Source organism: Cypionkella sp., assembly GCF_034376685.1.
Taxonomy (GTDB): Bacteria; Pseudomonadota; Alphaproteobacteria; order Rhodobacterales; family Rhodobacteraceae; genus Cypionkella.
Genome location: NZ_JAXMJJ010000054.1, coordinates 1 through 55,883, shown reverse-complemented (window position 1 = coordinate 55,883; position 55,883 = coordinate 1). Strand labels below are relative to the sequence as shown.

54 protein-coding genes and 3 riboswitches (1 of these 57 running past the window's edge) are annotated in these 55,883 nt (G+C 61.9%); of the genes, 38 read left to right on the top strand and 16 right to left on the bottom strand.

The genetic code is table 11. From position 1 onward, the window contains the following. A protein-coding gene (gene cobD, locus U1A24_RS11230; RefSeq protein WP_322322063.1) for a threonine-phosphate decarboxylase CobD crosses the window boundary here: on the top strand, positions 1-355 show its end. It extends 605 nt beyond the left edge of the window; only the last 355 of its 960 coding nucleotides appear in the window; its start codon lies beyond the left edge, outside the window; the stop codon is at positions 353-355. Next, on the top strand, positions 355-978 hold the full coding sequence (gene bluB, locus U1A24_RS11225) for a 5,6-dimethylbenzimidazole synthase (RefSeq protein ID WP_322322062.1): 624 nt from the start codon (positions 355-357) through the stop codon (positions 976-978). Before cobD ends, bluB begins: the two co-directional genes overlap by 1 nt. Here bluB and U1A24_RS11220 read toward each other — a convergent pair. Together U1A24_RS11220 and cobO are read right to left on the bottom strand one after the other, a co-directional pair. Continuing rightward, a complete protein-coding gene (locus U1A24_RS11220; RefSeq protein ID WP_322322061.1) occupies positions 975-2,420 on the bottom strand; it encodes a cobyric acid synthase in 1,446 nt (481 codons plus the stop codon). The genes bluB and U1A24_RS11220 overlap by 4 nt on opposite strands. Before the next feature lie 307 nt (positions 2,421-2,727). Continuing rightward, complete coding sequence (cobO, locus tag U1A24_RS11215; RefSeq protein ID WP_416173486.1) at positions 2,728-3,387, bottom strand: cob(I)yrinic acid a,c-diamide adenosyltransferase; 660 nt, start codon at positions 3,385-3,387, stop codon at positions 2,728-2,730. 40 nt (positions 3,388-3,427) lie between these two features. Further along, positions 3,428-3,627: riboswitch (cobalamin riboswitch) on the top strand. An 83-nt stretch (positions 3,628-3,710) separates the two neighbouring features. Here cobO and U1A24_RS11210 point away from each other — a divergent pair. The 7 genes from U1A24_RS11210 to cobJ are packed head-to-tail and all read left to right on the top strand — an operon-like array spanning position 3,711 to position 11,590. Next, positions 3,711-4,076 carry a DUF1636 domain-containing protein gene (locus U1A24_RS11210; protein ID WP_322322060.1) on the top strand — a complete coding sequence of 122 codons (366 nt, stop codon included), beginning with the start codon at positions 3,711-3,713 and terminating at the stop codon, positions 4,074-4,076. Beyond that, positions 4,069-5,103: a cobalamin biosynthesis protein CobW gene (cobW, locus tag U1A24_RS11205; protein ID WP_322322059.1), complete on the top strand. Its 1,035-nt coding sequence runs from the start codon at positions 4,069-4,071 to the stop codon at positions 5,101-5,103. Before U1A24_RS11210 ends, cobW begins: the two co-directional genes overlap by 8 nt. Before the next feature lie 3 nt (positions 5,104-5,106). Then, on the top strand, positions 5,107-8,349 hold the full coding sequence (cobN, locus tag U1A24_RS11200; RefSeq protein WP_322322058.1) for a cobaltochelatase subunit CobN: 3,243 nt from the start codon (positions 5,107-5,109) through the stop codon (positions 8,347-8,349). Continuing rightward, entirely contained in the window at positions 8,346-9,494 is a 1,149-nt protein-coding gene (gene cobG / locus U1A24_RS11195) for a precorrin-3B synthase (RefSeq protein ID WP_322322057.1), read from the top strand. The genes cobN and cobG overlap by 4 nt, the downstream gene beginning before the upstream one ends. Beyond that, positions 9,494-10,123, top strand: a complete 630-nt coding sequence (locus U1A24_RS11190; protein WP_322322056.1) for a precorrin-8X methylmutase — start codon at positions 9,494-9,496, stop codon at positions 10,121-10,123. The genes cobG and U1A24_RS11190 overlap by 1 nt, the downstream gene beginning before the upstream one ends. Position 10,124: 1 nt before the next feature. Next, on the top strand, positions 10,125-10,862 hold the full coding sequence (locus tag U1A24_RS11185) for a precorrin-2 C(20)-methyltransferase (protein WP_322322055.1): 738 nt from the start codon (positions 10,125-10,127) through the stop codon (positions 10,860-10,862). Then, positions 10,859-11,590, top strand: a complete 732-nt coding sequence (gene cobJ, locus U1A24_RS11180; RefSeq protein WP_322322054.1) for a precorrin-3B C(17)-methyltransferase — start codon at positions 10,859-10,861, stop codon at positions 11,588-11,590. The genes U1A24_RS11185 and cobJ overlap by 4 nt, the downstream gene beginning before the upstream one ends. On the opposite strand, the gene U1A24_RS11175 is transcribed toward cobJ, so the two are convergent. Further along, positions 11,569-12,309, bottom strand: coding sequence for a cobalt-precorrin-6A reductase (locus U1A24_RS11175; RefSeq protein ID WP_322322053.1), 741 nt, complete (start codon positions 12,307-12,309; stop codon positions 11,569-11,571). The genes cobJ and U1A24_RS11175 overlap by 22 nt on opposite strands. Between U1A24_RS11175 and cbiE the strand changes: the two genes are divergently transcribed. The 7 genes from cbiE (at position 12,308) to cobF (ending at position 18,518) form a co-directional block, all read left to right on the top strand. Further along, on the top strand, positions 12,308-13,486 hold the full coding sequence (gene cbiE, locus U1A24_RS11170) for a precorrin-6y C5,15-methyltransferase (decarboxylating) subunit CbiE (protein WP_322322052.1): 1,179 nt from the start codon (positions 12,308-12,310) through the stop codon (positions 13,484-13,486). The genes U1A24_RS11175 and cbiE overlap by 2 nt on opposite strands. Then, entirely contained in the window at positions 13,483-13,848 is a 366-nt protein-coding gene (locus U1A24_RS11165; protein WP_322322051.1) for a cobalamin biosynthesis protein, read from the top strand. Before cbiE ends, U1A24_RS11165 begins: the two co-directional genes overlap by 4 nt. Further along, positions 13,845-14,627 (top strand): precorrin-4 C(11)-methyltransferase, encoded by a 783-nt coding sequence (gene cobM / locus U1A24_RS11160; protein ID WP_322322050.1) that lies wholly within the window; start codon positions 13,845-13,847, stop codon positions 14,625-14,627. The genes U1A24_RS11165 and cobM overlap by 4 nt, the downstream gene beginning before the upstream one ends. Further along, positions 14,624-15,946 (top strand): cobyrinate a,c-diamide synthase, encoded by a 1,323-nt coding sequence (locus U1A24_RS11155; protein ID WP_322322049.1) that lies wholly within the window; start codon positions 14,624-14,626, stop codon positions 15,944-15,946. Before cobM ends, U1A24_RS11155 begins: the two co-directional genes overlap by 4 nt. Further along, on the top strand, positions 15,943-16,665 hold the full coding sequence (gene cobA / locus U1A24_RS11150; RefSeq protein WP_322322048.1) for a uroporphyrinogen-III C-methyltransferase: 723 nt from the start codon (positions 15,943-15,945) through the stop codon (positions 16,663-16,665). The genes U1A24_RS11155 and cobA overlap by 4 nt, the downstream gene beginning before the upstream one ends. Before the next feature lie 111 nt (positions 16,666-16,776). Next, positions 16,777-16,992: riboswitch (cobalamin riboswitch) on the top strand. A 30-nt stretch (positions 16,993-17,022) separates the two neighbouring features. After that, a complete protein-coding gene (locus U1A24_RS11145) occupies positions 17,023-17,691 on the top strand; it encodes an energy-coupling factor ABC transporter permease (RefSeq protein ID WP_322322047.1) in 669 nt (222 codons plus the stop codon). Positions 17,692-17,783: 92 nt separating this feature from the next. Continuing rightward, the gene (gene cobF, locus U1A24_RS11140) at positions 17,784-18,518 is read left to right on the top strand and encodes a precorrin-6A synthase (deacetylating) (RefSeq protein ID WP_322322046.1); all 735 of its coding nucleotides are present in this window, start codon (positions 17,784-17,786) and stop codon (positions 18,516-18,518) included. Positions 18,519-18,627: 109 nt separating this feature from the next. On the opposite strand, the gene U1A24_RS11135 is transcribed toward cobF, so the two are convergent. From U1A24_RS11135 to parE, 4 genes are all read right to left on the bottom strand, one after another. Then, a complete protein-coding gene (locus U1A24_RS11135) occupies positions 18,628-18,903 on the bottom strand; it encodes a BrnA antitoxin family protein (protein WP_322322045.1) in 276 nt (91 codons plus the stop codon). Beyond that, entirely contained in the window at positions 18,888-19,151 is a 264-nt protein-coding gene (locus U1A24_RS11130; RefSeq protein ID WP_322322044.1) for a BrnT family toxin, read from the bottom strand. Before U1A24_RS11130 ends, U1A24_RS11135 begins: the two co-directional genes overlap by 16 nt. Positions 19,152-19,261: 110 nt before the next feature. Next, positions 19,262-19,891 carry a hypothetical protein gene (locus tag U1A24_RS11125; protein WP_322322043.1) on the bottom strand — a complete coding sequence of 210 codons (630 nt, stop codon included), beginning with the start codon at positions 19,889-19,891 and terminating at the stop codon, positions 19,262-19,264. Then, positions 19,884-21,839, bottom strand: a complete 1,956-nt coding sequence (gene parE / locus U1A24_RS11120; protein ID WP_322322042.1) for a DNA topoisomerase IV subunit B — start codon at positions 21,837-21,839, stop codon at positions 19,884-19,886. Before parE ends, U1A24_RS11125 begins: the two co-directional genes overlap by 8 nt. A gap of 129 nt (positions 21,840-21,968) precedes the next feature. On the opposite strand from parE, the gene U1A24_RS11115 reads away from it, so the two are divergent. From U1A24_RS11115 to U1A24_RS11105, 3 genes are all read left to right on the top strand, one after another. After that, positions 21,969-22,865, top strand: a complete 897-nt coding sequence (locus tag U1A24_RS11115) for an NAD(P)-dependent oxidoreductase (protein ID WP_322322041.1) — start codon at positions 21,969-21,971, stop codon at positions 22,863-22,865. Positions 22,866-23,129: 264 nt separating this feature from the next. Next, positions 23,130-23,624: a hypothetical protein gene (locus U1A24_RS11110; RefSeq protein ID WP_322322040.1), complete on the top strand. Its 495-nt coding sequence runs from the start codon at positions 23,130-23,132 to the stop codon at positions 23,622-23,624. 10 nt (positions 23,625-23,634) lie between these two features. Beyond that, positions 23,635-24,126, top strand: a complete 492-nt coding sequence (locus U1A24_RS11105) for a hypothetical protein (RefSeq protein WP_322322039.1) — start codon at positions 23,635-23,637, stop codon at positions 24,124-24,126. Positions 24,127-24,132: 6 nt separating this feature from the next. Here the strand turns inward: U1A24_RS11105 and map are convergent, their stop codons facing one another. After that, a complete protein-coding gene (map, locus tag U1A24_RS11100) occupies positions 24,133-24,879 on the bottom strand; it encodes a type I methionyl aminopeptidase (protein WP_322322038.1) in 747 nt (248 codons plus the stop codon). A gap of 300 nt (positions 24,880-25,179) precedes the next feature. Continuing rightward, the gene (locus U1A24_RS11095) at positions 25,180-25,842 is read right to left on the bottom strand and encodes a glutathione S-transferase family protein (protein WP_322322037.1); all 663 of its coding nucleotides are present in this window, start codon (positions 25,840-25,842) and stop codon (positions 25,180-25,182) included. A gap of 150 nt (positions 25,843-25,992) precedes the next feature. Here U1A24_RS11095 and U1A24_RS11090 point away from each other — a divergent pair, with 150 nt between their 5' ends. The 6 genes from U1A24_RS11090 to gcvP all read left to right on the top strand — a co-directional run bounded on the left by U1A24_RS11090 (position 25,993) and on the right by gcvP (position 35,559). After that, a complete protein-coding gene (locus U1A24_RS11090; RefSeq protein WP_322322036.1) occupies positions 25,993-27,768 on the top strand; it encodes a LuxR C-terminal-related transcriptional regulator in 1,776 nt (591 codons plus the stop codon). Positions 27,769-27,966: 198 nt separating this feature from the next. Continuing rightward, entirely contained in the window at positions 27,967-29,043 is a 1,077-nt protein-coding gene (gene ppk2, locus U1A24_RS11085; protein ID WP_322322035.1) for a polyphosphate kinase 2, read from the top strand. Positions 29,044-29,462: 419 nt separating this feature from the next. Beyond that, entirely contained in the window at positions 29,463-30,812 is a 1,350-nt protein-coding gene (locus U1A24_RS11080; RefSeq protein WP_322322034.1) for an MATE family efflux transporter, read from the top strand. A gap of 74 nt (positions 30,813-30,886) precedes the next feature. After that, positions 30,887-30,979: riboswitch (glycine riboswitch) on the top strand. Positions 30,980-31,142: 163 nt separating this feature from the next. Further along, positions 31,143-32,267: a glycine cleavage system aminomethyltransferase GcvT gene (gene gcvT / locus U1A24_RS11075; protein WP_322322033.1), complete on the top strand. Its 1,125-nt coding sequence runs from the start codon at positions 31,143-31,145 to the stop codon at positions 32,265-32,267. Positions 32,268-32,276: 9 nt separating this feature from the next. Further along, positions 32,277-32,636: a glycine cleavage system protein GcvH gene (gene gcvH, locus U1A24_RS11070; RefSeq protein ID WP_322322032.1), complete on the top strand. Its 360-nt coding sequence runs from the start codon at positions 32,277-32,279 to the stop codon at positions 32,634-32,636. A gap of 82 nt (positions 32,637-32,718) precedes the next feature. Beyond that, positions 32,719-35,559 carry an aminomethyl-transferring glycine dehydrogenase gene (gcvP, locus tag U1A24_RS11065; protein ID WP_322322031.1) on the top strand — a complete coding sequence of 947 codons (2,841 nt, stop codon included), beginning with the start codon at positions 32,719-32,721 and terminating at the stop codon, positions 35,557-35,559. 130 nt (positions 35,560-35,689) lie between these two features. Here the strand turns inward: gcvP and U1A24_RS11060 are convergent, their stop codons facing one another. Next, complete coding sequence (locus tag U1A24_RS11060; RefSeq protein WP_322322030.1) at positions 35,690-37,732, bottom strand: calcium-binding protein; 2,043 nt, start codon at positions 37,730-37,732, stop codon at positions 35,690-35,692. A 121-nt stretch (positions 37,733-37,853) separates the two neighbouring features. Between U1A24_RS11060 and U1A24_RS11055 the strand changes: the two genes are divergently transcribed. The 7 genes from U1A24_RS11055 to U1A24_RS11025 all read left to right on the top strand — a co-directional run bounded on the left by U1A24_RS11055 (position 37,854) and on the right by U1A24_RS11025 (position 42,263). Next, on the top strand, positions 37,854-38,564 hold the full coding sequence (locus U1A24_RS11055; RefSeq protein WP_322322029.1) for an AzlC family ABC transporter permease: 711 nt from the start codon (positions 37,854-37,856) through the stop codon (positions 38,562-38,564). After that, positions 38,554-38,868: an AzlD domain-containing protein gene (locus U1A24_RS11050; protein WP_322322028.1), complete on the top strand. Its 315-nt coding sequence runs from the start codon at positions 38,554-38,556 to the stop codon at positions 38,866-38,868. The genes U1A24_RS11055 and U1A24_RS11050 overlap by 11 nt, the downstream gene beginning before the upstream one ends. A gap of 62 nt (positions 38,869-38,930) precedes the next feature. Beyond that, positions 38,931-39,251, top strand: coding sequence for a DUF3775 domain-containing protein (locus U1A24_RS11045; RefSeq protein ID WP_322322027.1), 321 nt, complete (start codon positions 38,931-38,933; stop codon positions 39,249-39,251). 3 nt (positions 39,252-39,254) lie between these two features. Beyond that, a complete protein-coding gene (locus tag U1A24_RS11040; RefSeq protein WP_322322026.1) occupies positions 39,255-39,692 on the top strand; it encodes a thioredoxin family protein in 438 nt (145 codons plus the stop codon). Positions 39,693-39,750: 58 nt separating this feature from the next. Continuing rightward, entirely contained in the window at positions 39,751-41,151 is a 1,401-nt protein-coding gene (locus U1A24_RS11035) for a sensor histidine kinase (protein ID WP_322322025.1), read from the top strand. Further along, a complete protein-coding gene (locus tag U1A24_RS11030; RefSeq protein WP_322322024.1) occupies positions 41,148-41,789 on the top strand; it encodes a response regulator transcription factor in 642 nt (213 codons plus the stop codon). The genes U1A24_RS11035 and U1A24_RS11030 overlap by 4 nt, the downstream gene beginning before the upstream one ends. 120 nt (positions 41,790-41,909) lie before the next feature. Continuing rightward, the gene (locus U1A24_RS11025) at positions 41,910-42,263 is read left to right on the top strand and encodes a hypothetical protein (protein ID WP_322322023.1); all 354 of its coding nucleotides are present in this window, start codon (positions 41,910-41,912) and stop codon (positions 42,261-42,263) included. 63 nt (positions 42,264-42,326) lie between these two features. On the opposite strand, the gene rimO is transcribed toward U1A24_RS11025, so the two are convergent. Then, positions 42,327-43,721, bottom strand: a complete 1,395-nt coding sequence (gene rimO, locus U1A24_RS11020; RefSeq protein WP_322322022.1) for a 30S ribosomal protein S12 methylthiotransferase RimO — start codon at positions 43,719-43,721, stop codon at positions 42,327-42,329. 185 nt (positions 43,722-43,906) lie between these two features. Here rimO and U1A24_RS11015 point away from each other — a divergent pair, with 185 nt between their 5' ends. Then, complete coding sequence (locus tag U1A24_RS11015) at positions 43,907-45,463, top strand: pentapeptide repeat-containing protein (RefSeq protein ID WP_322322021.1); 1,557 nt, start codon at positions 43,907-43,909, stop codon at positions 45,461-45,463. A gap of 193 nt (positions 45,464-45,656) precedes the next feature. Here U1A24_RS11015 and ppk2 (U1A24_RS11010) read toward each other — a convergent pair whose 3' ends face one another. After that, positions 45,657-46,574, bottom strand: coding sequence for a polyphosphate kinase 2 (gene ppk2 / locus U1A24_RS11010; protein WP_322322020.1), 918 nt, complete (start codon positions 46,572-46,574; stop codon positions 45,657-45,659). Between the two features lie 140 nt (positions 46,575-46,714). Between ppk2 (U1A24_RS11010) and U1A24_RS11005 the strand changes: the two genes are divergently transcribed. Continuing rightward, positions 46,715-48,706 carry an AsmA family protein gene (locus U1A24_RS11005; protein WP_322322019.1) on the top strand — a complete coding sequence of 664 codons (1,992 nt, stop codon included), beginning with the start codon at positions 46,715-46,717 and terminating at the stop codon, positions 48,704-48,706. Between the two features lie 49 nt (positions 48,707-48,755). On the opposite strand, the gene U1A24_RS11000 is transcribed toward U1A24_RS11005, so the two are convergent. Continuing rightward, complete coding sequence (locus U1A24_RS11000) at positions 48,756-49,793, bottom strand: cytochrome-c peroxidase (protein WP_322322018.1); 1,038 nt, start codon at positions 49,791-49,793, stop codon at positions 48,756-48,758. Positions 49,794-50,038: 245 nt separating this feature from the next. Then, positions 50,039-50,674: a GcrA family cell cycle regulator gene (locus U1A24_RS10995; RefSeq protein WP_322322017.1), complete on the bottom strand. Its 636-nt coding sequence runs from the start codon at positions 50,672-50,674 to the stop codon at positions 50,039-50,041. A 157-nt stretch (positions 50,675-50,831) separates the two neighbouring features. Between U1A24_RS10995 and U1A24_RS10990 the strand changes: the two genes are divergently transcribed. Beyond that, positions 50,832-51,146: a hypothetical protein gene (locus U1A24_RS10990; protein WP_322322016.1), complete on the top strand. Its 315-nt coding sequence runs from the start codon at positions 50,832-50,834 to the stop codon at positions 51,144-51,146. A 348-nt stretch (positions 51,147-51,494) separates the two neighbouring features. On the opposite strand, the gene U1A24_RS10985 is transcribed toward U1A24_RS10990, so the two are convergent. Further along, the gene (locus U1A24_RS10985) at positions 51,495-51,797 is read right to left on the bottom strand and encodes a hypothetical protein (protein WP_322322015.1); all 303 of its coding nucleotides are present in this window, start codon (positions 51,795-51,797) and stop codon (positions 51,495-51,497) included. A 63-nt stretch (positions 51,798-51,860) separates the two neighbouring features. Continuing rightward, positions 51,861-53,150, bottom strand: a complete 1,290-nt coding sequence (gene guaD / locus U1A24_RS10980) for a guanine deaminase (protein ID WP_322322014.1) — start codon at positions 53,148-53,150, stop codon at positions 51,861-51,863. A gap of 119 nt (positions 53,151-53,269) precedes the next feature. Here guaD and mgtE point away from each other — a divergent pair, with 119 nt between their 5' ends. The 3 genes from mgtE to U1A24_RS10965 are packed head-to-tail and all read left to right on the top strand — an operon-like array spanning position 53,270 to position 55,831. After that, positions 53,270-54,640, top strand: coding sequence for a magnesium transporter (gene mgtE, locus U1A24_RS10975; protein WP_322322013.1), 1,371 nt, complete (start codon positions 53,270-53,272; stop codon positions 54,638-54,640). An 11-nt stretch (positions 54,641-54,651) separates the two neighbouring features. Further along, on the top strand, positions 54,652-55,212 hold the full coding sequence (locus tag U1A24_RS10970) for a 5-formyltetrahydrofolate cyclo-ligase (protein WP_322322012.1): 561 nt from the start codon (positions 54,652-54,654) through the stop codon (positions 55,210-55,212). After that, entirely contained in the window at positions 55,202-55,831 is a 630-nt protein-coding gene (locus tag U1A24_RS10965; protein WP_322322011.1) for a hypothetical protein, read from the top strand. Before U1A24_RS10970 ends, U1A24_RS10965 begins: the two co-directional genes overlap by 11 nt. Positions 55,832-55,883: the final 52 nt, after the last annotated feature.

Sequence of the window (55,883 nt, the reverse complement as noted above, 5' to 3'; positions counted from 1 at the left end):
CGAGGATATAGCGGCGCTGCAGGAAATGTCTGGCCCTTGGCCCGTCAATGGCGCGGCGTTGCGGATCGGCGCTGCGGCTTTGGCGGATCAAGCTTGGGCCGAAGCCACAGTGCAACGCCTGCGGTCAGAGACCGTGCAGGCCGATGCTTTGGCTTTGGCCGCAGGTTGGCAACTGGTTGGCGGCTGCGAATTGTTCCGCACCTACGAGACGCCCGATGCAGAAACCGCACAAATCCGGCTGACAAAACAGCAGATATGGAGCCGAATCTTTCCCTATTCAAACCGTTGGCTGCGGATCGGCCTGCCCGGCACGCCCGCCGAATGGGCGCGGTTGACCCGTGCCTTGGAGGTCTGATGCAGTTCACGGCAGACGAATCCGCCACCCTGCTGCGCATCCTGCAATGGCGCCGCGACGTGCGGCATTTCCGCCCCGATCCGGTGGATGAGGCGGTGCTGGAGCGTCTGCGCGCCACGATGGATTGCGCCCCCTCGGTCGGCAATGCGCGGCCTTGGCGGGTGATCCGGGTGGAGGATGCAGGATTGCGCAAGGCTGTGCGCGCGAATTTCATGCGCTGCAACGCCGAGGCGGCCAAGCTTTACACTGGCGACAAGCACGCCGAATATCTGGCGCTGAAACTGGCGGGGCTTGAAGTGGCGCCGGTGCAACTGGCGGTGTTCAACGTGATGGACCCAGAGGCGGGGCATGGGCTGGGACGGCAGACTCTGCCCGAAACCCTGCGCCAGTCGACGGCGATGGCGATCCATACTCTGTGGCTGGCGGCGCGGGCCGAGAATCTGGGGCTCGGCATGGTGTCGATCCTTGAGCCACATGACATTGAGGCGCTGCTTGGCGTGCCCGCAGGTTGGGAGTTCGCCGCCTATCTTTGCATCGGTCATCCCGAGTTCATGGATGACACTCCGCTGCTGCATCGCACCGGCTGGCAGGAAAACACTCAGACCGAATGGCCGCGCCGCTAGCGCGCCAGCGCCAGCAGGGCCGCAACATGGACATGGGTTTCCAGATGCGCGGCAAGCGCATCCAGCACCGCTTCAACCCCCGCGCCATAGGTCAGCCCCGAGGCTGCCGCGCCGATCTGGTGCAGAAATCCGGCGCGAAAGGCGTCGTTGGCAAACATGCCATGCAGATAGCTGCCCATCACCCGGCCATTGGCCGAAACGGCACCCTCCGGCTGGCCATCGACATAGGCAAAGGGGCGGGCGCGATCAGGGCCATCGGTGCGGCCGATGTGAATCTCATAGCCCTGCATCGCCAAATTGGTTGCCGCGTGAACGGCCTCGGTGCGGGTCAGCCGCTTGTCGGGCGTCATCACGGTGTCCACCGCCAAGGCGCCTAGACCAATGGTCTCGCCCGCCGGACCTTCGATGCCAGCGGGATCGCGCACGATCTGGCCCAGCATCTGATAGCCGCCACAGATCCCCAGCACCCGACCGCCCCGCCGCAGATGCGCGGCCAAATCGACATCCCAACCCTGCGCGCGCAGATAAGCGAGATCGCCGCGCGTAGATTTCGAGCCGGGAATGATCACCAGATCGGTATCCCCCGCAATCGCCTCGCCCGCCCGCACCATCTGCAAGCTGACGCCGGGTTCCTGCGCCAAGGGGTCGAGATCGTCAAAATTGGCGATCCGCGAAAGCGTCAGCGCTGCGATCTTGTAACCACCCGCGCCACCACCTTTCGGCAAGTCGAGCGCGTCTTCGGCGGGCAGCTTGGAGGCATCGGTGAAAAACGGCACCACGCCATAGCCACGCCAGCCGGTGCGCGCGGCAATCAAGCGATAGCCATCGTCGAACAACCGCGGATCGCCGCGAAACTTGTTGATCAGGAAGCCTGCGATCATTGCGTTATCCGCAGGGTCCAGCACCGCCTGTGTGCCGACAATCTGCGCTATCACCCCGCCGCGATCAATATCTCCGGTCAGGATTACCGGACATTCCGCCGCCCGCGCAAAGCCCATATTGGCAATATCCCCCGAGCGCAGATTGACCTCGGCCGGAGAGCCCGCACCTTCCACGATCACCAGATCATGTTGCGATTTCAACCGGTTGAAGCTGTCCAGCACCGGTGCCATCAATGATGGCTTCAAAGCCGCATAGTCCCGCGCCTTCACCGTGGCGATGCGCTTGCCCTGCACGACAACCTGGCTTCCCGTCTCGGATTCCGGCTTCAGCAACACCGGGTTCATATCGGTATGCGGCTCCAGCCCACAGGCCATCGCCTGCAAGGCTTGGGCGCGGCCAATCTCACCACCATCCGCCGTTACAGCTGCATTGTTCGACATGTTCTGCGGCTTGAACGGCGCGACCGACAGCCCGCGCAACTTTGCTGCTCGGCACAGGCCTGCCACCAGCAGAGATTTGCCGACATTGGAGCCCGCACCTTGGATCATCAGGGCTTTCATTGCAGGCATCCGGCGGCGCTTGGGTTGAGATTGCGGGAGCCTCCGGCGGGAGTATTTTCTTCCAGTATGAAAGCCAAAGGTGGGCGCAGCATCTCGGGCCGATTGCGCGGGGGAGATGCTGCGCTTTCACACTGGGCGATCATCGGGGCTCCCCCCTGTACCGCTCCACCGTTTTGGCACCAGAAGGTTAACATTTCGTTGCTTTCATACTGGTGGAAAATACTCCGGGAGTAAGTTTGTGTTTTCCAACGGAAAACACAAACCAAGGGGCTGGCCCCCAATCTATTCTGTCAACAAGCGCAACCGATCAAAACTCCACCCCCGGCTGGGCTTTGATGCCGGATCGGAACGGATGCTTCACCAGCGTCATCTCGGTGACCAGATCGGCGGCCTCGATCAACTCGGGTTTCGCGTTGCGGCCCGTCATCACCACATGGGTCAGGGGTGGCTTTTCGGCCGCCAGAAACGCCAGCACTTCGGCGATATCGAGATAATCATAGCGCAGGGCGATGTTGATCTCATCCAGCAGCACCAGCCGGTTGCCGGGATCGCGGATCAGCTCTTTCGCCTTCTCCCAGCCCTTCGCGGCCATCGCGATGTCACGGGCGCGGTCTTGGGTTTCCCAAGTGAAGCCCTCGCCCATGGCGTGGAACTCGCAGAGGTCGGCGAAATGCGTTTCAATTATCCGACGCTCGCCGGTATCCCAGGCGCCTTTGATGAATTGCACAACAGCACAGGGCATCTCATGCGCGATGCAGCGCAGAATCATGCCGAAACCGCTGGAGGATTTGCCCTTGCCCGCCCCGGTATGCACGATCAGCAGGCCTTTATCGCCCGCTTTCCCCGCCATGATCTTGTCGCGCGCGGCCTTCTTCTTCGCCATTTTCCGCGCATGACGGGCGTTTTCGTCGCCCAAAGTGTCGGTATCGGTGGCGGGTTCAATCACGGGCAGCTCTGGGTCGGCCATCAGGTGTTTTCCGTTGCTTGACAAGGGACGCGGTTGTGCCATGAGGTGGGCATGCGCTGGTTCCTGTTTATGACAGGCGAAGAGGGAATGCGAAAGGGGGCGACCCCAAAAGCTGCCGCCCCCGCGACCGTGACCGGAGAGGTTGCCCGAGGCCACTGGAGCAATCCGGGAAGGCGGGCCGCCGTGGGGGCAACCCCGTATCCGCAAGCCGGGAGACCTGCCAGCGCAAGACTGAACGGGCGAACGGGGTGTTTCGCAACCAGCAGGCAAGGCCGATGGGCCGTGCCTTTCTGGCCATCCCATTGCCAAGCATGGATAGGCCGATGACTGTAACGCTGCATGTCTGCACCACCTGTAAGGCTGGAGAGGTCGTGGAAGACGGCGAAGCGCTGCCCGGCGCACGGCTGCATGCGGCGCTTTTGGCCGGGGAGATCCCCAATGGCCTGCGCATTGTCGGGGTCGAGTGCCTGTCTGCCTGCAATTCGGGTGCGGCGGTGGCGCTTTCGGCGCCCGGTCGCTGGTCGTATGTTTATGGTCGTCTGACCGAGGCTGATGCGCCCGATATTCTGCTGGGTGCTGCCGCCTATCTGGATGCCCCCGATGGCATCGTGCCGTGGCGTGCCCGCCCGGTGATTTTCCGCAAGCAAAGCCTTGCCCGCATTCCCCCTTTGGAGCTTCCCCATGACTGACCTCGCAAAAATCCCCGTCACTGTGATCACCGGTTTTCTCGGTGCGGGCAAAACCACGCTGATCCGGCATCTGATGCAGAACCCACAGGGCAAGCGTCTGGCGATCTTGGTCAATGAATTTGGCACGGTCGGGGTGGATGGCGACATTCTGAAATCCTGTGCCGATGATAATTGCCCGGTGGAGAATATTGTTGAGTTGGCCAACGGCTGCATCTGCTGCACCGTGGCCGATGATTTCATCCCGACGATTGAGGCTCTGATGGCGCTGCCGGTGCGGCCCGATCACATCATCATTGAGACCTCGGGTCTGGCTTTGCCGAAGCCGCTGTTGAAGGCGTTCGACTGGCCTGCGATCCGCTCGAAAATCACCGTTGATGGCGTCATTGCTTTGGCCGATGCCGAGGCTGTCGCTGCGGGCCGTTTTGCGCCGAATGTCGAGGCGGTGGATGCGCAGCGCATGGCTGATCCGTCATTGGATCACGAAACCCCGCTGTCCGAGGTGTTCGAGGATCAAATCGCCTGCGCTGACATTATCCTGATGTCGAAGGCCGATCTGGCGGGCGAGGCTGGCCTTGCTGCCGCGCGCGCAGTAATCACCGCAGAATCTCCGCGCCCGATCCCAATTCTGGCGATGTCCGAGGGCATCATTGACCCGGCGCTGATCCTTGGCCTGAACGCGAAGGCCGAAGATGATCTGGCCGCGCGTCCCTCGCATCATGATGGCCATGACGATCACGAGCATGATGATTTCGACACTGTGGTGATTGATCTGCCTGAGATCAGCGATGTTGACGCTTTGGTCACTGCGATCCAGCGCCTCGCCGAGGAACAGCATATCCTGCGCGTCAAAGGCTATGTCGCCGTCACTGGCAAGCCGATGCGGCTGTTGGTGCAAGCGGTGGGCGCGCGGGTGCGGCATCAGTTTGACCGCCCGTGGGGGGCGAGCCCGCGCCAAGGCCAGTTGGTGGTGATTGCCGAGCATCACCACGTTGATCTTGCCGCGATCCGCGCGGTTTTGGGGGCCTGAACCATGCATGTCGTCTTCCGCGAAAGCCATGGGCTGGAGGATACGCAAACCCCGTTCGATCTGGGTCAGACCCCGGCCGAATTGGTGGTTTTGTCGTTTTCCGACAGTGACCTTGGCGCTTTCGCGGCGGGATGGCACAGGGCTAACCAAGGCGCGGCCAAACTGCCGACGCTGCGGCTTGCCAATCTGGTGGCGCTGCAACATCCGATGTCGGTAGATACCTATGTCCAGCAAACCCTACCTGGTGTCAAAGGTATCCTTGTGCGGCTGATCGGCGGCGAGAATTACTGGCCCTACGGGTTGATGCAGTTGCAGGATCTGGCGCGGCGTCAGGGCATCGCTTTGGCGGTGCTGCCTGCCGATGGCCGCGAAGATGCGGCACTGGATGGCTATTCCACCTTGCCGATCAGCACTTTGCGCCGCTTGTCTGCGCTGTGTGATGCCGGGGGGGCTGTGGCCGCGCAAGCTGCGTTGGCGCAACTGACTTTGGCGGCGGGGCTTTACGCGGGGCCTGTGCTGGGCGACAAAACCGTGCCGGATTGCGGCTGGTATTGCCCCGAGCGGGGGGTGATTCCGCAACCCGAGGCTACTGACGCGGCCGTTGCCGTGACCTTCTACCGCTCTTACGTCACCGCTGCCGACACAGACCCGGTGGATGCGCTGATCCGTGCTTTCCGCGCCAAGGGTTTTGCTGCCTACGGATTGTTTGCCCCTTCGCTCAAAGCTCCCGGAGCCGACACGTTCCTGCGGGAAGCCCTCGCCTACCTGAACCCGGTCGCGATCATCAACGCCACGGCTTTCTCGGCCCGAGGCAGCGATGGTGCCACGCCGTTGGATGCGACGGGCTGCCCGGTGTTTCAGGTCGCACTTTCGACCGCCCGCAAGCGCGACTGGACCGCGGCCGAACGCGGACTGTCTCCCGCTGATCTGGCGATGCATGTTGTGCTGCCCGAGGTCGATGGCCGCGTCTTTGCGGGCGTGGTCAGCTTCAAATCGCCGGGCAAGCGCGACCCCGATCTGCAATTCTCGCGCTTTGCGCACCGTGCCGATCCGGGCCGGATCAATGCCGTGGTGGAGCGTGTGCTTGGCTGGCACCGCCTTACCACCAGCCCCACCGCCGAGCGCAAACTGGCGGTGATCCTGTCAACCTATCCGGGCAGGCCGGATCAGATTGCTCATGCTGTCGGGTTGGATGCCCTTGCGTCGGTGGAGGCTTTAACACAAACGTTGGCCGCCGAAGGCTACGGGGTAGAGCCGCGAGCGAACCTTGCGAAAGCTCTGACAACCGAAACCCTGTGTTGGCCACTGGACGCGTACAAAGCCGCCCTCACCACCCTGCCAGACCCGTTGCAAATCGCGCTTGCCGAAGCTTGGGGTGCGCCTGAAGCCGACCCCGCCGCACAAGACGGCCAGTTCCATTTTTCTGCCTTCCGTGCGGGTGCTGCCCTGATCGCCCTGCAACCCGAACGCGGCACCGTTCAGCACCGCGAAACCGATTACCACGATCTATCCCGCACGCCACGCCATGCCTATGTCGCCTTCTATCTGTGGTTGCGCGCCCAAGGTCTGCACGCGCTGATCCATATTGGCGCGCATGGCACGCTGGAGTGGTTGCCGGGGAAATCGGTCGCCCTTTCCGCCGATTGCTGGCCCGAGGCGCTGACGGGCTCGCTGCCGGTGATCTACCCGTTCATCGTCAACGATCCCGGCGAGGCCGCCCAAGCCAAACGCCGCATCGGGGCGGTGACTTTGGGCCACGTTCCGCCGCCCTTGGCGCAAAGCGCTGTGCCGGAAAACCTGCTGCGGCTGGAGCGGCTGCTGGATGAATATTCCACCGCAGACGGTCTCGATCCATCGCGCCGCAACCGCTTGATTGCCACCATACGGGATGAGGCGCAGGCTTCGGGCGTGGAAGCCGATTTGGGTCTGGATCAGACTGCCAGCCCCGCCGAGGCGATCACCCGCATTGACCGATTTGTCTGCGATATCAAGGAAAGCCAGTTCGGGGATGGCTTGCATATCTACGGCCAAGCGCCGGGGGAAACCGAGGGCCTGCTGACCGCGCTTGCGGGCCGTCGCGTCAGTGCTGGCCCTTCTGGCTCGCCTTGGCGCGGTCGGAGCGATGTGCTGCCCACCGGTCGCAACCTCTATTCTGTTGACCCCCGCGCTGTGCCGTCGCGCGCCGCCCATGCCCAAGGCGTTAAGCTGGCCGAGGAGCTTTTGCGCCGGCATTTGCAGGATAAGGGCGATTGGCCGAAGGGGCTGGTGATCGACCTTTGGGGCTCGGCCACCATGCGGACGGCGGGCGAGGAACTGGCGATGGCGATGCATCTGGCCGGGGTAGCGCCGAAATGGGATGACGGGTCAGAGCGGGTTTCCGGCTTTGAGATCGTGCCGCTGGCCCTGCTGGACCGCCCCCGAATCGACGTGACCTTGCGCGTCTCGGGCCTGTTCCGCGATGTGTTCGGCGGTCTGACGCAACTGTTCGACGCCGCTGCGACTGCTTTGGCTGCGCGCGACGAGGCCCCGGACATGAACCCCTATATCACCGCAGGCCCACGGGTGTTTGGCCCGAAGCCGGGGCTTTACGGCATGGGGATGGAGCCTGCTTTGGAAGACTACTCTGCCGAAGGTCGTGCGGCGGCAGGCGAGGCGTGGCTTTCGGGATCGGATTGGAGCATCGACGCCAAGGGCCAAAGCCAGCACAACCGCGCGGCGTTGGAGGATCGTCTGCGTGGCGCTGACGGTTATGCCCATGTGCAGGATCTGGTGGAAACCGATATCCTGCTTGCCCCCGACTATGCGTCACACGAAGGCGGGTTTGCCGCTGCAATGGCTGCCATCGGGGCGGCTGAGCCCGCGCTCTATCACATCGACGCCACCCGCCCGGACGCGCCGAAAGCCCGGCTGGTGGCCGAGGAAATCGGTCGCGTCGTGCGCGCCCGTGCTGCCAATCCCGATTGGGCGACGGGCATGATGCGGCATGGTTTTCGGGGGGCAGCAGAGGTGACGGCGACGCTGGATAACCTTGCCGCCTACGCGCATCTGACCCGCGCTGTGCCTGCGCATCTGTTTGATTTGTATCACGAAGCCACTTTGGGCCGCGCCGATCTGGTGGCCTTTATGGAGGCCGAAAACCCCGCCGCCCTCGCCGCCCTGCGCGCCCGTTTTCAGGCGTTGCAGGATGCGGGCCTGTGGATCACCCGCCGCAATTCCATCGCGGCAATGATGGGGGCAGGGGAATGACCAATTTTCAGTCTCCCATCGTCCAAGGCTGGTGCCCCGGCGCCTTGCGGCCAATGCAATCCGGCGATGGCTTGGTGGTGCGTGTCCGCCCCCGCGCGGGACGTCTGACTCCCGATCAGGCGCGCGGCATCGCCCAGCTTGCAGCCCTGCATGGCAACGGGTTGATTGATCTATCCTCGCGCGCCAACGTGCAACTGCGCGGCGTCACCGAGGCCAGCCACCCCGCCCTGATCGACGGGCTGCGCGGGCTTGGTCTGATCGACGCCAGCGCCGAGGCTGAAGCCCGCCGCAACATCATCGTGACGCCACTCTGGGCAGAAACTGACCCAACCCAACGCCTTGCGGCAGAGCTGACCGCGGCCCTTGCCGCCGCCGATGCCCCCGATCTGCCCGGCAAATTCGGCTTTGTGCTGGATACTGCCGCCCATCCCGTATTGCGCGATGTCTCTGCCGATATCTGGTTGGAAACCGGGGGCGAAAACTTGCTGCTGGCCACCCAGGGCCCGCTCGCCAAGCCTGTCACCCCTGAAAACGCCGTGGCTGAGGCGATTGCCTTGGCGCATTGGTTCATCGCCCAAGGTGGCGTGACAGAGGGCAGGGGGCGGATGGCAAGCCTGCTGAAACACCAGCCCTTGCCCGAAGGTTTCACCACCCCGCGCCTGCCTGCAACCGCACAGCCCACGCCCGGTATGCAGCCGCAAGGCCAATTGGTGGGCTTCGAGTTTGGCCAAATGCAGGCGGACACGCTGGCCGCCCTCGCTGATCTTGGCCCCTTGCGCGTGACACCTTGGCGGATGCTGCTGATCGAGGGGCTAGCCGAGGCACCACCCATCCCCGGCCTGATCACCCGCGCCGATGATCCGATGCTGCGGGTGATCGCCTGCACAGGTGCCCCAGGCTGCTTGCAAGCCCATGCTGCCACGCGCCCGCTTGCCCGCGCGCTTGCGCCGCAGCTGACCGAAACCCTGCATGTCTCGGGCTGTGCCAAAGGCTGCGCGCATCCCACCGCAGCCCCGCTGACGCTGACCGCCACGCCCGGCGGCTTTGCCCTGATCCGCGATGGCACCGCCTCTGGCACTCCGCTGCGCGAAGGGCTATCCGCGACAGACCTGACCGAAACCCCTATCCTGACCGAGATCCCCTGATGCCCCATAGCTACATCACCGATGGCGCCGAGATTTACCGCCAGTCCTTCGCGATGATCCGGGCCGAGGCGGATCTCGGTCGCTTCACGCCGGAAGAAGAAATCGTCGCGGTGCGGATGATCCATGCCGCCGGGATGGTCGGGCTTGAGGCTTATATCGAATTCTCCGAGGGCATGGCGATTGCGGCGCGGGCGGCGCTTGAGGCAGGCGCGCCGATCCTGTGCGATGCGCGGATGGTGTCGGAAGGTGTGACGCGGGGCCGGATGCCCGCGGGCAATCAGGTGATCTGCACGCTGCATGACCCTGCGGTGATCCCGCTGGCGAAAGAAATGGCCAACACCCGCTCTGCCGCCGCGCTGGAGCTTTGGCGTCCGCATCTGGAAGGCGCGGTTGTTGCCATCGGCAATGCCCCCACCGCGCTGTTCCACCTGCTCAACATGCTGGAAGACCCCGCATGCCCGCGCCCTGCCGCGATCATCGGCTGCCCGGTCGGTTTCATCGGGGCGGCGGAATCGAAAGCCGCCTTGATGGAAGTGCTGCCGGTGCCGTCGTTGATCGTGCGCGGGCGGCTGGGCGGCTCGGCGATCACTGTGGCCGCGATCAACGCGCTGGCCAGTCGGAAGGAATAGCATGGGCAAGATCATCTGCACGGGCCTTGGCCCCGGCGACCCCGATCTGATCTCGGTGAAATCTGATCGCTTGATCCGGGCGGCGGCACATGTCGCCTATTTCCGCAAGGCGGGGCGGGCAGGGCAGGCGCGGCAGATCGTGCAGGGGATGCTGGCGGCGGGTGTGACCGAATATGCGATGGAATATCCGGTGACGACGGAGATGCCGTTTGACAGCCCCGAATATAATAACGCGCTGGCGCAGTTTTATGATGATTGGGCCAACCGTTTGGCCTTGGTCGCGCAAACCGCCGATGTGATCGTGCTCTGCGAGGGCGACCCGTTCTTCTACGGCTCTTTCATGCATCTGCACACCCGTCTTGAGGGGCGTGCCGAGGTCGAGGTGATCCCCGGCATCACCGGCATGACAGGCTGCTGGAATGCGGTTGGCACGCCGTTCACGTGGGGCGATGATGTGCTGTCGGTGCTGATGGCGACGCTGCCTGAGGCCGATCTGATCTCCCATATGCAGCGCTCTGACGCGATGGTGATCATGAAAACCGGGCGCAACCTGCCGAAAGTTCGGGCCGCGTTGCAGGCCAGCGGGCGGCTGAGCGATGCTTGGCTGGTCGAGCGTGGCACCATGCCGACCCAACGCATCGCGCGGCTGGCGGATGTCGATGCTGCCGATTGCCCGTATTTCGCCATCGTGCTGGTGCATGGCCAAGGCCGTCGCCCGGAAATGGCGGGCATGGAATGAGCGGTTGGTTGGCAGTTGCGGGCCTTGGCCCCGGCGCTGAGAACATGGTGACCCCCGAAGTCCGCGCGGCTTTGGCTGAGGCCACCGATGTGATCGGCTATTTCCCCTACGTTGCCCGCATTGCGCCGCGCCCTGGTCTGAACTTGCACGGATCGGACAACCGGGTTGAGATTGACCGCGCCGACCATGCCCTGCGCCTTGCGTCCGAGGGCGCAAAGGTGGTGATCGTCTCGTCGGGTGATCCCGGCGTGTTTGCGATGGCCTCGGCATTGTTTGAGGCGTTGGAAAAGCACCCAGATCTGCACGGCTTGGATATTCGCATTCTGCCCGGCATCACCGCGATGCTCGCGGCCGCCGCCCATGCCGGCGCGCCGTTGGGCCATGATTTCTGCGCGATCAACCTCAGCGATAACCTGAAACCTTGGCCGCTGGTGGAACACCGCCTGCGCCTTGCCGCCCAAGCCGATTTCGCGATGGGCTTCTACAACCCACGTTCCGCCAGCCGTCCGCACCAATTCGCCCGTGCGCTGGAGATATTGCTGGAAGAATGTGGCCCGGATCGCCTGATCACCTTCGCCCGCGCTGTCAGCACCCCAGAGGAACGCATCCAGACCGTCACCCTCGGTGAAGCCACCCCCGAGATGGCCGACATGCGCACCATCGTGATCGTCGGCAACTCCGCCACCCGCCGGGTTGGCCGCTTTGTCTACACCCCGCGCTCCGCATGAGACAGCCATGCCATCACTTCTGGGATCGTGGCCACCACCTCGCGCTTAGGCAGAGCGGGGCGGTCGATCAGGATCACCGGAAGACCCAAGGCGCGGGCGGCGATCAACTTGGCCTCGGCCCCAGCGCCACCGGCGTTCTTGGCGACGATATGGCTGATGTTGTGGTGCAACATCAAAGCCTTGTCGCCCTCTGCCTCAAACGGTCCCCGCGCCAGCACAATCGTGCAATCGGGCAAGGGTTGGCCTTCGGGCGCATCGACCAAGCGCAACAGATAATGGTGCGGCTTGGCCGCGAAGCCCGCCAAATTCTGCTTGCCGATCGCGAGAAACACCCGTGCGGGGGTGTCTGGCAGGGCCGCAACAGCGGCTTCCATATTCCCAACATGCACCCAATGGTCGCCCTCCGCCGCCACCCAAGGCGCGCGCTCCAGACCAATCAGCGGCACCCCGGCCAAGCGGCAAGCCTCAATCGCATTGCGGCTCATCTGGGCCGCGAAGGGATGGGTGGCATCGACCACAGCGCCAATCTTTTCGCCGCGCAGATAGTCCACCAGCCCCGCCACGCCACCAAAGCCGCCGACCCGCATCGGCAGCGGTTGCGCCACTGGGTTATCGGTGCGCCCGGCGTAAGAGAACACCGCATCCTTGCCTGCAGCTGCCAATGCCCGCGCCAAAAGACTGGCCTCGGTGGTGCCGCCCAGCAGAAGGATGCGAGTCATGGGTAAGCCTTGGGTTGCGATCATCGGTCTGGGTGAAGATGGCTTGGCTGGCCTGTCAGATGCAAGCCGTGAAGCTTTGGACCGTGCCGAAATCATCTTCGGCGGCCCGCGCCATCTCGCCTTGGTGGGGGCAGGCGACAAGGGGCGCGCTTGGCCCGTGCCGTTTTCGGTGGCTCCTGTGCTGGCGTGCAAAGGCCAAAACGTCGCGATCCTTGCCTCGGGCGACCCGTTCTGGTTTGGCGCGGGCAGCAGCCTGACAGCGCATCTGCAACGCGACGAATGGCAGGCCTATCCCGCGCCTTCCAGCTTTCAGCTTGCCGCAGCCCAGCTCGGCTGGCGAATGGAGGATATCATCTGCCACGGCTTGCACGCCGCCCCGTTTGCCCGCCTGCGGCCCGTGCTGACCAAAGGCGCGCGGGCGATTTGCCTGCTGCGCGACGGCGACGCCCCGCAAGCCCTTGCCGCTTGGCTGACCGATCAAGGCTTCGCCGCCAATCTGACTGTTTTGGAGTGCCTCGGCGGCCCAAACCAACGCATCCGCCAGACCACCACTGGCGCCTTCGCGCTGACCGGCATCAAAGCCCCCGTCGCGGTGGCGTTTGAGATCACCGCAGGCAAGGGCCTCCCCCGTGCCTCAGGCCTCGACGACGCCCTGTTCGCAAATGACGGCCAGATCACCAAACGCCCAGTGCGCGCGCTGACCCTCTCGGCGCTTGCCCCGCGCGCTGGCGAAGTGCTGTGGGATATCGGCGCAGGTTCGGGTTCAATCTCGGTCGAATGGTGCCTTGCCGGGGGCCGTGCTTTGGCGTTTGAACTCCGCCCCGACCGCGCCGTAAACATCCGCACCAATGCCGCCAGTTTCGGCATCGACCACCGCCTGACCTGCATCGAAGGCTCTGCTGCTGAGAGCCTTGTCGGCCACCCCCTGCCTGATGCCGTGTTCATCGGCGGCGGCGGCAATGCGGCGCTTTATGATCAGCTTTGGCAAATCCTGCCCGCAGGCAGCCGCATCGTCGCCAATGGCGTGACTTTGGAAACCGAAAGCCTGCTGGCCGCGCAACACGCCCAACGCGGCGGCTCGCTTCTGCGCATTGATCTCGCGCAAGCCGCCCCCCTAGGCCGGATGCGCGGCTGGGATGCCGCCCGCCCCGTCGTGCAGTGGAGCGTCATCCGATGATCGTTGCAGGCTTGGGCTTTCGCAAAGATGCCGGGATTGAAAGCCTCCGCGACGCCCTGCGCGCGGCTGGGGGCGACAATGCCCATGCCCTTGCCACCGCCGAGGACAAGGCAGCTGCCGCTGTCATTCAGGCCCTTGCCGCTGAACTGGCCTTGCCGTTGCACGCCATCCCCGTGGAAAGCCTGCGCAATCAACCCACTCTGACCCAATCCGCCCGCGTTCAAGCGCGCTACGGCACAGGCAGCCTTGCTGAAGCCGCAGCTCTCGCCGCCGCTGGCCCCGGCGCACGGCTGCTAGGCCCGCGCGTCACATCCCAAGACGGCCGCGCCACCGCAGCCCTTGCCGAAAGAAGCTCCTCATGACCGTCCATTTCATCGGCGCAGGCCCCGGCGCCCCCGATCTGATCACCCTGCGGGGGCGCGATCTGATCGCCGCCTCTCCGGTCTGCCTGTATGCCGGATCGCTGGTGCCGCAAGCACTGCTGGCACATTGCCCCCCCGGCGCGAAGATCATCAACACCGCCCCCTTGTCTCTGGATGAGATCATCGCTGAACTCGCCACCGCCCATGCCGCAGGCCAAGACGTCGCCCGGTTGCATTCCGGCGATCTGTCGGTGTGGTCGGCGATGGGCGAGCAACTCCGCCGCCTGCGCAGCTTAAACATCCCCTACGATGTCACCCCCGGCGTGCCGTCCTTCGCCGCCGCCGCTGCGGCCTTGGCGACCGAACTGACCCTACCGGGCCTGACGCAATCGGTAGTGCTGACCCGCACCTCTGGCCGCGCAACCGCGATGCCGGAAGCCGAAAACCTGCCCGCCTTCGCCGCCACCGGTGCCACCCTTGCCATCCACCTTTCGGTGCATGTGCTTGAAAAGGTTGTCGCAGACCTCACCCCCCACTACGGCCCAGATTGCCCGGTCGCTGTGGTCTGGCGCGCCACCTGGCCGGATGAGCGTATCGTCCGCGCCACGCTTGCCACCCTGCAAACCGCCATCGGTGCGGAAATGGAGCGCACGGCGCTGATCCTTGTTGGCCCCGCTCTGGCTGGCGAAGGCTTCGAGGAAAGCCGCCTTTATGCAGGCGACTACGACCGCCGCTTCCGCCCGGTTGGCACCGAACCCCGCTTCCCGGACGCCAAATGACTCCCCCCGGATTGCTCATATCAGCCCCAGCATCGGGCACCGGCAAGACCACGCTGATGCTGGGCCTGCTCGCCGCCTTCCGCGCACAAGGCCTGAAGGTGCAGCCGTTCAAATCCGGTCCTGACTATATCGACCCTGCTTTTCACGCTGCGGCCTCTGGCCGTGCCTCGGTCAATCTTGACAGCTGGGCGATGACCCCCGCGCGGATCGCGGGCCTCGCCTCGGTCGCGCAGGATGCCGATCTGATCTTGGCCGAAGGCTCGATGGGCCTGTTCGATGGCGTCGCCAAACCGGGAGAATTCGGCTCTGGGGCCAGCGCCGATATCGCGGTGATGATGGGCTGGCCAGTCATCTTGGTGCTGGATGTCTCGGGCCAAGCCCAATCCGCCGCCGCGGTCGCCAAGGGCTTCCAGCTGCTGCGCCCCGAGATGCCCTTTGCTGGGGTCGTGCTGAACCGCGTCGCCTCGCCGCGCCACGAAGCGCTGGTGCGCGCGGGGATGGAGGCCGCAGGCATACCGGTGCTGGGCGCGCTGCCGCGCCGTGCCTCAATCGAACTGCCCGAACGCCATTTGGGCCTTGTGCAAGCCGAGGAACAGCCGCATCTGCAGGCCCTGCTGACCGAAGCCGGGGCGTTTATTGCCGAGCATCTGAACCTCGACACCCTGCGCGCTGCCGCCCGTGGCCATTTGCCGCCTGCCCAACCGCTGAAAATTATCCCCCCAGCAGGCCGCATCGCCTTGGCCCGCGATGCCGCGTTTTCCTTCGTCTATCCGCATCTTCTGGCCGGGTGGCGCGCGGCGGGGGCCACGATCCTGCCGTTCTCGCCGTTGGCTGACGAAGCCCCGGATCCGACAGCCGAGACCTGCTGGCTGCCCGGCGGCTACCCTGAACTGCATGCCGGAAAACTCGCCGCCAACGCACATTTCCGCCAATCATTGCAGCGCTTTGCCGAAACCAAACCTGTGCACGGCGAATGCGGTGGCTATATGGCGATGGGCGCGGGGCTGGTGGATGCACAGGGCCAGCGACACCAGATGGCAGGGCTGCTGGGGCTAGAGACCAGCTTTGCCAAGCGCCGGATGCATCTGGGCTACCGGCTGGCCGAAACCCATGCGCCGCTGGCGGGCCATCCGGCCAATACCCGGCTGCGCGGCCATGAGTTTCACTATGCCACAATCCTTGCCCAGCCCGACGCAGCCCTTGCGCGTGTCACCGATGCGACCGATACCATAGTGCCTGAAACCGGCTCGCTCCGCATTCATGCGGGTGGTGGGCAATCTTCGGGCACGTTCTTCCATTTGATCGCAGAGGCGACATGACTGGCTTTGTTTCCTTCGTATCCTCCGGCCCCGGCGACCCCGATCTGCTGACGGTCAAGGCCGTGCAACGGTTGGCCGCCGCCGAAGTCGTGCTGTTTGATGATCTGTCCTCTGGCCCGATCCTTGGCCATGCCGTCCAAGCCGATCTGATCGCGGTGGGCAAAAGGGCAGGGCGACCCTCGCCGAAACAAGATCACGTCAGCCGCCTGCTGGTCGATCACGCTTTGGCGGGCCAGCGGGTTGTGCGGTTGAAATCCGGCGATTGTGGTATGTTCGGGCGGCTGGAAGAGGAAATTGTCGCCCTGCAAGCCGCTGGCATTGCTTACGAAATCATCCCCGGTGTCACTTCGGCCTCTGCCGCCGCTGCCGCCGCTGGCATCCCGCTGACCCGCCGCCTGACCGCGCGCCGTGTGCAATTCATCACCGGGGCGGATGTCACCGGAAGCCTGCCGGAAAGCACCAATATGGCCGCCCTCGCCGACCCGCAGGCGACCACCGTGGTCTACATGGGCCGCCGCACCTTTGCGGGGCTCGCCGCCCGGCTGATCGCCCATGGCTTGCCTGCCGAGACGCCTGCGCTGCTGGCCGAGGCGGTCTCAACGCCAGACCAGAAGATCACCCGCCACACCATCGCCAGCCTCGCCACCCATCTGCAAACTGCAACCAGCCCGCATCCGGCGCTGATCTTCTACGGCCCGCTGGCTGAGTTTTCGGCCTGACGCGACGGGCGGGCAACGCCAGCCCGCCATACGCCTGCACGCAATTCCGCAATAAATGTCGCCCGCCGCGCCCAAACGGCGTTTCCTGCCTTGCTCTGGCATAGCACTGGTTCGATAGTGCGGTGGCACGGTGTCCGATCAGCGCAAAGCGCCCGGGCTTAATCGGGAATGGGGAAGGGTGGACCCAATCGGCACCCCAGCCTCAACCGCCCCCGCGACTGTAAGCGGCGAGCGGCCTTTCATCTGCCACTGACCGTAACGGTTGGGAAGGCGAAGGGCAGCGTCGACCCGCGAGTCAGGAAACCGGCCGTGCCGCGCAATGTTAACCCCGTCGGGTGTGACGGAATGGAGACGTAAATGCATATCGAACCGGGCCTCGTATCCGAGGCAAAATTGGTGCTGTCCTACGCTACGGCTGCGGCCTCAGCCGCCTATGCGGGCAAACTCGCCCTAGATGATATCAAGACAAACGGCCTGCCCGCGCTGGCCGCGCGCACTGGCATCGCGGCTGTCGCGGTGTTTCTGTTCTTTGAGGTGCTGCCGCATTTTCCGGTCGGTGTCTCCGAGGTTCACCTGATCCTTGGGTCAACCCTGTTTCTGATCCTTGGCGCAGCACCTGCGGCTTTGGGGCTGATGTTGGGCCTGTTGACGCAAGGCCTGTTCTTCGCGCCGCAAGACGTGCCGCAATATGGCATGAACGTCACCACCCTGCTGGTGCCGCTGTTCGGCCTGCAATTGCTGGCCACCAAGCTGATCCCGCCGAAAATGGCCTATGTTGATCTGAAATACAGCCAGGCTCTGGCGCTTTCCACCGCCTATCAGGGCGGCATTGTGGCATGGGTTGCGTTCTGGGCGATCTATGGTCAGGGTTTTGGCGCGGCCAATCTGGCATCGGTCGGCAGCTTTGGGCTGGCCTATATGCTGGTGCTTCTGGTCGAGCCTGTGGTTGACCTTGGTGTTCTGGCGCTGGCAAAACTGGGCCGCGCCTCCAGCCTGACCACGCCGCGCCTGCACGCTGGCGCATAATTTACTGACAGTCTAAAGAAAACAGCCCTCCGGGGCTGTTTTTTCGTGCCGCGATGCCGGATCCTCCGGCGACCCGCTTTGAAAGGCTCGCTATGTTCGACCTCACGCTCATTGGCATCGGCACGGGCAATCCCGACCATCTGACCCTGCAAGCCATCAAGGCGATCAACGCGGCCGATCTGATCCTGATTCCCCGCAAGGGCGCGGGCAAGGCCGATCTGGCCGAGCTTCGGTTGGCGATCTGTCGCGATGTGCTGACCAATCCTGTGACGCGCATTGTCGAGTTTGATCTGCCGGTCCGGGACGAAACCATCGCGGATTATAAAGCGCGGGTGGAGGATTGGCACGACCGGATCGCGGGTGTTTGGAAGGCTGCGATTGGGGAGTCAGCGCAGGTGGCGCTGTTGGTTTGGGGCGACCCGAGCCTGTATGATTCCACGCTCAGGATTGCGGCGCGGTTGGTCCCTGCGGATCGCGTGCATGTGGTGCCGGGGGTGACGTCTATTCATGCCCTCACCGCGGCGCATGGGGTGGCTTTGAATGAGATTGGCGAGCCATTCATCGTGACGACCGGAAGAAGGTTGCGGGAGGAGGGGTTTCCTTTGGGCGTCGATACGGCGGTGGTGATGCTGGATGGGGAGTGTTCGTTTCAGAGTATCGACCCGGCTGGGGTGCGTATCTGGTGGGGGGGCTATGTGGGGATGAAGGAAGAGATTATTGTGGAGGGCCCGCTGGCCGAGGTGGGGGCGCGGATTGTGAGCCTGCGGGAAAAGGCGCGGGCGGCGCATGGGTGGATTATGGATATTTATTTGCTGCGGCGGGGGTAGGTTTTGGGTGGTCCCAACTCGGGACCATTTTTGTTTTTTTATTTCAATGAGTTAATGGTGTGAATTTAAGGATTTGTTAACGTTTGACGTGGGGGCGACCCCGTGCCGCCTATAGTCCCAAGGCTTTGCGGAGCGCAGCATTGGCGCGGGTTTGCCAGCCTTTGCCCCCTTGTTTCAGGTTCGCCAGCACATCGGGGTCAAGGTAGAGCGTGACGCGCTGTTTTTTCTCTGCGTCGGCTAACGGCGGGCGACCGAGTTTTCCGTGGTGTTGCAGCACGGCGACGAGTTCGGGGAAGGCCCAGACGGGCTTGGCGCGGGCCGAGGTTTCGGCTGTCCATTCCGGGTTTTCTTCGTCTGGTTCAGACTCTCTCAGCGATTTTCCCATAGCACCTGTTCCCTTTTGTTGGCCTTTCGCAAACTGATCAGCCGCAAGTTTTCACCGCGCTGGGTGAAGGCAATAACGTAAAGCCGACCGTCGATAAGCCCCCTCGCTTGAAGTCGAACCTCACCATAGTCCTTTCGGTCGTCAATGCTGATCTCGGCCAAGTCGAGGTCAAGGCTTTCGACCATAGCAAAATCCAGCCCCCGAAGAAGCAGCGTCGCTTGGCGCTTTGGCTCGTCCCAATCCCACATTTATATGCATACATTAAGGGGAAATGCAAGGGTGAGGATAGGGGAGGGATGGTTAAGGAAGGGTGAAAAGAACCGCACAGCCGGAGTTATATCCACGCCTAGCACATGGGTTATTCGCCTGTGGGGGCAAAGATAATGACATCTCGCGATTCAAGAATAAGCATCTCTCCAGCCTCGGAATAGCCAGCCATCGCCACTCTAGATCGGTGTGGACTTGCAAGGAGATTGGCAATGTCGCTATTGCCTCTTAAAGATTCGGTTAGATCAACAAGTGTTTCCACCACCACATACGGGACACCCCGCAACGTCCCATTTAACTTTGGAATTTCAGTACAAAAAGTAGAATTTTTCTTAACTACAAACGCCCGACAAAGTCGATGAACACCATTATTATCACAAACAGATGTGTCCCTAAATATATAGTGAAACTCAATTTCGAAAGCTTCATCTGCTGCTATTGCACCCGAAAGCGATGTGCAGGTTTTCGTGAATATCTTGGCCTCGCTATCAGATAATATTGAAAATCGCTCCCCAGTGTTAATCCCCTCAATTTCGGCTGGAGCTATATGGTCGTCTGCCTTAATTTGTCCTGATGATAAAAGAAATGCAAAAAATCCAAATACCGCTATATAATTCTTTAAGGAAATCTTCGCATCTCTCCCAGTTTGATTGTTAAAAGGTAAAAGGCGACGTCTCACAATGTCAAACGCGGGTGTAAAATTTGTACCATTGCTAAACATCCAACTCTTCCACAAACCGCGCATTTTCCTGAATGTACTGGAAGCGCAATTCCGGCTTCTTGCCCATCAGGCGCTCCACCAGATCCCCGGTTTCGCCCGGTGCGTCTTCGTCAATCGTGACGCGGATCAGTTTGCGGGTGGCGGGGTTCATGGTGGTGTCTTTCAGGTCTTTGGCGTCCATCTCGCCCAAACCCTTGAAGCGCTGCACGTCGATTTTACCCTTGCCACCCAAGCCCTTGGCCAGCCAAAGCTCTTTCTCGGCATCGTCGGCGACATAGAGGCGGCGCGCGCCTTGGGTCAGGCGATAGAGCGGCGGGCAGGCGAGATAGAGGTGGCCTTTGTCGATCAGCGGGCGCATCTGGGTGAAAAAGAAGGTCATCAGCAAGCTGGCGATATGGGCGCCGTCAACGTCGGCGTCGGTCATGATGACGATTTTATCGTAGCGCAGGTCGTCAACTTTGAAGCGGCTGCCCATTTGCACGCCAAGCGCCTCGCAAATGTCGCGGATTTCGGAGTTGTCGTTGAGTTTCCCGGAAGCCGCGCCCAGCACGTTGAGGATTTTACCCTTTAGCGGCATGATGGCTTGGGTTTCACGATCGCGCGCGCCCTTGGCCGAGCCACCCGCCGAGTCACCCTCGACAATGAACAATTCGGTATTGTCGCGGGTTTTGCTGGAGCAATCGGTGAGTTTTCCCGGCAGGCGCAGTTTTTTGGTGGCGGTCTTGCGCTGGGTTTCTTTCTCTTGCTTGCGTTTCAGGCGTTCTTCGGCGCGCAGGATCAGGAAATCCATGATCGCGCCTGCGGATTTGGAATCCGACACCAGCCAGTTGTCAAAGTGATCGCGCACGGCGTTTTCAACGTAGCGGGTGGCTTCTTCGGTGGCCAAGCGGTCTTTGGTCTGGCCGACGAATTGCGGTTCGCGGATGAAAACCGAGATCAGCGCGCAGCCTCCGGCGAGCATATCGTCGCGGGTGATCAATTCGGCTTTGCGGTTTTTGGTGAGGTCGCCGTAGGCGCGGATGCCTTTCAGGATGGCGGACCAGAAGCCGAATTCATGGGTGCCGCCCTCGGGGGTGGGGACGGTGTTGCAATAAGATTGTAGGAAGCCGTCGCGCACAGGCGACCAGTTGATCGCCCATTCGACCGAGCCGGGGACCTGGAATTTCTCTTGGAATGAGACTTTCCCGGCGAAGGGGCGGTCGGCGTAGGTGGTTGTTTTCTCGAGCGTATCGGAGAGGTAATCGGCGAGGCCGCCGGGGAAGTGGAAGGTGGCCTCCATCGGGGTGTCGCCGTCGGGGATGGCGGATTTCCAGCGGATTTCGACGCCGGAAAACAGGTAGGCTTTCGAGCGGACCATGCGCAGCAGGCGCGAGGGGCGGAAGTGGTGTGAGCCGAAGATTTGCGGATCGGGGTGGAAGGTGAAGGCGGTGCCGCGGCGGTTGGGGGCGGCACCGATCTTCTGGATCGGGCCAAGCGGGGTGCCGCGTGAGAAGCTTTGCGCGTAGAGTTCCTTGTTGCGGGCGACCTCGACATAGAGGTGGTCCGACAGCGCGTTGACCACCGAGGAGCCGACGCCATGCAGGCCGCCGGAGGTCTCATAGGCTTTGCCGTTGAATTTTCCGCCGGAATGCAGGGTGCAGAGGATGACTTCCAGCGCGGATTTGTCGGGGAATTTCGGGTGCGGATCAATCGGGATACCGCGGCCATTGTCGCGCACGGTGAGCGCGCCGTCGGCGTGGAGTTCGACCTCGATGCGGTTGGCATGGCCTGCGACGGCTTCGTCCATCGCGTTGTCGATGATCTCGGCGGCGAGGTGGTGGTAGGCGCGTTCGTCAATGCCGCCGATATACATGCCGGGGCGGAGGCGGACGGCCTCGAGCGGCTCCAGCACCTCAATCGAAGAGGCGTCGTAGGTGTCGGGCGTGCCGGAGAGAAGGTCGTTGGCCATGCGTGCTCGATTCTTGTTATGCGGCTTTGGCGGGGATTATCACAGATCGGAGGGGAGGGGCGCAAGATGTGGGGGTGTTGCTGGATGACGATACGGGGGGTAGGCTGCAGAAAACCGAAGGAGACTGCGATGCGGGTGATGGTGACAGGCGGGTCAGGCAAGGCGGGGCGGCATGTGGTCGCGTATTTGGCGGCGGCGGGGCACAAGGTGTTGAACGTGGACCGGGTGGCGTTGCGGCATCCCGGTGTGGCGGACCTGAACGCGGATATTTGTGATTCAGGGCAGATGTTCAACGCGATGGCGGCGCATATGGATGGGGCTGAGTTGGACGCGGGGGCGGCGCCGAAGTTTGATGCGGTGGTGCATTTTGCGGCGGTGCCTGCGCTGATGTTGCAGGCCGAGAACGAGACTTACCGCGTCAATGTGATGGGCACTTATAATGTGCTGGAGGCGGCCTGCAAGCTGGGCATTCCGAAGGTGATCATTGCCAGTTCGGAGACGACCTATGGGGTTTGTTTTTCGAATGGGATTGTCGACCCCAAGGTTTTGCCGCTGGAGGAGGATTACGATATTGATCCGATGGACAGCTATGGCATGTCAAAGAAGGTCAACGAGGCCACGGCGCGGAGTTTTCAGCGGCGGTTCGGCAATGATATTTATGCGCTTCGGATTGGCAATGTGATCGAGCCGCAGGAGTATAAGACGCGGTTTCCGGGGTTTTTTGTCGATCCGGGACAGCGGCGGCGGATCACTTTCAGCTATATGGATGCGCGGGATCTGGGGCAGATTGTTGATCTGGCGCTGAAGAAGGACGGGTTGGGGTTTCAGGTGTTCAACGCCTGCAATGACACCAATTCGGTCTGTCAGAGCAATCAGGAATTGCTGGCGCGGTTCTTCCCGAAAGTGCCGTTGAGCCGCCCGGTGGGGGCGCAGGAAAGCTTGCTGTCGAACCGGAAGGTACGGGAGGTTCTCGGGTTCAAGGAGCAGCACAATTGGCGGAACTATGTGGATGATCCGACGGTGTGAGGGGCTCGTGTCCACGCGTGGACATGGGATAGATTACTTTGGGATCAATGGGTTGTGCGGGTGTGGTAAGGGGTTGTTAAGGATCAAACTAGCGACGCTTCCAGCGAAGGGTGATGTCTATGCGCCGTCGGCCGCGCGGGTTTGCCAATGTTCTGCATCGGGGCAAAATCTGCATGGCTGCGGTTTGCAATCTTGTGCCGTTTTGGCTAAGACGGCGACAGGAAACGGGTGCAGGGCGGCGTTTCAATTGGTGTGGAGTGCCTGATGAAAACCGGTGTCGCAGCCCTTCTGGCCAGCTTTGCAATAACGGCGGCTTCGCCGCTTTGGGCGGATTGCCAAGATGCGTTTGCCTTGCTGTTCCGCTGCGCTATTCCAGAGCGTGATGCGGTGATTGAGCTTTGCCGCGATGGCGGTAGTGGTGCGTTGCAGTATAGCTATTGGACCAGCGAGAAAACCGAATTGCAGTTTGTCAGTGCGACGGCCTACGGAGTGGTGCGAGAGAACGTTCAGGGGATCAATGGTGCGGCATATGGCATGGCGGCCTCGAATGGCGGCACGTTTTATGCGATTTATGTTGATGAAGCCCTGATGTTTTCGGAGCGCGCGCCCCGTGGCAGCCGCTCGTCCACGCCAGCGGTGGTGCAGGTTTATCCCAGTGAGACCGCGCTGAACGATCAGGCGAAAGATGGCTTTATCGCGCGCCGGGTGTGCTACCCGCCCAGCATTGATATCGACAACAATGCTTTTGGGCCGGGTTGAGGGGCGTCTGATGAACACTCAAGCTTACCGCTTTGTCATCGGCGCGCTGGCCTTTTGCGGCAGCAGCTTTGCGGCTTGGGCAAACTGCGTGCCGCCTTATGCCACCCTGTTCGCTTGTGACATTCTGGACAGCGATCAGCGGGTGGAGTTTTGCCAATCCGAACCGGACGCAAACGGGATTCCAGATCGCTACAGCTATAATTTCGCGGCAGGTGCGGCGATGTCAGAGTTGTATTTCATCTCGGATGACAACCGTTTTTCGACCAAATATTATCGCGGTGGCGATGCGTCGCGCGAGACTGTGGGTTTTGGATTGCCGCATGAGGGCTATGTCTATGCCTTCTACATCACCGGTGTTTTCGGCAGCTCGATCCAAGCCGCGCAACTGCATGTCTTCGACAGCCTCAAGGCGTTTGAAAGCGACAAGGGCGAACAAGAGATGCTGCGGCTGTATTGCGCGCCAGAGTCGGTCTTGGTGGATTGGACGTTTATCGGGCCGTGACGGGGGTCAGCCCGGCAGCGTCACGATGATCGGGCCGCGATGTGTGGCGACGACGGTGTGTTCGTACTGCACGACGGGGGCTGTGGGGTCGGCGTGAAGGGTCCAGCCGTCGCGGGCTTGGTTGGCGAAATGGCCGCCGCGTGACAGGAAGGGCTCGACGGTCAGCACGAGGCCGTTGTGGATGCGGCGGGTGTCGCGGTTAGGCCAGGTGGCGATTTCTTCGGGGTATTCGTGTAGGGCGCGGCCGACACCGTGGCTGGCGAGGTTGCGGATCAGGGTGTAGCCGCGTTTGCGTGCGAATTTTCCGATGGCATTGCCGATATTGGCCAGAGGTTTGTTGGCGCTGACTTCGGCGATGCCGATCTGCATGGCGCGTTTGCCGTCGCGGCACAACTGATCGACGGCGGGGGTGACTTGGCCGAGGCGGAAGCTGGCACCGGTATCGGCGTAGTAGCCGTTTTTGGAGGCCGAGACGTCGATGTTGACGAGATCCCCGGCGGCAAGGATGCGGGGGCCGGGGATGCCGTGGGCGATTTCCTCATTGACGCTGATGCAGGTGGTGCCGGGGAAGTCATAGCTGGCTTCGGGGGCGGAGATGGCGCCGGCTTGGTCGAGCAGCGCGCGGCCAATGTCATCGAGTTCGCGGGTGGTCATGCCCGGTTCCATCGCTTTGGCCATGGCGTGCATGGTGTTGGCGACGATGCGGCCGATGGTTTTCAGGCCGTCGAGCTCATCCTCGTGGGTGATGGTCATGGCGATGGGGTCCAAGATTGGGGGTGTTGGTGTGGGTTTAGCATTAGAGCGGGGGATTGTCCCGCTTGGTCATCAAGCGCTGTCTAAGCCCGGAATCAAGGCGCTTTAGCGCCGCCGGGCAGCGCCCGTCCGCCCCCTCGGGCGGGCGCTTTGTTGTGTCACCAGCAGAACTGCTGGGGGATTTGTTGAAGCATAAATTGCCTAGAACCGGCGTTGCAGCGCCAGCCCGGCGGACGGGCGCTGCCCTGTGGTGGGATTGGGCAAGTTTGGTGCGTGCAAGCACGCACCCTACCAGTTGGGCTACGCGGGTTCTGCTGCGCGGGCTTGCCACATGGTTTGGAACGCAGGGCGGGATTGGCAGCGCTCCAGCCAGGCTTTCACGGCGGGGAATTCGGCCAGCAATGTCGGGTGGCTTTGGGCGTAGCGGACGACCTCGGCCACGTTGATATCGGCGGCGGTGAAGCGGTCACCGACCAGCCAGTCATGGGCCGCCAGATGCGCAGCCAAGCGGGCGAGCGGGCGGCGGAGTTTCTCGGCATTCACCGCGATGCTGGCCTGGCCCTCGGGGGTTTTGTCGCCGCCATCGCCGATGATGTAGAGGATTTCTAGCGCCGGGGTCTCTACCGAGGTGGCGGCAAACAGCGACCATTGCTCCATCAGCGCGGATTCCGCATTGGATTGCGGGCCGAGCACACCGCCGTGGCAACGCGCGATATGCAGGGTGATCGCAAGGCTTTCGGTCAGCACCAATCCGTCTTCGGCATAGGCGGGGATCTGGCCCTGCGGGTTGACGGCGAGAAAGCTGGGCGTGGTGGTGTTCAGCGGCGCGTCGGCGGCGGTCGGGTCGGATTTCAACCGGTAGGCCTGAATCACCGGAACATGGGTGAAGGGCAGGCCAAGCTCGCCCAAAAGCCACAGGGGGCGCGAGGCGCGCGAGCGGTAGACACCGTAAAGCGTGATCATGGACTGGGCCTTTCGACAGCACGTTCGCAGCATATTTAGGCAATCTCGCGGGCGGCGGAAAGGGGGGCGCGGCGTGGTCTTGGAAAAATGGAAGTTTTGCGCTGGGTGCGACACTGCTGCGGCAGGATTTTACTTGCCGTAACGGCATCCATGCGCCACCACAGAGATATGCCAGAGCCGAAGTCCCCAGCTGACGCCGCGCAGACCCCTACGCGCGAACACAGAGCCGAGATTGTTGATCGGCTCTATGAAGTCGCGCTTGACCCGATCCGGCTGGAAGATCTGGTGGATGTCTGGGAAGGCCGGATTGCGCCGTTGCGCGCGGGGCCGGGGGATGATCCGGTGCAGCTGGAGGATCCCGAGATTGAAGCGCATATGGCGCGGGCCTCGGTGTTTCTGGATCGCTTTGAAGCGACGCGGGATGATGGCGGCTATCGCTCGGTTCTGGAGGATATTCCCCGCTCGGCGGCGTTCCTCAGCGATGGCGGGGCGGTGCTGGCGGGGCATAACCGGCCTGCGGCGGTGGCTTTTGGTTTGGGCGAGGGCGCGCGGCTGTCGGATCTGCCGTTTGAGATCGAAGATATCGAGTTGCTGCGGGGGGTGATTGCCAAGGTGGCGGCGGGCAAGGCCGAGAAGGTGATCACTCTGCGGATGCGTTCGACCAAGACCGGCAGCCCGGTGATCGTGCGGGTGGGGCCGGTGGAAAGCCCCGGACCGAAGCCGCTGGCGCTGGTGATGTCGACCGAACTGGTCTGGCCCGAGTGTTTTGAACATACGGTGCAAGAGGCGTTTGGCCTGACGGTGGCGGAGGTCGAGATCGTGCGGGGGATCACGCTGGGGCTGCCGGTGAAGGATATCGCCGAGGCGCGCGGGCGGTCTGCCGAGACGGTACGCACGCAGGTGCGCTCGATTCTGGCGAAGACCGAGACGCACAGCCAATCCGAGCTGGTGCGGGTGGTGCTGGGGCTGATGGATGTGGCCGTGCTGCCCTCGGAAGGCGCGGTGCATGTCGCCCATGTCGGCACGCTGGAAGCGTTGTCGTTCCAGCAGATGCGTGCCCCCGATGGGCGGCGGCTGGAGTGGATCGAGTTTGGCAACCCTTCGGGCGCACCTTGCGTTTATATGCATCTGGATTTCGGTCTGATCCGCTGGCCCGCCAGTGCCGAGCGTGCGGCGCGGCGGATGGGGATGCGGGTGATCGTGCCGGTGCGGGCGGGCTATGGCCGGACGGATTTGCATCCCAAGGGCGTCGGGCATCTGGAAGGGGTGACGGCGGATTATGTCGCGGTGCTGGAACATCTGGGGGTGCGCCGGGCGGCGGTGATTGCTTTGGGTGCGGATCTGCGCTTTGCCATGAGCCTGAGCCTTGAGCGGCCCGATCTGGTGACGGGTATTCTGGGCTGTGCCTGCCAGTTGCCGCTGCGCACCCCGGCGCAGTATGAGCGGATGGACAAGTGGCAGCGCTTCATTCTGGCCAATGCCCGTTATGCGCCGAAAATCCTGCCGTTTCTGGTGAAGGCGGGGTTTTCCTTGGCGCGGCGGTTGGGGAAGGAAAAGTTCTTCGCGCAGGTGAATGGTGGCTCGCCCGCCGATATGGCGGCCTTTGCGCATCCTGAAATCCGCGAGGCGATGCTGGCGGGATCAGAGGTCTGTCTGGGCGAGCGGATTCTGGCAGCCGAGGCTTTCACCCGCGAATGTATCGGATCCGAGAAAGACTGGTCGCATCTGGTCAAGCGGGTGCAAGCGCCGGTGGTGCTGTTGCAGGGCGATCAGGATCCGCAGACCCCGATGCAGACCATCCGCGAGCTGATGGCGGAATATAGCCATCTGGATATCCGCTTTGTGCCGAACACCGGGCAGTTGCTGTTCTTTGCCGAATGGCCACGGGTGTTCGAAGTATTGGAAAGATTTTTGCCAAGGCGGTGAGAATCTGCGCCTGTCTACCGCAATTTGGGTATGCGGTGCTGCGGTGGTGTCGGCTAAGGCAAGGCATGGTCAAAAGCACTTAGCTGGAACCTTTAAGAGCAAAGATTTTTCCTAGAAGAAAGGGCGGTGGCATCTGGGGTGCCGCCGCCTTTCTTGTTTGAACTTTCCAGAAAATTGCCGCTTGGCCGCGCTGTTTTGATGCGGATCAATGTGTCGCAGCTGCTTTCGATCTACCAAAGCGGGGTGGTTGATTGGGGGGAGTTGGCAATGGTTGCGGAGAATGCGGCGGCGGTGGACGCCATGACAAGCGCCGATCAGGCGGGGCAGGGGAAGCCTGTGACTGGGTCTGGAAATGGGCCAGTATCTGAGCCTGCGTCAGAGGCTGCGGATGAGGATCTGGTTGGGCCGCGCAAGTTTCCGGCGATTGATCCCGATGCGATCCGGCAGGCGTTTGAAACCGGGCATTATCCCTATGCCCGACAGATGGGGCGGCTTACCTATGAGGCTGAGAAAGCCAAGTTGCAGGCAGAACTGCTGAAGGTGCAGATCTGGGCGCAGGAAACCGGGCAGAAATTCGTCATTCTGATGGAAGGCCGGGATGCGGCGGGCAAAGGTGGCACCATCAAGCGGTTCATGGAGCATCTGAATCCGCGCTATGCCCGCACGGTGGCTTTGTCAAAGCCGTCGGATGCGGAAAAGGGCCAGTGGTTCTTTCAGCGCTACATCCAGCATCTGCCGACCACCGGTGAAATCGTGTTCTATGACCGGTCTTGGTATAACCGCGCCGGGGTCGAGCGGGTGATGGGGTTCTGCACCCCCTCGGAATACATGGAGTTCATGCGGCAGGCACCGGAGTTTGAACGGATGCTGGTGCGCTCGGGGATCCGGTTTTACAAATACTGGTTCTCGGTCACCCAAGCCGAGCAACTGGCGCGGTTCAAGGCGCGGGAAACCGACCCGTTGAAGATGTGGAAACTGTCCCCGATCGACAAGGCCAGTCTGGACAAATGGGACGATTACACCGAGGCCAAAGAGGCGATGTTTTTCTACACCGATACGGCGGATGCGCCTTGGGTGATTGTGAAATCCAACGACAAAAAGCGCGCGCGGTTGAACTGCATGCGGCATTTTCTGGCCAGCCTCGACTATCCCGGCAAGGATGCCGCAGTGATCGGCGCACCCGATCCGCTGATCGTCGGGCGGGCCAGTCAGGTGCTGAACGGGGCTGGGCATATTCTGGAAACCGCGCTGCATCCGGCGGTGCGTCGCGGCTGAGCTGATGGGAAAAGCCGGGGAAGGCTGGCGGCCTTTATTCGCGCGCCTACCGCAATTTGGGTATGCGGCGGGTTAATCGAGTCGGCTATCACAAGGCATATTCAGCAAGGCATAGCTGGAACCTTTCAAAGCAAAGATTTTTTCCTCGAAGAAAGGGCGGTGGCATCTGGGGTGCTACCGCCTTTCTTGTTTTGATCCCCCTTGCGCAAGTGGGCACCATGCAGCGGTTCGGCCATGCCATCGTCCAATACAGATGGCGGTTGCGCGCGGTGACGCACGATCTGTCTGCGCGGGATGGCGGGCGTTCTGGCTTGTGCCTTTGACGCTGCGGGTGCAAAGCTGCGGCCTTGTTTGGTCTGGGCATGGTCCAGAAACGTGACGCAAAGGGCTGCAGACGGGCGACTTTCTGCAAGGGATAGATGGCAGAACAAGCGGCAACGGGTCAGCAGGCGAAATTTGTCGAGGGCAATCTTTTTCGTCATATCACGGTGATGTCGCTGACCAATTCGGTCGGTCTGATGGCGATTTTCTCGGTTGATCTGATCAACATGGTCTACATTTCGTGGTTGGGTGATCCGGTCAAAACGGCGGCCGCGGGCTATGCCGGGGCGGTGATGTTTTTCACCACATCCTTTGCGATCGGCGTTGCGATTGCTGTTTCGGCCTTGGTGGCACGCGCGGTGGGGCAGGGCGATCTGGCGCGGGCGCGGGCGCGGGCGACAAGTGGTATGGTGCTGGGCGTGGGGTCGGGCACGGTCTTTGCCGGTTTGGTTTGGCTATTTTTGCCGCAGATCGGCGCGTTGCTGGGGGCCAGGGACGAGACACTGGCCCAGACCGTGATGTTTCTGCGCTGGTACACGCTGTCACAGCCTTTGCTGTTAATCTTGATCATTGGGGCGGCGATCCTGCGGGCACATGGCGATGCGCAGCGCTCGATGATGGTGACGGTTTGGGGCGCGGTGGCGCTGGCGGCAATGGACCCGGTGCTGATCCTTTGGGCAGATATGGGGCTGAAAGGCGCGGCGCTTGCGGGGGGAATCTCGCGGCTGGCGATGGCATTTTTTGCGGTGATGCCGATTATGCGTCATTACGGCGGCTTTGATCGGCTGCGTTGGGCTGATCTGCGACCAGATGTGCGGCCGCTGTTGGGGATTGCCGGGCCTGCGATCCTGACCCAGCTTGCCACTCCGGTTGGGCAGGCCAGCGTCACCCGTTTGGTGGCGGGCTATGGCGAGGCGGCGGTAGCGGGGATGGCCATTTCGGGTCGGCTGACTCCGGTGGCCTTTGGCGTGATCTTTGCCATGTCGGGTGCAATTGGCCCGATCATTGGGCAAAATCTGGGCGCGGGGCGGATCGATCGGGTGCGGGCGGCTTTCCGCGACTCGATCCTGTTTCTGGCGGTGGTGATTTTGGTGATGTCGGCGGTGCTGTTCGCCGTGCGTGCCCCGATTGCCACGCTGTTCCACGCCGAGGGGATGACCCGTGATCTGATCTATCTGTTCTGCGGCCCGCTGAGCCTGCTGTTCTTCTTCAACGGTTTGATCTTCATCGCCAATGCCACCTGCAACAACCTTGGTGCGGCCTATCAATCAACACTGGTGAACTGGGGGCGACACACGCTTGGTACCTTGCCGATTGCGCTTTGGCTCGGTGGGGTTTGGGGGCCGCAGGGGGTGCTGATCGGGCAGGCCTTGGGCGGGGTGATCTTTGGTATCCTCGGCGTCTGGCTGGCCTATCGGATGATTTTGGCCACGCCGTCGCGGATTTAGCGGTGTCGTAAAATCATCGCATACGGTCGCATTCTTTTCACTTGCAAGCCCCACAGCCTCTGGGCTAGCTAAAGGCATCAGGATCGGGAGAATCCAGCAGGAAACTTCTGGTGCCGAAGGAGCAACCGCCCCGGTAAACTCTCAGGCTCAAGGACCGTTCTGATAACAGACTCTGGAGAGTGGTGCGTCCGCATCCGCCGAAGGGATAACGATCTCAGGCGCCCAAGCCGGAAATTTCCGGCAGGGTAAAGACAGAGGGGGCATCGAGGGGTGGGGATTGGTCCGCCTGATCGGTGCCGGATTCCGTTTCCGGCAGTTATGGGGGCGGCTTTGGCCGAAGAATTGTTCAGATTGGGTCTGCATGATCTGCATGTCAGCTTGGGCGGCAAAATGGTGCCGTTTGCGGGCTACGAGATGCCGGTGCAATATCCCGCAGGCGTGATGAAAGAACATCTGCACACCCGCGCCGCGGCGGGGCTGTTTGATGTCAGCCACATGGGCCAAGTGATCTTGCGCCCTAAGGGCAGTTATGAAGCCTTGGCTTTGGCGTTCGAAGAGCTGATGCCGGTGGATGTGCTGGGCGTGGCCGAGGGTCGTCAGCGCTACGGGCTTTTCACCAATGAAACCGGGGGCATCCTTGACGATCTGATGTTTGCCAATCGCGGCGATCATATCTTCGTCGTGGTCAACGCCGCCTGCAAGACCGCCGATATCGCGCATATGCAGAAGTATCTCGCAGAAGATGCCGAGGTGATCCCGGTCACCGATCGCGGCCTTTTGGCGCTGCAAGGCCCACAGGCCGAGGCGGCTTTGGCGCGTCTGGCCCCCGAAGTTGCCGCGATGCGGTTTATGGATGTGGCGATCCTGCCGTGGCAGGGCGCGGATCTGTGGATTTCCCGCTCGGGCTATACCGGCGAGGATGGCTTTGAAATCTCAATCCCCGCTGCACACCTCCATGCCTTTGCCGAGGCGCTGTTGGCCCAGCCCGAAGTCATGCCTATCGGGCTTGGCGCGCGCGACAGCCTGCGGCTGGAGGCAGGCCTCTGCCTTTACGGTCATGACATCGACACCACCACCAGCCCGGTCGAGGCGGGGCTGACTTGGGCGATCCAGAAGGCCCGCCGTGCAGGTGGCTCGCGTGCGGGCGGCTTCCCCGGCGAGACGCGCATCCTGCAAGAACTGGCGGAAGGCCCCGAGCGCAAGCGTGTCGGTCTGCGCCCAGAAGGCCGTGCGCCGATGCGCGAGCATACCGATCTGTTCACCCCCGATGCCACGCCGCTCGGCCAAGTCACCTCGGGTGGCTTTGGGCCAAGCGTCAACGCGCCGATTGCGATGGGCTATGTTGCCACCGCCTTTACCAGCCCCGGCACTGCGCTGGAAGGCGAAGTGCGCGGCAAGCGCCTGCCCGTCACCGTCACAGATTTGCCTTTCCATCCAACCACCTACAAACGCTAAGGACGTCAGATGAAATATACCAAAGAACACGAATGGCTCCGCGTTGAGGGCGATCTGGTGGTGGTTGGCATCACCGAACATGCGGCCACTGCCTTGGGCGATGTGGTGTTTGTCGAGTTGCCCGAGCCGGAAACTGTCGTGGCCGAGGGTGATGAGGTTTGCGTGATCGAAAGCGTCAAGGCCGCGTCGGATATTCTGGCTCCGCTGGATGGTGAGATCGTCGAGGTCAACACCAAGCTTGTCGATAATCCGTCATTGGTGAACGAAGACCCAACCGGGGCGGCTTGGTTCTTCAAGATCAAGATCGACGATATGTCGGTGCTGGATGCCTTGATGGACGAAGATGAATACAACGATCTGATCGGCTGATCTGTCGTTAAGCCTTTGATTTTGAAGACAATGCGTGAACCTCTTGTGAAGGGGTTTGAACCTTGCATCCTAAGGGGGCCCTATGAGCTTTACACCCGTTGACTATGATCCCTACGATTTTGCCAACCGTCGCCATATCGGCCCGTCTCCGTCCGAGATGGATGAGATGCTGAAAGCGGTCGGCGTCACCAGCCTTGACGCGCTGATTGATGAAACTGTGCCTGCTTCCATCCGCCAAAGTACGCCTTTGGGTTGGGCGCCGCTGTCGGAGCATGATCTGCTGGCACGGATGCGCGCGGTGGCGGGGCGCAACAAGGTGATGACCAGCCTGATCGGGCAGGGCTATTACGGCACCGTCACCCCGCCCGCGATCCAGCGCAATATTCTGGAAAACCCGGCGTGGTACACAGCCTATACCCCCTATCAGCCGGAGATTGCGCAAGGCCGGTTAGAGGCGCTGTTGAACTATCAGACCATGGTGGCCGATCTGACCGGGTTGCCGGTTGCCAATGCCAGCCTGCTGGATGAGGCGACGGCTGCGGCAGAGGCGATGACGATGGCCGAGCGCGTTGCCAAATCAAAGGCGAAAAAGTTTTTCGTGGATGAGCATTGCCATCCGCAAACCATCGGTGTGATCGAAACTCGGGCCAAGGCTTTGGGCATTGAGGTGGTGGTTGGCGATCCCGACGCGATGCAGGCGAGTGAGGTGTTCGGCGCGATTTTCCAGTATCCCGGCACATGGGGCCATGTCCGCGATCTGACGTCGTGGATTGAGGCTTTGCACGCGGCCAAAGCTGTCGCCGTGGTGGCGACGGACCTGCTCGCGCTCTGCATGTTGCGCGAACCGGGGGCGATGGGGGCAGATATTGCCGTCGGCTCCAGCCAGCGCTTTGGCGTGCCGATGGGCTATGGTGGCCCACATGCGGCGTTTTTCGCCTGCAAAGACGAGCATAAACGCCAGATGCCAGGGCGGATCGTCGGGGTGTCGATCGACTCGCGCGGCAACAAGGCTTACCGGCTGTCGTTGCAAACCCGCGAGCAGCACATCCGGCGCGAGAAGGCGACCTCGAATGTCTGCACGGCGCAGGCTTTGCTGGCAGTGATGGCCAGCATGTATGCGGTGTTCCACGGCCCCAAAGGTCTGCGGGCGATTTCCGAGCGGGTGCATTCGCTGACGGTGCGCTTGGCGAAGGCGTTGCGCGATGCCGGGGCGACCCTGCCGCAGAAGCAGTTTTTCGACACCATTACCGTGGAGGTCGGCGTCGGCCAAGCCGGGATTCTGGCGGCGGCGCGGGCAGAAGGGCTGAACTTCCGCAAAGTCGGTCGCGATCATGTCGGCATCAGCCTGGACGAGACCAGCAACGAGGACGTGCTGCGCCGGGTGCTGCGGGCGTTTGGGATTCAGAACGCGCCACCTGCCAAGGCGGAGTTGGGCTTTGCCGAGGCGATGCTGCGGGAAACCGAGTATCTGACTCATCCGGTGTTCCACATGAACCGCGCCGAGTCCGAGATGATGCGCTATATGCGTCGCTTGTCGGATCGCGATCTGGCGCTGGATCGCGCGATGATCCCGCTGGGGTCTTGCACGATGAAGTTGAACGCGGCGGCGGAAATGATGCCGATCACTTGGCCGGAGTTTGGTTCGCTGCATCCGTTCATCCCGGCAGATCAGGCGTTGGGCTACCGCGAGGCGATCGAGGATCTGTCGGGCAAACTGTGTGAGATCACCGGCTATGACGCGTTCTCGATGCAGCCGAACTCGGGCGCGCAGGGCGAATATGCCGGGCTGCTGACCATTGCCGCCTATCACCGCTCAAAGGGCGAAGGCCACCGCAATATCTGCCTGATCCCGGTGTCGGCGCATGGCACCAATCCGGCATCGGCGCAGATGGCCGGGATGGAAGTGGTGGTGGTGAAGGCCATGCCGAACGGCGACGTGGATGTGGAAGATTTCCGCAGCAAGGCTGCTGCTGCAGGGGCCAATCTGGCCGCCTGCATGATCACCTATCCTTCGACGCATGGGGTATTTGAGGAAACCGTGCGGGATATTTGCCAGATCACCCATGAATATGGCGGGCAGGTTTATCTCGACGGTGCGAATATGAACGCGCTGGTCGGGCTGGTGAAACCGGGCGAGATCGGCTCGGATGTCAGCCATTTGAACCTGCACAAAACTTTCGCGATCCCGCATGGCGGTGGCGGGCCGGGGATGGGGCCGATTGGGGTGAAGGCGCACCTTGCGCCGTTCTTGCCGGGGCATTCGGAGACGGGTGGTGAGGAGGGGCCGGTTTCGGCAGCACCTTATGGCTCGGCTTCGATCCTGCTGATCTCTTGGGCCTACTGTCTGATGATGGGGGGAGAGGGGCTGACGCAGGCGACGCGGGTGGCGATCTTGAACGCCAACTATATCGCGGCGCGGCTGAAAGGGGCTTATCCGATCCTGTTCATGGGCAACAAGGGGCGGGTGGCGCATGAGTGTATCCTTGATACCCGGCCCTTCGCGGAAGTGGGCGTCACGGTCGATGATATTGCGAAGCGGCTGATTGATAATGGCTTCCATGCGCCGACGATGTCTTGGCCGGTGTCTGGCACGTTGATGGTGGAGCCTACGGAGTCGGAAACCAAGGCCGAGATTGATCGCTTCATCACGGCGCTGCTGGCGATCCGGGCGGAGATCACGGCGGTGGAGAACGGTGAAATTTCCAGCGAGGACAGCCCGCTGCGGCATGCCCCCCATACCGTTGAAGATCTGGTCGCCGACTGGACCCGGAAATATCCGCGCGAGCAGGGCTGCTTCCCGCCGGGGGCGTTCCGGGTGGATAAATATTGGCCACCGATCGGGCGCGTCGACAACGTTTATGGGGATCGGAATCTGATCTGTATCTGCCCGCCTCTGGAGAGCTATATGGATGCGGCAGAGTGATGGTCCCAACTCGGGACCTTTTGGAAGTGTTTATTATCAGAGGCTTAGGGTTGCCAATTTAACCCCTTGTTAAGAAATGGCCCCGCCCCAACATCGGGCGGGGCCATTTCATCGCTAAAAACAATACGCTTCAGATCAGCTCAAAATCGCTGGCGCTAAGCGTCGGAAGCCCGACGAATGTGGCGATGATGCCGCTACCTCCGGCGGCAGAGCCGTTGGTGTCAAAGCTCAGCACACCTGTATCGGTTTCATAGATAAAGCGCTGATCCAAAGTCGTCGCGAGGCCAGTGGCATTGGCGACAAACTGTGCAGTCCCCAAAGCCCCGGCGACCAGACCACCGCCAAAAGTGGCAACGCTGATCTGCAACGTATCGAGGTCATGGGCGAAATCGACGATGATATCGCGGTAGGCGGCGGGTTTGGTCAAAACGAACGTATCCGCGCCTGCGCCTCCGATCAGCCGATCAATGCCGATACCGCCTGACAGAGTGTCGTCGCCACTCAGCCCGTTGATGGTGTCATTGCCGGCCATGCCCTGCAACACGTCGGCTTGGGTGTAGCCGGTGATCTGATTGGCAAGGTTATTGCCGCGCAACTGAATGGGCGTTGCGGTGACAACATTGGCGACTTGCAGGATTTCAACCTCCTGATCATCGGCCAGAACGTAATTCGTCCGCGCAATCAGCTTGTCGGCGCTGCCTTCGCCTGCGGCCTCAAACACCTGATCGCCGAAGCTGACGTAGAACGTGTCGTTGCCTGCGCCACCGTAAGCCACATCCGCCCCGGTGCTGAACAGGAATGTGTCATTGCCAAGCCCGCCCCAGAGCGTGTCATTGCCACCACCGCCGTTCAGGCTGTCGTGGAAATCGGTGCCAACGAATTGCTCGGCAAACCCTGCTCCAGTCCATGCCATCGCGGATTCGCGCGGATCGACATATTGGCCGCGAATGCCCCAGCCATCAGGGTTTTCGGGGAATGTGGAGCGATCTTCCCAGACCACCAGATAGCGCCCGTCGTTGGTGATGGTGATATCGACATCGCTTTGCGCGCCTTGCTCGACCCCCAGAGAGAACATCGCGCCATGCGCCGTACCGTCGCTGCTGTAAAGCTGCGCCCGCAGGTAGTCGCCACCCGACGAGCCCGCGCCTTCTTGCCAGACGATCAGGAAGCTGCCGTCGGGTTGACCAGCGACGACGGGCAGCGTTTGCGCAAGACCGTCGCGGCTGTGAACATTGATGATGCCGCCGACCGGGGTACCATTGGCGCCGTAGACCTGCGCCATCACATCCGTGCGCAGGCCGCTGTTGAATTCATCGGTTGTGGGTTCCTGCTGCCAAGTCACGACGTAGCGGCCATCGTCCAGCGCCGCGATGCTGAACTTGGACGTGTTGCTGAGCATTTTGGTATTTGGCACAATGACTTCAGAGCCAACTGCAACCCCCGCCACGTTGCGGATCTGAACCCGCAGGCTGTATTCATGCGAGGCGTTGTTTTCGTTGCTCAGGTAGGCAATCGCCACATTGCCGTTAGACAGCTTGATGATCTGCGGCTTGATCTGATCGCCAGCGCCCATGCCAGAGCCGGGGATGGGCCCGGTGACAGTGCCGGTTGAGCTGATCGTGGTGAGCAAGACCTTCTCACCGGGATCTGACGGCAGGATTTGGAAATTGCTGGTGTCATCCACCACTTTAACCGTGCCATTGGCGAGACCGATGATCGACGGCGTGTTGGCGAAGATCGCGTTGCCGGGGCTGGAAAATCCCGGCGTGACGTTGAAGTTATCACCTGCCAGCGCGCCACCAGCCGTGTAAAGTTGCATCACCGTGGTCGAGGCAAGCGAGCTGTCACTCGACGCGCGGGTATCGCCCCAAGCCACGGCAAATCCGCCATTGGCCAGCGCGGTGATGTCAGAGTTGAACTGATAGTGACTGTCCCAAACGGCGGTGGTTTCGGGTGGAACTTCGGTGTTGACCTTGAAATCGGCATCGGGGGCGGAGCCGTCTGCGTTCAGCACGCGGGCGCGGATGTCGCGGGCCAAATTGGGGTTGCCGATATTGCTGTCATCGGTCCAGGCGACGGCGATGCGGCCATCGCGCAGTACAGTGACCGAAGGGTCGTATTGGCCTTCGCTTGCGGTGGAATTGATCAGGAAAATTGACGAGGTCAGAGCCATGCTAAATATCCTAAAGTTGCTTAATATCTAAAAATAATGGAAGTATACCGCCTATATTTCTGTCAAGTGAAAATGAGGCGATCCGTTGACCAAATCCATCGGACCGCTTAGCACGGGCACCATGAGCCTTCACGCGCCAAAATCCAGCTTCACCGCAGGCGTTATCACCGCCTTGCCGATTGCCTTGGGCTACTTTCCCATCGCGTTTTCTTTCGGCGTGGCGGCCACGCGGGCGGGCTTAAGCGGGCTTGAAGCGTTTGGTCTGTCGCTGATCATCTACGCCGGGGCGGCGCAGTTTCTGGCGTTGGCGCTGATCACCGGGGGGGCGCCGGTACTGGTGTCGGCGTTCACGCTGATCGCGATGAATATCCGGCATGTGCTGTATGGTCCGGCGCTGATCAAGCGGGTTGGGACGGGCGCGCGCACCAAACACGCCTGGGCTTGGGCGTTTGGGCTGACCGATGAGGTGTTCGGTGCGGCCCTCGGGGCTTTGGCGCGTGGCAAGGTGGCGTTTTCCGAGGCGTTCATGTTTGGCCTTGGGCTGGCGGCCTATGGGTCTTGGCTGGCGGGCACGGCTTTGGGGGCGTTTGCGGGCGGGGCGGCGTTGCAGGACTATCCGGTGATTGATGCGGCTTTGGGTTTCATGCTGCCTGCGCTGTTTCTGGCGCTGTTGCTGTCGATCCTCTCGCGGCTGCAACTGCCGGTGATTGCGGTGGCGATGGCGGCCACGGTGGTGGTGACGCTGACGTGGTCTGGCACGGCAGGGATTTTGGCGGGGATGGTGGCGGGGGCTGTGGCTGGGCTTTTTGTGAGGCGCGGCGATGCGGCTTGAGATTTTGACCTTGGCGCTGATCGTGGGGGCCTGCACTTGGGCGTTTCGATTCTTTCCGACCAAAGTTGATCTGTCGGGGATCAAACCCGATGGCGTGCTGGCGCGGTTTCTGGCCGCAACCGGACCAGCGGCGATTGCGACGCTGTTTGTGGCCTCGCTGTTGCCGATGGTGACGGGCGGTCTGCCGGTGCCTTTGGTGATTGGCACGGTCTCTGTGCTGGCGGTTTTTGCGGCGGCGCGCTCGGTCGTGACGGCGACGCTGGCGGGCTCGGTTGGTTATGGGCTGGCGGTCTGGCTGGTTTAGGTCGTATCTTGGGGAACCGTCGCGCGGGCTTCGCAGTTGACGGTGAGAAACAGGAGACGATCATGTTGGAAATTGCACCGGCGAAAGTGGTGGAGATCATCTTCCTGTCGCGTGAAACCACGGCATCGGCAGAGGCCGAGTTGCGGGGTTTGTTTGCGGCGATGAACGTCGATGAACGCGCACATCTGACGGCGCTGGCTTGGGTCGGGCGCGGCACCTATACGGCGGATGAATTCGGTCAGGCGGTGGTGGTGGCCGAGGTTGAAGCTTCGGCGCCGACGGCGGAATATCTGCTGGGCATGACCGATCTGGCCGAGAACCTTGAAGCCGGGTTGGAAGCGATGGGCATTGATGTGACCGGCGAGGAAGAGGATTTATTGTAAGCGATGGCAGATGCGGTCAAGCTGAGTTGTGCCACCTGCGGGCAGATGAACCGGGTGGCGGTGGATCGCCTGAACGCGGGGCCGAAATGCGGCGCGTGTGGTGATCCGTTGGCGGATGGCCGGGTGATCGAGCTTGATGCAGGCGGGCATGACAAGGCGACGCGCGGCGACGAGTTGCCGCTGCTGGTGGATTACTGGGCACCGTGGTGTGGCCCGTGTCGGGCGATGGCACCGGAATTTGTCAAGGCGGCCAAGGTGTTGCAGGGCCGCGCCCGGTTGGCCAAGCTGAACACCGAAGACAATCCGCAGATCGCGCAGCGCGCCCGGATCCAAGGCATTCCCGCGCTGGTGCTGTATCTGCGTGGCCGCGAGGTGGCGCGGCTGGCGGGGGCGCGTCCGGCCAGCGAGATCGTGGCCTTTGTGCAGGGTAATCTGGCTTAGGGCCAAACTCTGCCTGTCTGTGCAAAAATCGCTAGGCGCGCGCTGCGTGACGTGATGTATGCTGACCCGGAAAGCCGGGGTGCAGATGCTGCCATTCGAATTTTCCGCCTGGTCCAAGCTGTCACTGGCGCGGCAATTCGCGCTGGCGGGCGGCGTGGTGATGTTGGTTTCGGCGGGCTTGGGCGGCTATGTCGTCTCGGGCCGGATTGAAGAAGTGGTGGTGCGCAACACCGCCAATGCGACGGCTTTATATATGGAAAGCTTCATCGCGCCGCTGACGCAGGACCTGGCGCAGCGCACCGACCTGTCCGAGGAATCGCGGCTGAAGATCGGCGCGTTGCTGGCTGATACCGAACTGGGCAAGCGCGTGGTCAGCTTCAAGATCTGGCGACCGGGGGGGCTGATCGTTGATGCCTCAAACCCCGATGTGGTGGGCAAGCGGTTTCCGCCGACAGAGAATCTGACGAAGGCCTGGGCGGGCGAGGTGCGGGCCGATTTCAACGATACTGGCGACGCGGAAGATCAGGCCGAACACGCGCTGCGGCTGCCGCTGCTGGAGATTTACAGCCCGATCCGTGAGATCAAATCCGGCAAGGTCATCGCTGTGGCCGAGTTCTATGAAGTGGCGACACAGTTGAGGCAAGACCTGATCCGGGCGCGGGCTTTGGGCTGGCTGACGGTGGCGGGTGCGATGTTGATGATTGCCGTGGGGCTGTTTGCGGTCGTGTTGCGGGGCAGCCGCACGATTGATCGCCAGCTTGCGGCGATGAAAGACTTGGCGGCGGGCAATCTGGCATTGCGGTTGCGGGTGCAGGGGGCGGCGGCGCGATTTGCGTCGGTGAACGATCAAACCCTGCGGCGGATCGGTGCGGATTTGCATGACGGTCCGGCGCAGTTGATGGGTTTTGCGGCGTTGCGGCTGGATGCGTTGCAGGGGCAGGTCTCGGGGCGCGCGGCAGAGGATTTGGCGGCGGTGCAGCGGGCGGTGAAGGATTCCATTCTGGAAATTCGCAGCATCGCCAGAGGCTTGTCGCTGCCGGATATCGAGCAGAAATCGCTGGAAGATATTCTGCGCGGCGTGGCCGAGGCGCATGCTGCCCGCACCGGAACGGCGGTGGCCTTGCACTGTCAAGTGATCAGTGACCTGCCTGCTGCGGTGAAAATCTGCTGCTATCGCTTCGTGCAGGAAGGGCTGAACAACGCGTGGCACCACGCCGAGGGGCAGGGCCAAGAGGTGCGGGTGACGCTGCTGGGGGATCAGTTGGATCTCCAGGTGCTGGATCGGGGTGCAGGGTTCTTGCAGCTTCCGGTGGATTTTCTGCGCGAAGATGCAGGGCTTGGCCTTGCCGGATTGGCGGATCGGGTGGAAAGTCTGGGTGGCCATATCAGCTTTGCCAATCGCAGCGATGGGCCGGGGGCCGCGTTGCGGATGGTGTTGGATTTGAAGGAAGCGATATGAGCGATATCCGTCTGGTTCTGGCCGATGATCACCCGATCTACCGCGACGGCGTGGCGCGCACCTTAAGCGATGCGGGCGGTATTGAGGTGGTCGGCCAAGCGCAGGATGGTGAGGCAGCGGCGCGGCTTTGTGTTGAGTTGAGCCCCGATTTGGTGTTGCTGGATGTCTCGATGCCGAAGGGCGGTGGGTTGGGCGCGTTGGCCCGGATCATGCAGATGGAAAAGCCGCCGTTGGTGGCGATGTTGACGGCCTCGGAGGATGAAGGCGATCTGATGACGGCGCTGAAGGCGGGGGCGGCGGGCTATATCCTGAAGGGGGTTGGGGCCAGCGAGTTGGTCGAACTGGTGCGTGACCTCGCGGCGGGGCGGTCTTATGTCTCACCGGGACTTGCGGGGCGGCTGTTGGTGGCGATGCGCGGCAAGCCGGTGGGTGAGCCCAATCCCTTGGCCGATCTGTCGCGCCGCGAGGAGGATATCTTGCGGCTGGTGGCGACCGGGCTTTCCAACAAAGAGGTCGGGGCCAAGCTGGATATTCAGGAAAAAACCGTCAAGCATTACATGACCTCGATCCTGCAAAAGCTGCATGTGCGCAACCGGGTTGAGGCCGCGATGTTGGCGCGGGTTCATCTGAAGGACTGAAGGTTATCAGACCATCGGCTGGTTTTACGCGCGAAAATCGCTGGGCGATGGTCCCTGATGTGCGGGGCTTGGCTGCCGTAGATTGAGGCTACGAACTCACCTCACCCTATGGAGCGTATCATGTCTCATTTCACTCTGACCAAAATCATCGCGGCTGGTGCTGTTGCCCTGTCGCTGAACGGTGCCACCGCAGCCACTGCGATGGTGCAAGATACCCAGTTGCCGCAGTTTTCCGCCGCCCTGCCGGGGACGCCCAGCGATGACAGCCAGCTTTTGTCACGTCGGGGCCGGGGTGCCGATGATGGCGCTGGCCACACGCGCCGCGGCAGGGGCAAGGACGACGGCGCGGGCCACACCTCGCTGACATTGCCCGCACACGGGCAGGAATTTGCCCGTCGCGGCCGCGGCGCGGATGATCCGAAGGGCCATATTCGCGGTGGCAAGGGCAAGGATGATCCGGTCGGTCACGGCTGAGCTGACATTATCCATGCGCCCAAGGTGTCTGACAGATGCCTTGGGCGACCTTTGGCGGCGGTGTTAAACCCGCCGCCCCCACAGATCATACTCACCGGCTTCTTCGACCGTCACCGTGACCATATCGCCGGGGGCTAGCCCCTCAAACCCCTCATCAATGAACAGATTACCGTCGATCTCGGGCGCATCGGCCATGGTGCGGCAGGTGGCACCCTCGTCATCGACCTCATCGACGATGACTTGCAGGGTGTGGCCGACTTTGGCTTCCAGTTTGGCCTCGGATATGGCTTGCGCCTTCTCCATGAAGCGATCCCAACGCTCTTGCTTGACCTCATCCGGCACATGATCCGGCAGATCATTGCTGCGCGCACCGGCGACGTTTTCGTATTGGAAGCAGCCGACGCGGTCGAGTTGCGCTTCGTCCATCCAATCCAGCAGGGTCTGGAATTCGGCTTCGGTCTCGCCGGGATAGCCGACGATGAAGGTCGAACGCAGGGTGATATCCGGGCACATGCTGCGCCATGCCGCGATCTCATCCAGCGTTTTGGCGGCAGCGGCGGGGCGGGCCATGCGGCGCAAAACGCCGGGGTCGGCATGTTGGAACGGGATGTCGAGGTAAGGCAGGATCAGCCCCTCGGCCATCAGCGGGATCAGCTGGCGGACATGCGGGTAGGGGTAGACGTAGTGCAGGCGGACCCACGGCTTGGTATCGCCGCCCAAGCTGCCCATCGCGCGGGCAAGGTCGGTGATATGGGCGCGGACTTCGCCGCCTTTCCAGGGCGAAAGGTCATGCTTGCGGTCGACGCCGTAGGCCGAGGTGTCTTGTGAGATCACCAGCAGCTCGCGCACGCCGTTTTCAACCAGCTTTTCGGCCTCACGCAGCACGGCATGGGCGGGGCGGCTTTGCAGCAGGCCGCGCATGTCGGGGATGATGCAGAACTTGCATTTGTGGTTACAGCCCTCGGAAATCTTGAGATAGCTGTAGTGGCGCGGGGTCAGGCTGACAGCGGAGGCAGGCAGCAGATCAATGAACGGATCGGGCTTGGCGGGGACGGCTTTGTGGACGGCATCGAGCACCGCCTCGTATTGGTGCGGACCGGTGACGGCGAGGACGCGGGGGTGCGCGCCGGTGATGTAGGCGGGTTCCGCGCCGAGGCAGCCGGTAACGATGACGCGGCCGTTTTCTTGCAGCGCCTCACCGATGGCCTCCAGCGATTCCGCCTTGGCGCTGTCGAGGAAGCCGCAGGTGTTGACGATCACGGCGTCGGCGCCCTTGTAATCGGGGCTGATCGCGTAGCCTTCGGCGCGCAGGCGGGTGAGGATACGCTCGCTATCCACGAGGGCTTTCGGGCAGCCGAGGCTGACCATGCCGATGGTGGGCTGGCCGGGGCGGATCGGTTCGCTGAAACTGGGTTTCGGGGCGAGGTCTGGGCGGAGATTGGGCGGATTTTGCGACATGGGGGTGGGTATACAGGGAAATGCGGCGTGGCGGTAGGGGGGTGTCCACGTGTGGACAGTGGGGCGGTTTGTGGGATTTCAAGGGGTTAGGCCGGGGGTGGTAAGGATTTGTTAAGGGTTGTGGGCGAGATAGTTGTTTGGGGTGGGGGAGTGGGGCAGGGTTGGGGGAAGTGGGGGAGAGTGGGATGAGCGAGACGGGACGGGTGCTGAAGCCAGCGAATGAGAACCCTTGGTATGTGCTGATGACGCTTTATGGCGAGCAGGAGGGGGAGGAGATTGACGAAGCGCTGCATGAGAAGAACCGGGCAGCGTGGAACGCTTGGGCTTGTCAGAGTTTAAGCGTTGAGGAACAGGTGAGTGCGGCGGCTTCGGTGGAGGTTGCGCTGACAGAAGTGCAGGACTGGAACCAGCAGCGAGAGGAAATCGTCTCACGGCATCGTACGGCAACGGAGGCTCGGAATGGCGCGGAGCATTATACAGGGCTGCCGCTTATTGACGAACAAATGGAGCTTAGCGGCATCTCTTTTTCACATATAGTGTGTTGTAAAAAGTTTGTCTTTCCGGTTGTTTCACAATTCAAACTTGCATCCTTCGAGCGAGATGCGTGGTTTGACAACGCCATGTTCGGGGATGCTCCAACTTTTAGTGGTGCCAAGTTTAACGGCCATGCGCGGTTTGATTCCGCGAAATTCGTGGGTGGCGCTTCGTTCCATCTTGCGATTTTTGACAGAGATTCGCGGTTTAGTTCTTCTCAGTTCTTTGGTGGAGCGATTTTCAAATCGACATTATTTAGAGAAATGGCTATGTTCGATGGAGTGATGTTTAGCGGTCATACTAGTTTTGATCTTGCAGAGTTTGTGAATAAAACTGTTTTTCATCATGCAATATTTGTAACTGATGTGCGGTTTATCTCAGTGGTTTTCGATGGGGATGCAGAGTTTCGCATCACAACATTCGCCGGAAAAGCCAACTTCGGCTCAACGAAATTTAACAGGGAAGCTCGGTTCGATGAGGCAAAGTTCCAAAGCGAACTTACCTTTTCCAAGGCAGTATTCGGGGGGCTCAGTTATTTTGCAGCAACCAAATTTGGGGTGGTTGGAGTAGCGTTGCGGGCAACCTTCAACGATTGCAGATTCTTGCAGTCCTGTAGTTTCGGTGCTTCAGAGTTTCTGAGTAGCTACCCTGAATTTTCAGGGGCGGTTTTGCATGACAAAACCACATTTACGGCAAAGTCCCAATTCTGGCCGCAGGGGAAGCATCTTGACCCTGACCAAGCCAAAGCCACTTGCGCCGCAATCCGTCACAACCTTGGCAAGCAGGGCCTTCCCGAAGAAGAACATTTCTTCTTCCGCCGCGAGATGGGGTTTGCGGCGCAGATTGGGGGGTGGTGGCAGCGGTTGCCGTATCGGGTGTTTGGGGCGATATCTGATTTTGGCTATTCGATCCAGCGGCCTGCGCTGTGGCTGTTTGGGCTTTGGCTGGGTGTTGCAATGATCAATCATGTGGTCTTGCAATGGGCCGCGAGCAGGCAGGGGCTGGACTATCACGCAGTGCAGGCGTTTGGCTTGTCGTTTGCCAACCAGTTTCCGGTGTTTGGGCTGCAAGGGCGTTGGTTCTCGGTGAAGTTTTTGGGGGATTTGAACCCTTGGTTGAAGGCTTTGGGTGGTGTGCAGACAGTGGTGTCCCTGCCGTTGTTGTTTTTCTTTGCGCTGGGCTTGCGCACGCGGTTTCGGATGCGGTGAGGGGCGTGACGGGTGGGTTTCTTGCCCGATTTGTCCGGTGACAAATCGGGCGGATGGCTTGCTGCATCGCGCCCCTTGCTCAACGGCCTTTGGCCTTATGAGCAATGAACCGGAAAACGCTCCACTGGAGCGTTTTCTTTCGGTTAGGGGTTTGTTTTGGTCAGGTGCGCTGGTTGTGGGGGAAGCGGTTAGATCAATACTTCCCCGGCACATACAATTCCGGCGGCAGCACCGCGCGTTCATAGTTCGGGTTGAAGACGCGGTCGGGGAGGGTGACGTCGTCGTGCGGCACCGGCTCGTAGGGGAATTGCTGCAACAGGTGGTCGATGCAATTCAGCCGCGCGCGTTTTTTATCGTTGCCTTCGACGATATACCACGGCGCTTCGGGGATATTGGTGCGGGCCATCATTTCTTCTTTGGCTTTGGTGTAATCTTCCCAACGGACGCGGGATTGCAAATCCATTGGCGAAAGTTTCCACTGCTTCATCGGATCGTGAATCCGCATCAGGAAGCGCATTTGCTGTTCTTCATCGGTGATCGAGAACCAGTATTTGATCACGGTAATCCCCGAACGCACCAACATGCGTTCAAATTCCGGCACGTCATGGAAGAATTGCTCGACCTGATCTTCGTCGGCAAAGCCCATCACGCGTTCAACCCCGGCGCGGTTATACCAGCTGCGGTCGAACAACACGATTTCGCCGCCTGCGGGCAGGTGTGGGACGTAGCGTTGGAAATACCACTGGGTTTTCTCGCGGTCGGACGGCGCTGGCAAAGCCACCACGCGGACGACGCGCGGATTGAGGCGCTGGCTGATGCGTTTGATCACGCCGCCTTTGCCCGCCGAATCACGGCCCTCAAACAGCACGACGACCTTTTTCTTGTGATAGGACACCCAGTCTTGCAGCTTGATCAGCTCGGATTGCAGCCGGATCAGCGATTGGAAATAGGTGTGCCGATCAATGCCATCGGGGTGTTTGTCTTTATAAATCTTCGAGATTTCCAGCGACAGCTGGGCGTCTTCCATCTCGATTTCATATTGTTCGTCAAAGGCGTCTGCGAGTTCGGCTTCCAGCCAATCGAGGGCCTGCGGGGATGCGGTTTCGGTCATGGGGCTCTCCTGATCGAGGGCGGTAGATCAGCTGTTTGTAACGCGGCAATGACGGGCGGGGAGTTGCCAATTTTGGCGTGGTGGCTTGCTTGCGCGCAGCTTGCGCGTAGACTCGGATCAAGGGTTGAGGTGAGGGCAAGATGCGCTGGATCATTCGTTCGGTTATCGCTTTGGTTTTGTTGGCGGTTTTGCTGGTGGGGGCGGTGTTTCTGATCCCTGCTGAAAAGGTGGCCGGGATTGCGGTGGCGAAGTTCAATACGCTGACCGGGCGGGAGCTGGTGATCTCGGGCGCGGTGCGGCCGACGATCTGGCCACAGCTGGGGGTGAAGACCGGGCCAATTTCGATTTCCAACGCCGAGTGGTCGCAGGAAGGGCCGATGGTGCAGGCCGAGGGTCTGGATATTTCGCTGGATCTGGCGGCGCTGATCGCGGGGGATGTGAAGATCACCGGGGTGGAGGCGATCAATCCGAAGATCGTGCTGGAGCGCTCCTCAAAGGGCGAAGAGAACTGGGTGTTTGGCGGCGGTGGTGCGGGCGGCACGGTGTCGGCGGCGACGCCGGGGGTGGGGCAGCCGTTCACCCTCGACAAGGCCACGGTGTCTGGCGGCACGCTGGTGTTTGCCGATCATGCGGCCGGGGTGCGCTATGAAGTGAGCGGGATAGAGGCCACGGCGGCGATCCCGCAATTTGCCGGCCAAGCCACGGTGGATATGGCGGCGGTGATGAACGGGCAGTCGTTTCGGCTGAAGGCCGAGCTTGCGGCGTTTCAGGATTTTCTGGATGGCAAGCTGGTGGAGAGCGATCTGACGCTGGTGGCGGGCGATGCCGAACTGGGCTTCAAGGGGCGCGCAGGGATTGCGCCGGAAGCCGAGGGCGCGCTGACCACCGATCTGGGCAATCTGGCGGCGGTGTCGGCTTTGGCGGGAATGGCTGCGCCGAAACTGCCGCAAGGCTTGGGGGCCTCGGACGTGCGGGTGTCGGGGGCGGTGACGCTGACCACGGCGGGATCGCTGCATCTGCGCGGCGGGGCGGTGGTTCTGGATGGCAACACGCTGACGGTGGACGGCGATCTGACCACGGCGAGCGCGCGGGCGAAACTGTCGGCCAAGGTGGTGGCGGGGGCGCTGGATCTGGCCGGGGTGTCGGGCGGGGAGGGCGGTGGCTCTGGCGGTGGGGCGCAGGCGGCGGGGTGGCCGAAGGATAAGATCGACGTGAGTGGGCTGGCGGCGCTGGATGCGGTGGTTGCGCTGACGGCGGACAGCGTCGATCTGGGCATGGTGAAGTTCGGCCCATCGCAGATCGTGCTGACCAATGACCGCTCACGGCTGGTGACGGAGTTGCGCAAGGTCTCGGCCTATGAGGGGGTGATCTCGGGGCAGTTTGTGGTGAACGGGCGCAAGGGGCTGTCGGTAGGGGGGGATTTATCCTTTGCGGGCATGGCGTTGCAGCCGTTGCTTGCCGATTTCGGCGGCTATGAGCGACTGGTCGGCACCGGGGATATGCGGGTGAAGTTTCTGGGATCGGGCGCGTCCGTGGATGCGATCATGCGCTCGATGTCGGGGTCTGGATCGCTGGCGCTGAGCAATGGCGAGATTTTGGGTCTGGATATTGCGGGCATGCTGCGGACCTTGGATACGTCGTATGTCGGCGAGGGGCAGAAGACGATTTTCGACAGTCTGGGCGGCAGTTTCACCATCGCGGATGGGGTGTTGCACAATGAGGATCTGGTGCTGAAATCGCCTTACATCACCGCGCGGGGTGTGGGCGATGTCGGCTTGGGGGCGCGCAATCTGGAGTACCGCATCAAGGCCACGGCTTTGGCGGATGATACCGGGGCGGGTGGGTTGACCGCGCCTTTGCTGATCAAGGGGCCTTGGGCGGACCCGAAATTCTCATTGGATTTGCAGGCGATTGCCGATGAGAAGCTGGCCGAACAGAAGGCGGCTTTGCAGGCGCAGGCAGAGGCCAAGCGGGCGGAGTTGGAGGCTGAGGCCCGCGCCAAGCTGGAAAACGAGTTGGGCGTGGTGCAGCAGGACGGCGAAAGTCTGGAGGATGCGGCGCGGCGGCGGATGAATGAGGCGATGGATTCCGAGGCGCAGAAGGCGTTGCAGAAGTTGTTGGGCGGCAACTAGCATCGGGTGTGGGCGGCCCCAATGAGGCCGCCCGGTTGCTCAACCGCGCTTACTTGATAATCGAGGTCGGGCGCGGCGTGGCGTCGGTTTCCGGCGGCAGCACCGGCAGGGTGACGGGGGGCAGGGTGCCTGTCAGGCTGTGCAGGAAGGCGACGATCTGGGTGGTTTCCTCGGGTTTCAGCGCCTCCCCCAACTGGCTTTCGGCCATGATCTCAACCGCGACGGGCAGTTCCCAGACCTTGCCGGAATGGAAATAGGGTGCGGTCACCCCGATGTTGCGCAGGGGGGCTGCGCGGAACACATATTCGTCGCTGGCAGTTTCGGTGACCTTGAAGCGGCCTTTGTCGCCGGGCGGCAACACCTCGGCTCCGGGTTTTTCTACCAGTCCAAACGGATAATAGCCGTGGCCGCCGACATTGATGCCGGAATGGCAAGACGAGCAACCCTTATCCATGAACAGTTGCAACCCGGCTTTGGCATCGGCAGAGAGCGCCGCATCGTCGCCGTTCAGCCAGGCATCAAAGGGTGCGGGGGTGATCAATGTGGCCTCGAACGCTTCGATGGCGCGGGCCATGTTGTCAAAGCTGATCGGGTCTGTCTCATCCGGGAAAGCGGCGGCGAACCAATCGACATAGGCGGGCATGGAGCCAAGGGTGATGACAACCTGTTCCGGCGTATTGGCCATTTCAACGCCAGCCTGCACCGGACCTTTGGCCTGCGCCTTCAGGTCATCAGCGCGGCCATCCCAGAACTGCGCCTCGTTCAGCACGGCGTTCAGCGCGGTGGGGGCGTTGCGCGGGCCTTTCTGCCAGCCGTGGCCGACCGAGGTTTCCATGTTGTCATCGCCGCCGGCGGTCAGGTTGTGGCAAGAATAGCAAGAGAACACCCCCGAGGCCGACAGGCGGGGATCAAAGAACAGCGCCTTGCCCAGCTCGATCTTGGCCGGCGTCACCGGGTTATCCTTGATGGCGGGAATGGTGGAGGGCAGCGCTTTGAAAATCTCGGCGGCGGTATCGCGCAAAGCATCGGCATGGACGGATGTGGCAAGCGCTGTGGTGGCAAGTAAAAGCGGGATGAATAGACGCATCGGAGGCTCCTGTGACGGTCAATGTGCAGATCAAGGGTGGTCCGTTGGCGGGGCGTTGCCATGATGCAGATCAAGTATTAGAATCATTCTAAAGATGGGTCTTGCTTGCAGGATTTAGCGGCTGACTGAAATCGCATCGCTCCGCCGGACCGGCAGCGCCAGAACGGCAGCGCCAGAACGGCAAAAAGCCCGCCGGAGCGGGCTTTGCAATGCAGATGTGGCGGAGGATCTGGCGCGCGGCCGGATCAGCGGCGGCGGTCGCGGCGGGCAGACATCGGCTGGAAGGCGACGCCGACATGGGCCTCGCAATAGGGTTTGCCGGGGACGGAAGGCAGGCCGCAGAACCAGAAATCTTCGGTGGCCGGATCGCCGATCGGCCATTTGCAGGTGCGCTCGGTCAACTCCATCAGCGACAGCCGCTTGGCGCGCTTTTCGACCTCGCGGACCGAGGCCAAAGCCTCGGGGCTGATTTCGTTGGCCGACGGCTGCGGCGGCAAAGGCTGGCCCGCCGGGATGATGGCTTTGCGCATCGGGATCGGCAGCGTGGTGACGCTGGCGACAGAGGCGGCAGAGGCCGGGGGGACGGGGCGCGGCTCGGTGGCCACACGCTCGGGCGCGGCGGGGCGCACCGGGGCTTCCACGGCTGCGGGCTTGGGCGCGGGGTCAGGGCGCGGGGCGGCCGTGGCGGGGCTGGCTGCGACCTCAGGCTCGTCGCTTTCCACAGTGCCACCGCCGACGCGGTTGGACAGGCCAAGGCGGTGCACCTTGCCGATCACGGCATTGCGGGTGACGCCGCCCAGCTCTTTGGCGATCTGGCTGGCAGACTGGCCTTCCGCCCACATTTTCTTGAGCGTCTCGACGCGCTCGTCGGTCCAGGACATGGCGAACTCCGGTTCAGGGGGCGAATGATCGCCCGAGGGCGCGGCGCGCAGGCGCAGGCCCTATTCTAATCTTGAGTGCAGGGGATACAAGGCGGACGCGGCAATATCAAGGGTCGCGTGATTCGGTTTTGGATAAGCGCGGGCAAGGGGGCAGAGGATGCACAACTTTCAGGAACAGCGGGCAGATACGTTTGAGACCTTCGCCAAGGTCGGCCGTGGGGTGAAGCTGCCGAAGATGTCGGTGGTGGTCTATGAATTCGTTGCCGAAGAGGTCGATACCAAATGGGCGGCGGTGGAAAAGGCGCTGCGGGCGAAGGGCTTCAAGACCAGCCATGCCGGTGACGTGCTGCAAGCCCGGATTGGCCCGATTGCGATTGACGCGGAAACCGTCTGGCAATGGGAGCGGATGGCGACAGAAATCGTGCTGCCGTTCGAGTTTTACCCGGATGGCTGGGAGCTGGGCGACGAATAGCCGGTTCTCGCGGCAAGCAAATGGAGCGGCTTCGCCGCAGGTCTTTGTCTCACCGCCCCGGACTTCGCCGAGGCAGTTCGGGTGGGCGGCAGTTCTGCGGCGGGGTGCTGGGGGTGATGTGGAAGCCTCCGGCGGGAGTATTTCTGCCAATGTGAAATTGCTCTTTTCGAAATACTCCCGCCGGAGGCATCCGATATCTCAGGTCGCGCGATCCTGTCCTGTCGGACGACCGCCCCTTACCTGCGGTGGTAACGCCGCCGAGCGGTGGCTCCGCTCGGCGAAAAAACGCGCCCCCAGCGCGTTTTCTGATCCGCCTCCCACCCCCCGAGGCGGCACGGGTATCAGGTGTTACCCGCAGTTCAGCGCATAGCTGCGCAGGATATCATAGCCATCAGAGCTGCTGCTCAGCAGGCGGCCGGGGGCGCAGTTGGTGGCGTCCTCGACGTAAGAGGCGGTTTCCGCATCGGTCAGCGGATAGCGCGCGGGATAGCGCAGTTGGGCTTGGCGGCCATCTGTCACCACCGTCAGCTGCGAACCATCGGCCAAGGTGAACAGCCGGGCGATGTCGGGGCGCGGGCCGGGGCTTGGCGTGGGGGTGACGCAGGCCGCGAGGCACAGCGTGGCGATCAGGGCGGCGGTTGGTTTCAGCATTGGGCGTCTCCTGTTTGCGACAGGCTAGCGCGATTGGGTGCCTGCGGCGAGGCGCGGTGTCGGTCAGCGCGGTTTGCCGCCGATCCATGTCGCGCGGATGGCGCGGTCATCGCCAAGCATGATGGTGGGGAAGATCGCTTGCCAGATGTCAGCGGCGCGTCGGGTGGCTTGTTCGATGGCGGCGGTGGATTGCAAATCGAGGATGGTAAGATCCGCCTCCATCCCCGGCGCGATATTGCCGATCTGCTGTTCGGCATGCAGCGCGCGGGCGGAGCCTACGGTGGCCAGCCACCACAACTGGCTCGGGTGCAGCGCTTCGCCGCGCAACTGGGCCACTTCATAGGCGGCGGCCATGGTGTGCAGCATCGAGAACGACGAGCCGCCGCCGGTGTCGGTGGCGAGGCCGACCCTCAGGTGTTTGGCGAGAGACATGTCGAACAGGCCGGAGCCGATGAAGGTGTTGGAAGTCGGGCAGTGCACGAGCGAGGCCCCGGCTTCGATCAGCCGATCTTTTTCGCGCTGGGTCAAATGGATGGCATGGCCGTAGACAGCACCTTCGCGCAACAGGCCTTGCGCCTCATAGGTGTCGAGATAGTCGCGCGATTGGGGGAACAGGTCTTTGACCCAAGCAATCTCATCGACTTGTTCGGAGAGATGGGTTTGCATCAGGCAATCCGGGTATTCGCGCCAAAGCTGGCCCATCGCGGCCAGTTGCTCGGGGGTCGAGGTTGGCGAGAATCTCGGCGTGATGACATAGGATAGCCGATCCTGCCCGTGCCACTTTTGCAGCAGGCGTTTGCTGTCGTCATAGCTTGATTGCACGGTGTCACGCAGGCCTTCGGGCGCGTTGCGGTCCATGCAGGTTTTGCCAGCGAAGGCGCGCAGGCCGCGGGATTGGGCGGCGGTGAAGAAGGCGTCTACGGATTCCGGGTGGATGGTGGCGTAGCTGCACATTGAGGTGGTGCCGTGGGCCAGCGCGAGGTCTAGGTAGCGGTTGGCGACCTCATCGGCATAGCTGCGGTCGGCAAAGCGCATTTCTTCGGGGAAGGTGTAGCTGTTCAGCCAGTCGATCAGCCGCTTGCCCCAAGAGGCGATGATCGCGGTTTGCGGGTAATGCACATGGGCGTCAATGAAGCCTGCCGAGATCAGGCATTGGCCGTAATCGGTGACGCGGGCCTGCGGATAGCCGGCGCGGATTTGGTCGGCGGGGCCGAGGGCTGCGATCTTGCCATTTTCGATGGCGACGGCACCGTTTGTCTCATGCCGCGCCGCATCAGGGCCATCCGCAAAGGGATCGCCTGCGAAGGACAGCACTTGCCCCAGAAGAATGTCGGTCCCAATCTGCTCTGCCATGACATACTCCGCTTGCCAAACAGCGCTAGGTTATAGGCTTATGGCGCATAGGTAAATTTCTGCCTGCCCTCTGTTTCATTGAAACAGCTTTCTGTAAGCAAGCGGCAAAGGAGTGCGTCATGGCGGAAGATCTGGCACTGATGGACGAAGATGAAGTTCACGCCGACCGCGTGGAAGCGATCCTTGACGCGGTGGAGGCCAAAGATACCGCCCGCGTCACCGAATTGCTGGAGCCGTTGCACGCTGCCGACATCGCCGACTTGCTGGAGCAGATCGGCGGGGCGGATCGGCGGGCGCTTTTGGCGCTGTGGTCGGGTGAGATCGACGGCGAGATCCTGTCGGAAATTGACGAATCGATTCGCGAAGAGGTGATCGAATCGCTGCCACATTCGGTGGTGGCCGAGGCGATGCGCGAACTCGACACCGATGATGTCGTCGACATTCTGGAAGACCTTGATCTGCCGCAGCAGGGCATGATCCTTGATGCGCTGGACGATGTTGACCGCATCGCGGTGCAGCAGGCGATGCGCTACCCGGAGGAAACTGCGGGCCGTCTGATGCAGCGCGAAGTGGTGGTGGCGCCTGAGCATTGGACGGTGGGCGAGGCGATTGATCATTTGCGCGAGAACGATCATCTGCCGGATCAGTTCTATCATGTCATTTTAACTGATCCTCGCATGAAACCAACGGGTTATGTGACACTGGGGCGGCTGTTGTCGAGCAGGCGGGCGGTGCGGCTGAAGGATATTCTGGAGGACAGTTTCCGCACGGTTCCGGCAACGGAACTGGAGGCCGACGTGGCCTATATGTTCAACCAGTATCACCTGATCTCGACCCCGGTGGTGGATGCGACGGGGCGGCTGGTGGGCGTGATCACCATCGACGATGCGATGAACGTGCTGGATGAGGAACACGAGCAGGACATGCTGCGTCTGGCCGGGGTGGGCGATGATTCGAGCCTGTCGGACGGGGTTTGGGCGACGGCGCGGCAGCGCTTGCCCTGGCTGGTGGTGAACCTGTTTACCGCGTCGATCAGCGCCTTTGTGATCTCACGGTTTGAAGCCACGATTGCGACCTTGGTGACCTTGGCGGCGCTGATGCCGATTGTGGCGTCGACCGGTGGGATTGCCGGCACGCAATCGCTGGCGGTGGCGGTGCGGGCGCTGGCGACACGCTCGCTGACCTCGGCCAACGCCAAAAGGGTGGTGCTGCGCGAGATGGTGGGCGGGCTGTTGAACGGCTTTTCGCTGGCGATCATTCTGGGGCTGGCGGCATTTCTGATCTTTGGTGATTGGAAACTGGGGCTGGTGTTGGGCATGGCGATGATCACCAATCAGCTTGTGGCGGCGCTGGGCGGGGTGTTGGTGCCATTGGGGCTGCACCGGCTGGATCTCGACCCGGCTTTGGCTTCGGGGACGTTTGTGACCACTTTGACGGATGTTTTGGGCTATCTGGCGTTTCTGGGGCTGGCGACGCTGGTGCTGCTGTGATGGGCGCGGGGATGGACAAGGCGGCAGCCCGCAAGGCGGCGTTTGCGGCGCGGAAACTGGCGTTTGCGGCGGGGCAGGGGCAGGCGGCGGAACTGCTGGCCGATGTGCTGGCAGAGCATCGTGGTCGGGCTTTGGCCGGATATATGGCGATGCGGACCGAGGCCGATCCGATGGCGGCGATGCTGGCGCATCAGGGGCCGGTCTGCGTGCCGGTGATCATCGCACCAGGCGAGGCGTTGCGGTTTCGCGAATGGTCGCCGGGCTGTGCGATGGAGATGGGGGCGTTTGGTGCCTTGATCCCGGCCGAGGGGGCGTGGATTGAGCCGGAGGTGCTGATCGTGCCCTTGGTCGGGTTCGATGCGCGCGGCTATCGCTTGGGCTATGGCGGCGGGTTTTATGACCGCACCTTGCAGGGATTGCGTCTGAGGCGGCAGACTTTGGCGGTGGGCTTTGGCTTCGCGGCGCAGGAATTGGCGGAGGTGCCGATTGATCAATTCGATCAGCGGCTGGATATGATGGTGACGGAAGCGGGGGTGCGGCGGTTCCAGGTGGGGGACGATCATGCTCCGTAAGATTGTTGCGAGTGTAATTTCGATGGCGGTTGCAAGCACGGCAGGGCAGGCCGAGGAAATCTGTTTCAACAAGGCCAGTGGCCGACATGCCGAATTCTATGTCTGGGATCGGGAAAAACCCGCTGAGGTCATATCCCGTACCGACGATCAAATTCAGACGATGCGGAGCATAGGCGGTTCGCTGGGCGGCAGCGAAAAGGTGTTGGAGTTGTTTCAGCTTGGCATCATTCCTTTGGCAGTCAGGGGGACTTATGCCAATATTGCTTGGAAATGGGATAAGGATCTGCCGCAGGCGAAAGATCTGAGCATAGGCTACAAATTCGACCTGAGCGCGGTTCAGACGGCGTTGACGCCGCGAAAACCGATTGAACGCCGCCATACATTGAATGGCGAAGTGGTCGGAAGCGAGACCATCACGCTGCAGAAATGCGAGTATGAGGTGGTGATCCTCGATATCGTCATGACTGGCTCTGGTGAGCCATACCCTCCGAAGTCGTGGCAGAGGCTTTGGCTTGATCCGTTCAATCTGGTGGTCTTCAAATCTGAACGTTTCGAGACTGAGGCGCACTGGAAAATGCATTTTGCCGATACCACCACCAAGCTCGTGCGTTTGCGCTAAGGGATGGCTTGGTTTGACTGAATTTTCGGGGCTGGCCGCTGGGGGTTTCACA

Coding starts and splice junctions, on each gene's coding strand:
- U1A24_RS11080 (WP_322322034.1), top strand. CDS start 29,463: ATGGCAGAACAAGCGGCAACGGGTCAGCAGGCGAAATTTGTCGAGGGC.
- U1A24_RS11045 (WP_322322027.1), top strand. CDS start 38,931: ATGTTGGAAATTGCACCGGCGAAAGTGGTGGAGATCATCTTCCTGTCG.
- parE (WP_322322042.1), bottom strand. CDS start 21,839: ATGGCCAACGACCTTCTCTCCGGCACGCCCGACACCTACGACGCCTCT.
- rimO (WP_322322022.1), bottom strand. CDS start 43,721: ATGTCGCAAAATCCGCCCAATCTCCGCCCAGACCTCGCCCCGAAACCC.
- U1A24_RS11005 (WP_322322019.1), top strand. CDS start 46,715: ATGCGCTGGATCATTCGTTCGGTTATCGCTTTGGTTTTGTTGGCGGTT.
- gcvH (WP_322322032.1), top strand. CDS start 32,277: ATGAAATATACCAAAGAACACGAATGGCTCCGCGTTGAGGGCGATCTG.
- U1A24_RS11220 (WP_322322061.1), bottom strand. CDS start 2,420: ATGAAAGCCCTGATGATCCAAGGTGCGGGCTCCAATGTCGGCAAATCT.
- ppk2 (WP_322322020.1), bottom strand. CDS start 46,574: ATGACCGAAACCGCATCCCCGCAGGCCCTCGATTGGCTGGAAGCCGAA.
- U1A24_RS10970 (WP_322322012.1), top strand. CDS start 54,652: ATGGACAAGGCGGCAGCCCGCAAGGCGGCGTTTGCGGCGCGGAAACTG.
- U1A24_RS11125 (WP_322322043.1), bottom strand. CDS start 19,891: ATGTTTAGCAATGGTACAAATTTTACACCCGCGTTTGACATTGTGAGA.
- U1A24_RS11055 (WP_322322029.1), top strand. CDS start 37,854: ATGAGCCTTCACGCGCCAAAATCCAGCTTCACCGCAGGCGTTATCACC.
- U1A24_RS11105 (WP_322322039.1), top strand. CDS start 23,635: ATGAACACTCAAGCTTACCGCTTTGTCATCGGCGCGCTGGCCTTTTGC.
- cobG (WP_322322057.1), top strand. CDS start 8,346: ATGACCAATTTTCAGTCTCCCATCGTCCAAGGCTGGTGCCCCGGCGCC.
- U1A24_RS10965 (WP_322322011.1), top strand. CDS start 55,202: ATGCTCCGTAAGATTGTTGCGAGTGTAATTTCGATGGCGGTTGCAAGC.
- U1A24_RS11090 (WP_322322036.1), top strand. CDS start 25,993: ATGCGCCACCACAGAGATATGCCAGAGCCGAAGTCCCCAGCTGACGCC.
- cbiE (WP_322322052.1), top strand. CDS start 12,308: ATGGGTAAGCCTTGGGTTGCGATCATCGGTCTGGGTGAAGATGGCTTG.
- cobW (WP_322322059.1), top strand. CDS start 4,069: ATGACTGACCTCGCAAAAATCCCCGTCACTGTGATCACCGGTTTTCTC.
- cobF (WP_322322046.1), top strand. CDS start 17,784: ATGTTCGACCTCACGCTCATTGGCATCGGCACGGGCAATCCCGACCAT.
- U1A24_RS11190 (WP_322322056.1), top strand. CDS start 9,494: ATGCCCCATAGCTACATCACCGATGGCGCCGAGATTTACCGCCAGTCC.
- ppk2 (WP_322322035.1), top strand. CDS start 27,967: ATGCGGATCAATGTGTCGCAGCTGCTTTCGATCTACCAAAGCGGGGTG.
- U1A24_RS11210 (WP_322322060.1), top strand. CDS start 3,711: ATGACTGTAACGCTGCATGTCTGCACCACCTGTAAGGCTGGAGAGGTC.
- U1A24_RS11175 (WP_322322053.1), bottom strand. CDS start 12,309: ATGACTCGCATCCTTCTGCTGGGCGGCACCACCGAGGCCAGTCTTTTG.
- guaD (WP_322322014.1), bottom strand. CDS start 53,150: ATGGCAGAGCAGATTGGGACCGACATTCTTCTGGGGCAAGTGCTGTCC.
- U1A24_RS11145 (WP_322322047.1), top strand. CDS start 17,023: ATGCATATCGAACCGGGCCTCGTATCCGAGGCAAAATTGGTGCTGTCC.
- U1A24_RS11185 (WP_322322055.1), top strand. CDS start 10,125: ATGGGCAAGATCATCTGCACGGGCCTTGGCCCCGGCGACCCCGATCTG.
- cobO (WP_416173486.1), bottom strand. CDS start 3,387: ATGGCCGACCCAGAGCTGCCCGTGATTGAACCCGCCACCGATACCGAC.
- bluB (WP_322322062.1), top strand. CDS start 355: ATGCAGTTCACGGCAGACGAATCCGCCACCCTGCTGCGCATCCTGCAA.
- cobJ (WP_322322054.1), top strand. CDS start 10,859: ATGAGCGGTTGGTTGGCAGTTGCGGGCCTTGGCCCCGGCGCTGAGAAC.
- U1A24_RS11135 (WP_322322045.1), bottom strand. CDS start 18,903: ATGGGAAAATCGCTGAGAGAGTCTGAACCAGACGAAGAAAACCCGGAA.
- U1A24_RS11115 (WP_322322041.1), top strand. CDS start 21,969: ATGCGGGTGATGGTGACAGGCGGGTCAGGCAAGGCGGGGCGGCATGTG.
- U1A24_RS11155 (WP_322322049.1), top strand. CDS start 14,624: ATGACTCCCCCCGGATTGCTCATATCAGCCCCAGCATCGGGCACCGGC.
- U1A24_RS11165 (WP_322322051.1), top strand. CDS start 13,483: ATGATCGTTGCAGGCTTGGGCTTTCGCAAAGATGCCGGGATTGAAAGC.
- mgtE (WP_322322013.1), top strand. CDS start 53,270: ATGGCGGAAGATCTGGCACTGATGGACGAAGATGAAGTTCACGCCGAC.
- U1A24_RS11035 (WP_322322025.1), top strand. CDS start 39,751: ATGCTGACCCGGAAAGCCGGGGTGCAGATGCTGCCATTCGAATTTTCC.
- U1A24_RS11015 (WP_322322021.1), top strand. CDS start 43,907: ATGAGCGAGACGGGACGGGTGCTGAAGCCAGCGAATGAGAACCCTTGG.
- cobM (WP_322322050.1), top strand. CDS start 13,845: ATGACCGTCCATTTCATCGGCGCAGGCCCCGGCGCCCCCGATCTGATC.
- U1A24_RS11095 (WP_322322037.1), bottom strand. CDS start 25,842: ATGATCACGCTTTACGGTGTCTACCGCTCGCGCGCCTCGCGCCCCCTG.
- U1A24_RS11030 (WP_322322024.1), top strand. CDS start 41,148: ATGAGCGATATCCGTCTGGTTCTGGCCGATGATCACCCGATCTACCGC.
- map (WP_322322038.1), bottom strand. CDS start 24,879: ATGACCATCACCCACGAGGATGAGCTCGACGGCCTGAAAACCATCGGC.
- U1A24_RS11000 (WP_322322018.1), bottom strand. CDS start 49,793: ATGCGTCTATTCATCCCGCTTTTACTTGCCACCACAGCGCTTGCCACA.
- cobN (WP_322322058.1), top strand. CDS start 5,107: ATGCATGTCGTCTTCCGCGAAAGCCATGGGCTGGAGGATACGCAAACC.
- U1A24_RS10995 (WP_322322017.1), bottom strand. CDS start 50,674: ATGTCCTGGACCGACGAGCGCGTCGAGACGCTCAAGAAAATGTGGGCG.
- U1A24_RS11040 (WP_322322026.1), top strand. CDS start 39,255: ATGGCAGATGCGGTCAAGCTGAGTTGTGCCACCTGCGGGCAGATGAAC.
- cobA (WP_322322048.1), top strand. CDS start 15,943: ATGACTGGCTTTGTTTCCTTCGTATCCTCCGGCCCCGGCGACCCCGAT.
- U1A24_RS11050 (WP_322322028.1), top strand. CDS start 38,554: ATGCGGCTTGAGATTTTGACCTTGGCGCTGATCGTGGGGGCCTGCACT.
- gcvP (WP_322322031.1), top strand. CDS start 32,719: ATGAGCTTTACACCCGTTGACTATGATCCCTACGATTTTGCCAACCGT.
- U1A24_RS10985 (WP_322322015.1), bottom strand. CDS start 51,797: ATGCTGAAACCAACCGCCGCCCTGATCGCCACGCTGTGCCTCGCGGCC.
- U1A24_RS11130 (WP_322322044.1), bottom strand. CDS start 19,151: ATGTGGGATTGGGACGAGCCAAAGCGCCAAGCGACGCTGCTTCTTCGG.
- U1A24_RS11110 (WP_322322040.1), top strand. CDS start 23,130: ATGAAAACCGGTGTCGCAGCCCTTCTGGCCAGCTTTGCAATAACGGCG.
- U1A24_RS11025 (WP_322322023.1), top strand. CDS start 41,910: ATGTCTCATTTCACTCTGACCAAAATCATCGCGGCTGGTGCTGTTGCC.
- U1A24_RS10990 (WP_322322016.1), top strand. CDS start 50,832: ATGCACAACTTTCAGGAACAGCGGGCAGATACGTTTGAGACCTTCGCC.
- U1A24_RS11060 (WP_322322030.1), bottom strand. CDS start 37,732: ATGGCTCTGACCTCGTCAATTTTCCTGATCAATTCCACCGCAAGCGAA.